The sequence below is a fragment of the Gemmobacter sp. 24YEA27 genome, assembly GCF_030052995.1.
GTDB lineage: Bacteria > Pseudomonadota > Alphaproteobacteria > Rhodobacterales > Rhodobacteraceae > Pseudogemmobacter.
Genome location: NZ_JASJPW010000001.1, coordinates 166,638 through 223,215 on the forward strand (window position 1 = coordinate 166,638; position 56,578 = coordinate 223,215).

50 protein-coding genes and 5 pseudogenes (2 of these 55 only partly in view) are annotated in these 56,578 nt (G+C 63.4%); 23 read left to right on the forward strand and 32 right to left on the reverse strand.

The annotated features are described in order from the left end of the window. Nucleotides 1–1,476 carry the 3' portion of a phosphoglycerate dehydrogenase gene (gene serA, locus QNO18_RS00920; protein ID WP_283176152.1) on the forward strand. Its footprint begins 120 nt before the window's first position, so the window shows 1,476 of its 1,596 coding nt (coding positions 121–1,596); the start codon falls outside the window, past its left edge; its stop codon occupies nt 1,474–1,476. Between the two features lie 87 nt (nt 1,477–1,563). Here serA and gndA read toward each other — a convergent pair. After that, nucleotides 1,564–2,972, reverse strand: a pseudogene (gene gndA / locus QNO18_RS00925) (NADP-dependent phosphogluconate dehydrogenase). 187 nt (nt 2,973–3,159) lie between these two features. Here gndA and QNO18_RS00930 point away from each other — a divergent pair. Beyond that, a complete protein-coding gene (locus QNO18_RS00930; protein ID WP_283176153.1) occupies nt 3,160–3,897 on the forward strand; it encodes a metallophosphoesterase in 738 nt (245 codons plus the stop codon). Between the two features lie 180 nt (nt 3,898–4,077). Here QNO18_RS00930 and pbpC read toward each other — a convergent pair whose 3' ends face one another. Together pbpC and QNO18_RS00940 are read right to left on the reverse strand one after the other, a co-directional pair. Continuing rightward, nucleotides 4,078–6,132: a penicillin-binding protein 1C gene (pbpC, locus tag QNO18_RS00935; protein ID WP_283178716.1), complete on the reverse strand. Its 2,055-nt coding sequence runs from the start codon at nt 6,130–6,132 to the stop codon at nt 4,078–4,080. A 1-nt stretch (nt 6,133) separates the two neighbouring features. Further along, nucleotides 6,134–11,595 (reverse strand): annotated as a pseudogene (locus QNO18_RS00940) (alpha-2-macroglobulin family protein). 1,018 nt (nt 11,596–12,613) lie between these two features. On the opposite strand from QNO18_RS00940, the gene QNO18_RS00945 reads away from it, so the two are divergent. The 5 genes and pseudogenes from QNO18_RS00945 to QNO18_RS00965 form a co-directional block, all read left to right on the forward strand. Continuing rightward, nucleotides 12,614–14,629: a response regulator gene (locus QNO18_RS00945; protein WP_283176154.1), complete on the forward strand. Its 2,016-nt coding sequence runs from the start codon at nt 12,614–12,616 to the stop codon at nt 14,627–14,629. A gap of 230 nt (nt 14,630–14,859) precedes the next feature. Further along, the gene (locus QNO18_RS00950) at nt 14,860–15,270 is read left to right on the forward strand and encodes a MerR family DNA-binding transcriptional regulator (RefSeq protein ID WP_283176155.1); all 411 of its coding nucleotides are present in this window, start codon (nt 14,860–14,862) and stop codon (nt 15,268–15,270) included. 50 nt (nt 15,271–15,320) lie between these two features. Next, nucleotides 15,321–17,096, forward strand: coding sequence for an acyl-CoA dehydrogenase C-terminal domain-containing protein (locus QNO18_RS00955; RefSeq protein WP_283176156.1), 1,776 nt, complete (start codon nt 15,321–15,323; stop codon nt 17,094–17,096). Between the two features lie 29 nt (nt 17,097–17,125). Continuing rightward, nucleotides 17,126–17,338, forward strand: coding sequence for a hypothetical protein (locus tag QNO18_RS00960; RefSeq protein ID WP_283176157.1), 213 nt, complete (start codon nt 17,126–17,128; stop codon nt 17,336–17,338). Nucleotides 17,339–17,392: 54 nt separating this feature from the next. Then, a pseudogene (locus QNO18_RS00965) lies at nt 17,393–17,624 on the forward strand (IS5/IS1182 family transposase); the annotation flags it as partial. 381 nt (nt 17,625–18,005) lie between these two features. On the opposite strand, the gene QNO18_RS00970 reads toward QNO18_RS00965, so the two are convergent. Further along, nucleotides 18,006–18,896 (reverse strand): LysR family transcriptional regulator, encoded by an 891-nt coding sequence (locus QNO18_RS00970; protein WP_283176158.1) that lies wholly within the window; start codon nt 18,894–18,896, stop codon nt 18,006–18,008. A gap of 166 nt (nt 18,897–19,062) precedes the next feature. Here QNO18_RS00970 and QNO18_RS00975 point away from each other — a divergent pair, with 166 nt between their 5' ends. Continuing rightward, a complete protein-coding gene (locus QNO18_RS00975; protein ID WP_283176159.1) occupies nt 19,063–19,896 on the forward strand; it encodes a DMT family transporter in 834 nt (277 codons plus the stop codon). A 762-nt stretch (nt 19,897–20,658) separates the two neighbouring features. On the opposite strand, the gene QNO18_RS00980 is transcribed toward QNO18_RS00975, so the two are convergent. Both QNO18_RS00980 and QNO18_RS00985 read right to left on the reverse strand, forming a co-directional pair. Next, nucleotides 20,659–20,802 (reverse strand): hypothetical protein, encoded by a 144-nt coding sequence (locus QNO18_RS00980; RefSeq protein ID WP_283176160.1) that lies wholly within the window; start codon nt 20,800–20,802, stop codon nt 20,659–20,661. 1,187 nt (nt 20,803–21,989) lie between these two features. Beyond that, nucleotides 21,990–22,456 (reverse strand): annotated as a pseudogene (locus tag QNO18_RS00985) (integrase core domain-containing protein); the annotation flags it as partial. A gap of 591 nt (nt 22,457–23,047) precedes the next feature. On the opposite strand from QNO18_RS00985, the gene QNO18_RS00990 reads away from it, so the two are divergent. The 4 genes from QNO18_RS00990 to pnp all read left to right on the forward strand — a co-directional run bounded on the left by QNO18_RS00990 (nt 23,048) and on the right by pnp (nt 27,218). Then, nucleotides 23,048–23,380 (forward strand): hypothetical protein, encoded by a 333-nt coding sequence (locus QNO18_RS00990; protein WP_283176161.1) that lies wholly within the window; start codon nt 23,048–23,050, stop codon nt 23,378–23,380. Then, nucleotides 23,377–23,739: an SUMF1/EgtB/PvdO family nonheme iron enzyme gene (locus QNO18_RS00995; protein WP_283176162.1), complete on the forward strand. Its 363-nt coding sequence runs from the start codon at nt 23,377–23,379 to the stop codon at nt 23,737–23,739. Before QNO18_RS00990 ends, QNO18_RS00995 begins: the two co-directional genes overlap by 4 nt. Nucleotides 23,740–23,882: 143 nt before the next feature. After that, a complete protein-coding gene (locus QNO18_RS01000) occupies nt 23,883–24,899 on the forward strand; it encodes a hypothetical protein (RefSeq protein ID WP_283176163.1) in 1,017 nt (338 codons plus the stop codon). Nucleotides 24,900–25,079: 180 nt separating this feature from the next. Beyond that, nucleotides 25,080–27,218: a polyribonucleotide nucleotidyltransferase gene (pnp, locus tag QNO18_RS01005; RefSeq protein ID WP_283176164.1), complete on the forward strand. Its 2,139-nt coding sequence runs from the start codon at nt 25,080–25,082 to the stop codon at nt 27,216–27,218. Between the two features lie 64 nt (nt 27,219–27,282). Here pnp and QNO18_RS01010 read toward each other — a convergent pair whose 3' ends face one another. The 10 genes and pseudogenes from QNO18_RS01010 to rpsO form a co-directional block, all read right to left on the reverse strand. Further along, nucleotides 27,283–27,936 carry a hypothetical protein gene (locus tag QNO18_RS01010; protein ID WP_198836550.1) on the reverse strand — a complete coding sequence of 218 codons (654 nt, stop codon included), beginning with the start codon at nt 27,934–27,936 and terminating at the stop codon, nt 27,283–27,285. A gap of 111 nt (nt 27,937–28,047) precedes the next feature. After that, complete coding sequence (gene mnhG / locus QNO18_RS01015; protein WP_283176165.1) at nt 28,048–28,347, reverse strand: monovalent cation/H(+) antiporter subunit G; 300 nt, start codon at nt 28,345–28,347, stop codon at nt 28,048–28,050. Further along, on the reverse strand, nt 28,340–28,636 hold the full coding sequence (locus QNO18_RS01020; protein WP_283176166.1) for a monovalent cation/H+ antiporter complex subunit F: 297 nt from the start codon (nt 28,634–28,636) through the stop codon (nt 28,340–28,342). Before QNO18_RS01020 ends, mnhG begins: the two co-directional genes overlap by 8 nt. Beyond that, nucleotides 28,633–28,983, reverse strand: a complete 351-nt coding sequence (locus tag QNO18_RS01025) for a Na+/H+ antiporter subunit E (RefSeq protein WP_283176167.1) — start codon at nt 28,981–28,983, stop codon at nt 28,633–28,635. The genes QNO18_RS01020 and QNO18_RS01025 overlap by 4 nt, the downstream gene beginning before the upstream one ends. Continuing rightward, complete coding sequence (locus QNO18_RS01030) at nt 28,980–30,479, reverse strand: Na+/H+ antiporter subunit D (protein WP_283176168.1); 1,500 nt, start codon at nt 30,477–30,479, stop codon at nt 28,980–28,982. The genes QNO18_RS01025 and QNO18_RS01030 overlap by 4 nt, the downstream gene beginning before the upstream one ends. 22 nt (nt 30,480–30,501) lie before the next feature. Continuing rightward, nucleotides 30,502–30,843: pseudogene (locus tag QNO18_RS01035) on the reverse strand (NADH-quinone oxidoreductase subunit K); the annotation flags it as partial. After that, nucleotides 30,843–31,256 (reverse strand): MnhB domain-containing protein, encoded by a 414-nt coding sequence (locus QNO18_RS01040; RefSeq protein ID WP_283176169.1) that lies wholly within the window; start codon nt 31,254–31,256, stop codon nt 30,843–30,845. The gene QNO18_RS01040 and the pseudogene QNO18_RS01035, both read right to left, overlap by 1 nt. Further along, the gene (mbhE, locus tag QNO18_RS01045; protein WP_283176170.1) at nt 31,253–31,927 is read right to left on the reverse strand and encodes a hydrogen gas-evolving membrane-bound hydrogenase subunit E; all 675 of its coding nucleotides are present in this window, start codon (nt 31,925–31,927) and stop codon (nt 31,253–31,255) included. The genes QNO18_RS01040 and mbhE overlap by 4 nt, the downstream gene beginning before the upstream one ends. Then, complete coding sequence (locus QNO18_RS01050) at nt 31,891–33,471, reverse strand: proton-conducting transporter membrane subunit (protein WP_283176171.1); 1,581 nt, start codon at nt 33,469–33,471, stop codon at nt 31,891–31,893. The genes mbhE and QNO18_RS01050 overlap by 37 nt, the downstream gene beginning before the upstream one ends. Before the next feature lie 201 nt (nt 33,472–33,672). Next, on the reverse strand, nt 33,673–33,942 hold the full coding sequence (gene rpsO / locus QNO18_RS01055; RefSeq protein ID WP_198836558.1) for a 30S ribosomal protein S15: 270 nt from the start codon (nt 33,940–33,942) through the stop codon (nt 33,673–33,675). 379 nt (nt 33,943–34,321) lie between these two features. Between rpsO and QNO18_RS01060 the strand changes: the two genes are divergently transcribed. Continuing rightward, on the forward strand, nt 34,322–35,641 hold the full coding sequence (locus QNO18_RS01060) for a calcium-binding protein (protein WP_283176172.1): 1,320 nt from the start codon (nt 34,322–34,324) through the stop codon (nt 35,639–35,641). Nucleotides 35,642–35,755: 114 nt separating this feature from the next. Here QNO18_RS01060 and truB read toward each other — a convergent pair whose 3' ends face one another. The 3 genes from truB to rbfA are packed head-to-tail and all read right to left on the reverse strand — an operon-like array spanning nt 35,756 to nt 37,836. Beyond that, nucleotides 35,756–36,658, reverse strand: coding sequence for a tRNA pseudouridine(55) synthase TruB (truB, locus tag QNO18_RS01065; RefSeq protein ID WP_283176173.1), 903 nt, complete (start codon nt 36,656–36,658; stop codon nt 35,756–35,758). 3 nt (nt 36,659–36,661) lie between these two features. After that, complete coding sequence (locus tag QNO18_RS01070; protein WP_283176174.1) at nt 36,662–37,408, reverse strand: phosphodiester glycosidase family protein; 747 nt, start codon at nt 37,406–37,408, stop codon at nt 36,662–36,664. Further along, a complete protein-coding gene (gene rbfA, locus QNO18_RS01075) occupies nt 37,405–37,836 on the reverse strand; it encodes a 30S ribosome-binding factor RbfA (protein WP_283176175.1) in 432 nt (143 codons plus the stop codon). The genes QNO18_RS01070 and rbfA overlap by 4 nt, the downstream gene beginning before the upstream one ends. Before the next feature lie 99 nt (nt 37,837–37,935). On the opposite strand from rbfA, the gene dapB reads away from it, so the two are divergent. After that, nucleotides 37,936–38,745, forward strand: coding sequence for a 4-hydroxy-tetrahydrodipicolinate reductase (gene dapB / locus QNO18_RS01080; RefSeq protein WP_283176176.1), 810 nt, complete (start codon nt 37,936–37,938; stop codon nt 38,743–38,745). A 126-nt stretch (nt 38,746–38,871) separates the two neighbouring features. Here the strand turns inward: dapB and QNO18_RS01085 are convergent, their stop codons facing one another. Further along, nucleotides 38,872–39,060, reverse strand: a complete 189-nt coding sequence (locus tag QNO18_RS01085) for a DUF1674 domain-containing protein (protein WP_283176177.1) — start codon at nt 39,058–39,060, stop codon at nt 38,872–38,874. Nucleotides 39,061–39,127: 67 nt separating this feature from the next. On the opposite strand from QNO18_RS01085, the gene QNO18_RS01090 reads away from it, so the two are divergent. Beyond that, the gene (locus QNO18_RS01090; RefSeq protein WP_283176178.1) at nt 39,128–40,360 is read left to right on the forward strand and encodes a transcription antitermination factor NusB; all 1,233 of its coding nucleotides are present in this window, start codon (nt 39,128–39,130) and stop codon (nt 40,358–40,360) included. A 74-nt stretch (nt 40,361–40,434) separates the two neighbouring features. Here the strand turns inward: QNO18_RS01090 and QNO18_RS01095 are convergent, their stop codons facing one another. The 4 genes from QNO18_RS01095 to QNO18_RS01110 form a co-directional block, all read right to left on the reverse strand. Next, nucleotides 40,435–40,638, reverse strand: a complete 204-nt coding sequence (locus QNO18_RS01095) for a Trm112 family protein (RefSeq protein ID WP_283176179.1) — start codon at nt 40,636–40,638, stop codon at nt 40,435–40,437. Then, entirely contained in the window at nt 40,635–41,276 is a 642-nt protein-coding gene (locus tag QNO18_RS01100; protein WP_283176180.1) for an LON peptidase substrate-binding domain-containing protein, read from the reverse strand. Before QNO18_RS01100 ends, QNO18_RS01095 begins: the two co-directional genes overlap by 4 nt. A 1-nt stretch (nt 41,277) precedes the next feature. After that, nucleotides 41,278–42,195, reverse strand: coding sequence for a co-chaperone YbbN (locus QNO18_RS01105; RefSeq protein WP_283176181.1), 918 nt, complete (start codon nt 42,193–42,195; stop codon nt 41,278–41,280). Nucleotides 42,196–42,290: 95 nt separating this feature from the next. Further along, complete coding sequence (locus QNO18_RS01110; RefSeq protein ID WP_092899484.1) at nt 42,291–42,872, reverse strand: DNA-3-methyladenine glycosylase I; 582 nt, start codon at nt 42,870–42,872, stop codon at nt 42,291–42,293. 104 nt (nt 42,873–42,976) lie between these two features. On the opposite strand from QNO18_RS01110, the gene QNO18_RS01115 reads away from it, so the two are divergent. The 4 genes from QNO18_RS01115 to QNO18_RS01130 all read left to right on the forward strand — a co-directional run bounded on the left by QNO18_RS01115 (nt 42,977) and on the right by QNO18_RS01130 (nt 47,058). Continuing rightward, complete coding sequence (locus QNO18_RS01115; RefSeq protein WP_283176182.1) at nt 42,977–43,834, forward strand: EAL domain-containing protein; 858 nt, start codon at nt 42,977–42,979, stop codon at nt 43,832–43,834. Between the two features lie 133 nt (nt 43,835–43,967). After that, nucleotides 43,968–45,143 carry an acetyl-CoA C-acetyltransferase gene (locus QNO18_RS01120; RefSeq protein WP_283176183.1) on the forward strand — a complete coding sequence of 392 codons (1,176 nt, stop codon included), beginning with the start codon at nt 43,968–43,970 and terminating at the stop codon, nt 45,141–45,143. A gap of 196 nt (nt 45,144–45,339) precedes the next feature. Continuing rightward, on the forward strand, nt 45,340–46,065 hold the full coding sequence (locus tag QNO18_RS01125) for a beta-ketoacyl-ACP reductase (RefSeq protein ID WP_283176184.1): 726 nt from the start codon (nt 45,340–45,342) through the stop codon (nt 46,063–46,065). Between the two features lie 141 nt (nt 46,066–46,206). Beyond that, a complete protein-coding gene (locus QNO18_RS01130; protein ID WP_283176185.1) occupies nt 46,207–47,058 on the forward strand; it encodes an EamA family transporter in 852 nt (283 codons plus the stop codon). A 46-nt stretch (nt 47,059–47,104) separates the two neighbouring features. Here QNO18_RS01130 and QNO18_RS01135 read toward each other — a convergent pair whose 3' ends face one another. The 3 genes from QNO18_RS01135 to QNO18_RS01145 all read right to left on the reverse strand — a co-directional run bounded on the left by QNO18_RS01135 (nt 47,105) and on the right by QNO18_RS01145 (nt 48,366). Beyond that, complete coding sequence (locus QNO18_RS01135) at nt 47,105–47,275, reverse strand: DUF465 domain-containing protein (protein WP_092899494.1); 171 nt, start codon at nt 47,273–47,275, stop codon at nt 47,105–47,107. Between the two features lie 108 nt (nt 47,276–47,383). Beyond that, nucleotides 47,384–48,154: a methyltransferase gene (locus QNO18_RS01140; RefSeq protein WP_283176186.1), complete on the reverse strand. Its 771-nt coding sequence runs from the start codon at nt 48,152–48,154 to the stop codon at nt 47,384–47,386. Beyond that, on the reverse strand, nt 48,151–48,366 hold the full coding sequence (locus QNO18_RS01145; RefSeq protein WP_092899498.1) for a DUF2007 domain-containing protein: 216 nt from the start codon (nt 48,364–48,366) through the stop codon (nt 48,151–48,153). The genes QNO18_RS01140 and QNO18_RS01145 overlap by 4 nt, the downstream gene beginning before the upstream one ends. Before the next feature lie 81 nt (nt 48,367–48,447). Here QNO18_RS01145 and QNO18_RS01150 point away from each other — a divergent pair, with 81 nt between their 5' ends. After that, a complete protein-coding gene (locus QNO18_RS01150) occupies nt 48,448–49,467 on the forward strand; it encodes a polyprenyl synthetase family protein (RefSeq protein ID WP_283176187.1) in 1,020 nt (339 codons plus the stop codon). 77 nt (nt 49,468–49,544) lie between these two features. Then, nucleotides 49,545–50,633: a hypothetical protein gene (locus QNO18_RS01155; RefSeq protein ID WP_283176188.1), complete on the forward strand. Its 1,089-nt coding sequence runs from the start codon at nt 49,545–49,547 to the stop codon at nt 50,631–50,633. A gap of 214 nt (nt 50,634–50,847) precedes the next feature. Here the strand turns inward: QNO18_RS01155 and modC are convergent, their stop codons facing one another. The 5 genes from modC to QNO18_RS01180 form a co-directional block, all read right to left on the reverse strand. Continuing rightward, nucleotides 50,848–51,942 (reverse strand): molybdenum ABC transporter ATP-binding protein, encoded by a 1,095-nt coding sequence (gene modC / locus QNO18_RS01160; RefSeq protein ID WP_283176189.1) that lies wholly within the window; start codon nt 51,940–51,942, stop codon nt 50,848–50,850. Next, nucleotides 51,939–52,637, reverse strand: a complete 699-nt coding sequence (modB, locus tag QNO18_RS01165) for a molybdate ABC transporter permease subunit (RefSeq protein ID WP_283176190.1) — start codon at nt 52,635–52,637, stop codon at nt 51,939–51,941. Before modB ends, modC begins: the two co-directional genes overlap by 4 nt. A 24-nt stretch (nt 52,638–52,661) precedes the next feature. Continuing rightward, nucleotides 52,662–53,444 carry a molybdate ABC transporter substrate-binding protein gene (modA, locus tag QNO18_RS01170; protein WP_283176191.1) on the reverse strand — a complete coding sequence of 261 codons (783 nt, stop codon included), beginning with the start codon at nt 53,442–53,444 and terminating at the stop codon, nt 52,662–52,664. A gap of 217 nt (nt 53,445–53,661) precedes the next feature. Continuing rightward, nucleotides 53,662–53,889 (reverse strand): LysR family transcriptional regulator, encoded by a 228-nt coding sequence (locus QNO18_RS01175; protein WP_349293822.1) that lies wholly within the window; start codon nt 53,887–53,889, stop codon nt 53,662–53,664. Between the two features lie 41 nt (nt 53,890–53,930). Further along, nucleotides 53,931–54,815, reverse strand: coding sequence for a bestrophin family ion channel (locus tag QNO18_RS01180; protein ID WP_283176192.1), 885 nt, complete (start codon nt 54,813–54,815; stop codon nt 53,931–53,933). 305 nt (nt 54,816–55,120) lie between these two features. Between QNO18_RS01180 and QNO18_RS01185 the strand changes: the two genes are divergently transcribed. Together QNO18_RS01185 and QNO18_RS01190 are read left to right on the forward strand one after the other, a co-directional pair. Next, on the forward strand, nt 55,121–56,083 hold the full coding sequence (locus QNO18_RS01185; RefSeq protein ID WP_283176193.1) for a helix-turn-helix domain-containing protein: 963 nt from the start codon (nt 55,121–55,123) through the stop codon (nt 56,081–56,083). Between the two features lie 179 nt (nt 56,084–56,262). Further along, nucleotides 56,263–56,578, forward strand: partial view of an aldehyde dehydrogenase family protein gene (locus QNO18_RS01190; RefSeq protein WP_283176194.1) — the beginning only. 1,202 nt of this gene lie beyond the right edge of the window; only the first 316 of its 1,518 coding nucleotides appear in the window; its start codon is at nt 56,263–56,265; its stop codon lies beyond the right edge, outside the window.

A 56,578-nucleotide genomic window follows, 5' to 3' on the forward strand; every position in this document is an offset into this window, starting at 1 on the left:
GAGATCATCGGTCAGTATGATGGTTTGGCGATCCGTTCGGCCACCAAAGTGACCGAGAAGCTGCTGGCCCAGGCCACCCGGCTGAAAGTGGTGGGCCGCGCCGGGATCGGTGTCGACAATGTCGATATTCCGGCGGCGTCGAAAAAGGGCGTGATCGTGATGAACACGCCGTTCGGCAATTCGGTCACCACCGCCGAACATGCGATTGCGATGATGTTTGCGGTGGCGCGCCAGCTGCCCGAGGCGAGCGTCTCGACCCATGCCGGCAAATGGGAAAAGTCGAAATTCATGGGGGTTGAGCTGTTCAACAAGACCCTCGGCGTGATCGGAGCCGGCAATATCGGCGGCATCGTCTGTGATCGCGCGGTGGGTCTGAAGATGAAGGTCGTGGCCTTTGACCCCTTCCTGTCGGAAGAGCGCGCGAAACAGCTGGGTGTGACCAAGGTCGAGCTGGACGAATTGCTGGCGCGGGCCGATTTCATCACGCTGCATGTGCCGCTGACCGACAAGACCCGGGGCATTCTGAACGCCGAGACCATCGCGAAAACCAGGCCGGGCGTCAGGATCATCAACTGCGCGCGGGGCGGTCTGGTCGATGAGGCAGCACTGGCCGAAGCTCTGAAATCGGGCCATGTCGCGGGCGCGGCCTTTGACGTGTTTGAAACCGAGCCGGCGACCGAAAGCCCGCTGTTCAACCTGCCGAATGTGGTTGTGACCCCGCATCTTGGGGCCTCGACCACCGAGGCACAGGAGAATGTCGCACTGCAGGTCGCCGAGCAGATGTCGGATTACCTGTTGACCGGCGCGGTGCAAAACGCGCTGAACATGCCAAATGTGACCGCCGAAGAGGCCACCGTTATGGGGCCCTGGATCCGGCTTGCCTCGCATATCGGGTCGTTCATCGGGCAGATGACCGATGAACCGGTGAAGGCGGTGAACATCCTCTATGACGGCCGCGTGGCGGAGATGAACCTGCCGGCGCTGAACCAGGCGGTGATCGCGGGCGTGTTGAAGGCTCATAATCCGGATGTGAACCTCGTCTCGGCTCCGAGTGTGGCGAAGGACAAAGGGATCCAGATCTCGACCACGCGTCAGGATAAGTCGGGCTCGTTTGACGCCTATATCAAGGTCACGATGGTGACCGATAAGCGCGAGCGCTCGGCCGCGGGGACGGTGTTCTCGGATGGGAAGCCGCGGTTCATCCAGATCAAGGGCATCAATATCGACGCCGAGATCGGGGCGCATATGCTCTACACCACCAATGACGACGTGCCGGGGATCATCGGTCTTCTCGGCATGACCATGGGCAAGAACAACGTCAATATCGCGAACTTCACCCTCGGCCGGTCGGCAGTGGGCGAGGATGCCATTGCACTTCTGTATCTCGACGGGCCGATTGACGCGAAAGTGGTCGATACGCTGGAGGCGACGGGCATGTTCCAGCAGGTCAAGCCGCTGGTGTTCGACGTCGCCTGAACCGGTGGCGTCTCCGTCGGCTTGCCCGTGGGATATTTAAAGACAGATGAAATAAAAAAGGGAGCCATTCCGGCTCCCTTTTCCTTTTCAGGCGTGGTTGCCCCAGGGACCATGATGGATCGGCTTTCCGTCGAGCCGGTCAAAGCCATGGGCGCCGAAGAAGTCGCGCTGGCCCTGCAGCATATTGGCGGTGCCGCGCGCGGTGCGCATCTGATCGAACCAGGCGAGGCCGGCGGAAAGCGCGGGCAGGCTATGGCCTTTGAGCGCGGCGGTCGCGACCACGCGGCGCAGCGCCTCGTGATGCTGTTTCAGAAGCGCGGTGAAACCTGGTGCGAGGATCAGGTTGCGTGCGGGGTCTTCGCTCAGGGCCTGGGCCATCTGGTCAAGCATCGCCGAGCGGATGATGCAGCCTTCGCGCCAGACCTTAGCGCATTCCGGCAGCGGCACGCCCCAGTTCCAGGTCTTCGACGCCGCATCCAGCATGGTGAAGCCCTGGGCGTAACACAGGATCTTGCCCGCGATCAGCGCGCCTTCGAGGTCTTTCAGGCTGAGCCCGCCGCCGAGCGGCCGCGGCCCGGCACCGAAGACCGCCTCACCCGCCTGGCGTTCGTCACGCCGCGCCGAGACATTGCGCGCCATCACGGCAGCTTCGATCACCGGGACCGGTGCGCTGAGATGCTGCGCCTCGATCGCGGTCCAGCGCCCGGTGCCTTTCTGGCCGGCGGCGTCGAGGATCACATCGAGCATGGCGGCGCCGGTTTCCGGATCGGTCGCGCGGGCGACCTTGCCCGAGATCTCGATCAGGTAAGAGCGCAGCGCGCCTTCATTCCAGGCCTCGAACACCGCGGCGATGCCGGGGGCGGCCATATCCATACCGTCGCGCATAAGGCCGTAAACTTCGGCAATCATTTGCATATCGGCATATTCGATGCCGTTATGGACGGTTTTCACGAAATGCCCCGCCCCGCCCGGCCCCATCCAGGTCGCGCATGGCGTGCCGTCATGTTTCGCCGAAATCGCCTCCATGATCGGGGCGACGCGGTCCCAGGCGGCGCGCGGCCCCCCGCCCATGATCGCCGGGCCGTGACGGGCGCCCTCTTCGCCGCCCGAGACCCCCATGCCGATAAAGGGCACGCCCTGGGCGACCGCTTCGGCGGCGCGGCGTTCGGTATCGTGGAAATTGGCGTTGCCGGCGTCGATGATCAGATCATCGGGCCCCATCAACGGCCGGAGCGCCGCGATCATCTGATCCACCGCATCGCCCGCCGGCACCATCAGGATGATCGCGCGCGGCACGGCAATCGCCGCCACCAGATCTTCCAGCGTCTCGGCCGGAGTGAGACGCGCGGCCAGATCCCCGGCCTCTGCATGGAATTTCTGGGTCACATCATGGCTGCGATTCCAGACCGCGATCCGATGTCCCTTTTCCGCGATATTGAGAGCGAGGGCCGCGCCCATCACCCGAGCCCGACCAGACCGATTTCTGCAAGCGCCATCTGAGCCTCCTGAACTGATTTGCCCCCGTTTAGCTGCCGCGCATTGTTAGCGCAAACACTCCCTGCGGATCTTTGTCGGTTCAGGTCAGGATTGGCTTGCGGCGAGAGGGTTGTCGGCCTAAGCCTTGCCCGATCCCGCAGCCTGCGGCAATGCCGGGCATGCGGAACGGATGCAGGAGCCCCCCCCATGCGCAGCTATGCAATCGGCGATATACATGGCCATCTTGACCTTCTGAAACGCGCACATGAGCGGATCGCGAAGGATATCGCACAGCACGGTCCGGCACCGGTGGTGCATCTGGGCGATCTTGAGGATCGCGGGCCCGACAGTCGCGGCGTGATCGACTGGCTGAAGACCGGCATGGAACGGGGTGAGGACTGGGTGGTGCTCAAGGGCAATCACGACCGGCTCTTCACACAGTTCATCCATGATCCCTGGTGGGCGGATCCGGCGCTGTCAAACCCCTATAACTGGCTGCATCCGGCAGTTGGCGGGGCTGAGACGCTGCGCTCTTACGGCATCCGTGCCGCCGGGGATCGCCCGATCGATCCGGTGCATCGCGAGGCAGTCGACAGCGTCGACCCCGCGCATCTGGCCTTTCTGGAAAGCCGCCCGACTTCGCTTCGCCGTGGGGATGTGTTCTTTGTTCATGCCGGCATCCGGCCCGGAATTGCGCTGGAGGATCAGGCCGAGGATGACCTCGTCTGGATCCGCAAGGGCTTTCTCGACGACGACCGCGATCACGGACCATTGATCGTCCATGGCCATACTGCACTGGATCAGGCCAGACATTACGGCAACCGGGTGAATATCGACAGTTCTGCCGCCTATGGCGGGCCGCTCACCGCCATTGCGATTGACGGGCGTGAGGTGTTTTTGCTGACCGATCAGGGCCGCGTTCCGCTGCGACCAGAGCGCACCTGAACGCGGTCTTCCGCCTGGCACTGCCCGGTCGCCATGCCCCACTGCGGAAAGGCCGCGAAAGGCAATGCCCCGATGACCAGGGTGTTTTCTTTCCGCAATGCACATTGTGACCGGCGCCCCCGGTTTCCGATCCGGAAACCGGCCCGGAATTTTAAAAAATTCCGGCGCGGGCGGAGCGGGTCACCAGAGCCGCACTCTCGAGCGGGCGGAGCGGCCCTCGGCATCAATGACGCTCAGCGTCACAAATCCGGTGCCGGACAGCGCGAGGATGATCTCGCGATCCCGCGAGCCCACGGCCATCGGCGCGCCGTCGATCAGCCAGGTGAAGGGCGCGGTGCCGCCAGAGACTTTCACCTTCAGGCCTGACTGATCCGCATTCGTGCGCAAAAGCTCCACCTCGGCCCCATCGGGCGGGAAATCGACTTTCGGTGCATTCACTTCAGCAAAAGCCGCATTTCGGGGCCGGAACCGTTGCAGCGGCGGCGGCAGCTGGCGGTTCGCGACCAGCAAAGTCGCCGGCGGTGCAGGCGGTTGCGGGGCCAGGGCCGCTTTCAGACGGTAAAAGGCCTGAAACAGCACCGGGGCCGCCACATCGGCACCAAAAGCGCCCGGCACCGGGGTGCCATCGGCGCGCCCCATCCAGACCCCGATCACATGTTGCCCGTCATAGCCGATCGCCCAGGCATCCCGGTGGCCGTAGGAAGTGCCGGTCTTATAGGCCAGCCGGTTCGCCGGCGCGCCGGGCGGCGGCGCCAGACCTGCGAGGATATCCCCCACCTGCCAGGCCGCGACGGTCGAGACCACGCGCGCGCCCTCGCCTCGTTCGCCGTCAAGACGCCAGACCAACGGCAGCGCGACGCCGCCACGCGCCAGGGCGGCATAAAGCTGCACCAGATCCTGAAGGCTCACGCCGACACCGCCAAGGCTCACCGCGAGCCCCGGCTGATCGCCGGGGATACGGTACTTCATCCCCGCCTTGCCCATCGCCGAGATCAGCTTTGCCGGGCCGAGCGCATCGGTCAGCGCCACCACCGGGATGTTCAGCGAAAGCTGCAACGCCTCGCGCAGCCGCACCTCGCCGCGATATTGCCGGTCGAAATTCTGCGGCGCGTAAGTGCCGAAACTCATCGGCCTGTCGTCGATCACCGTCTCGGGATGGGCGAGGCCCTCGTCAAAGGCCAGAGCATAGACCAGCGGCTTCAGCGTCGATCCCGGAGAGCGCAGCGCCTGGGTCATATCGACAAAACCCTGGCGTTTTTCATCCTGAAGGCCCGAGGAGCCGACCGAGGCGAGGATCTCGCCCGAACGGTGATCGGCGACCACGATCGCGATCTGCATCTGGCTGCCGCGCGCGCGCACGGTTTCCGCCGCAAGGGTCTCAAGCCGCTTTTGCAGATCCTTGTCGATGGTCAGAATATGTTCGCCCAGCGTCGGATCTGCGGTCCGGGCCCGGTCGGCAAGATGCGGGGCGAAGGCCGGGAAAGGCTTGCGGATCCCCGGCACGGCTTCGGTCAGGGCGGCCCGGGCCTCTTCGTCCTCGATCAGCCCGAAGCGCACCGCGCGGTCCAGCACCCGGTCGCGCGCCGCCTCGGCACGGTCCGCTGCGCGGTCAGGACGGCGGCTTTCCGGGCTTTGCGGGATCGCGACCAGCAGGGCCGCCTCGGCCGGGGTCAGGCGGGTCGGCTCCTTCCCGAAATAAGACAAAGACGCCGCCCGCACCCCTTCGAGATTGCCCCCGAAAGGCGCAAGCAGCAGATAAAGCGACAGGATCTCGTCCTTTGAAAGCTCGCGCTCCAGTTTCAGCGCGACCCGCATCTGGCGCAGCTTGCCGCCAACCTGGCCGGTGGTGCCTTCCTCCAGCAGCCGCGCCACCTGCATCGTCAGGGTCGAGCCGCCCGAAACAACGCGGCCAGACCGCGCGGCCTGCAAAACCGCCCGTGCCAGCGCCTGGAGATCAACGCCGGCATGATCGCGGAAGCGGCGATCCTCATAATTCAGCAGCATGTCGATATAGCGCGGATCGACCGCTGCCAGATCGACTTTCAGCCGCCAGCGCCCATCCGACACGGTATAGGCCCTGAGCAAATCGCCATCGCGGTCCTTGACCTCGACCGAGGTGGACAGCGCCAGCGGCGGCAGCACGGTCGCATCAATCCAGCCGTCAAAGGCATCGCGGGAACCCGCGGCGAGCCAGAGGCCCGCCGCAAGCGCAAAGATCCAGCGCGCGCGCATGATGTTACTCGGCGTTGACCGTCAGCCGGCCGCTGTCGGTGCGGGCGCGGAAATCGGGCCGGTACATGTCTTCGACCGAGGCCGCCGGGTGGTGGTAACTGCCGGGGCTGATCGCCCGCACAATATAGGCCACACGGAAGGCATCGCGCGACGACCAGTCCACCTGGGTGATGAAACGGTCCTGGCGGAATTCGGAATGCGCAGTCTGCCCCAGCACATTCAGCCACCCGAGTTGCGATGTATCGCCGCCCGAGATCAGGTTCGGGTTGTCGATCTCGAACCCTGCGGGCAGCGGGTCGGCAAGGATCAGGCGGCCATCCGAGTAATCCCAGGGCGTCACTTCCAGCTCGACCACATAGCGATTGCCGGTGACGACCTTGTCGAGTTCCACCGCTTCGCCATCAAGAGTGTAGTAGCTGCGGGTGATCGTGTAGCCATTGCCGCCGGCGGGTTCAGGCTCTGACGGCACGCCGAAAGTGGTGACGGTCAGATAGGTGTCACGCCCTTCGTTCTTGACCACGACAGGCGCGGCGCCGTCCTGGATCACTTTGACCAGCGGCCCTTCGGCCGGTTTGCCGTCGAGCGTGACGCCCGAGACATCCGGTGCGTCGATCAGCGCGTTCGTTGCCATCAAGGCCCAGGTCGCTTCCTGGGTCGAAAGATAGCGCGGCGCGATGGCGATACGGTTGACCAGTTCCTCCCGGTCAATCGCGGTGCTGCCAGCCTCGACCGCGAGGGTCAGGATCGCTGCCGTGTCACGGTAATTGGTGCCGTAATCGGCGCGCAGCACCTGGGTCGCGGTATCCGAAGGCAGCGCTAGGATGCGCGCGCCCGCCTTGCGGAACATCGCATCGGCCCGGGTCTGGTCGCCGTAAGAGGCCAGAGCCGCACCAAGCTGCGCCTGGGCAAGCGGCGTGGCGAAATCATCGCCCTTCACATCGGCATAGTAACGCAGATCGCCGATCGCCGCCGCCCCTTCACGCGCCAGAACCATCAGCGCATAGGCCAGATCCGTGCCGCCGCCCTGGGTATTGGCGTCGAAATTCGAGGCGTAATTGACGCGATTGCGCAGATTGGTCAGCGCATTGCGGAAGGCCTGATCCGGCACCGCATAGCCCTGGGCCCGCGCCCGGCTGAGGAAGTCGGTGACATAGCTGTCCAGCCACAGATCGCCCGAGGACGGACCCCAAAGGCCGAAGCCGCCGCCCGAGCCCTGGTTCATCAGGATCTCTGCCACCGCCTCATCGATCCGTTTCTGGATATCTGCGGCATGTTTCAGATCCATCACCCGTGCCACCTGATCAAAGTAGATCAGCGGCATGGCGCGCGATGTCATCTGCTCGGTGCAGCCGTAAGGGTAGCGGTCGAGCGATGCCAAAAGCCCCGGCGCATTCAGCCGCGCCAGCGGGCCGATGGCCATGACCGATTTGCCGGTGCCGCGCACCATATCGGCAAAGACCGCTTCGTCGAAGGTGAAGGTCTCGCCCGCTTTCAGATCAAAGCGCGAGATTTTCGCGATCTCGGGGTCATTGACCTGGATCGGCAGTTTCAGATCCTTGATCAGCTCCTTGCCATCCGGTGTGGTCAGGGCAACCCGGATTTCCGAGAGGCCAACCCCGCCCGCGATCACATCGACGCTGAATTCCGCCTTGCCCTTATCGGCAAGGGTCAGGGTTGCAGGAACCTCGCCAAGCGTCAGATCCTCCGAGGTTACCGCAAGCTTCATCTCGCCCGAGGGGCCGGTCGCATGGACGATTTCCAGCAACAGACGGCTCTGGTCACCAGGCGCCATGAAACGCGGCACCGAAGCGGTCACCACAACCGGGTCACGCACCAGGACATTCTTGTCGGCCTGTCCCACGCCGGTCTTCGACCAGGCCACGGCCATCACCTTCACCGATCCGTTGAAAGACGGCAGGGTAAAACTCGTGCGGGCATAGCCATCGGCGCCGACTTCGACCGGGCCGGTGAAATAGGCCACCAGCTCTTCGGTCGGAGGCGGTGTTTGCAGCCGCGCCTGCGCGCCCGCATCGCCCCCGAACGCACCTCGCCCTCGGCCCCGTTCAGCCCGTCGATCAGACGGCCATAGACGTCCCGTATGCCGATGCCGAGCTTGCGCTGGCCAAAGTAATAGCCCTGCGGATCCGGCGCCTTGAAGCCGGTGAGGTTCAGAATACCCTCATCCACGGCGGCGATGGTGACATAGGCCGTCTCGCCCGGCTCAACACCCTCGACCTTGACCGCAACATCCAGCGGCCCACGCGGATCGACCTCATCGGCCATCTCGATCGTGGTGGTCAGCGCCCGTTTGCCCGGATCGACCGAGGCGTAAGACAGGCCAAGCGCGCGCGAGGGCACCCGTCCCGCCGCCACATCCATCGGACGCAGCACCGAGGCGGTCACATAGACGCCTGCACCCCATTCATCGGTCACGTTCAGCGGGATCAGGTTCTCGCCTTCTTTCACCTCGACCGCTTCCATATGGACAAGGCGGTTCGAAAGCACGGTGATCAGCGCAGTGCCGGCGGCGCGCGGCACGATCCTGAGTTGCGCGGTCTCGCCCGATTTATAGGCGGGCTTGTCGAGCGACAGCTCCAGCGTGTCGGGCGTCGAGGACACATCGGCGGGCGCATACCAGCCCGACCAGAAGCTCATGGAACTCACGGCGGTCTCGCCGTCGATCCGTTCCACTTTCAGCTCATATTCGCCCCAGTTCACCGGCAGGGAAATCGCCACCGGATCGCTGCCGCCCAGCGTGGCCGAACCCTCAGACACATGGCTGCGGGTGCTCACCGGCTCCCAGTACCAGCTGCCATAGCTTTGATACCACTGCCAGTCATTCTCCAGCCGGGTGAGGGTCCATTTGACCTCCATCGGTGCCGGTTTCTGATCAGGGCCAATGCCTTGCAGCAGGAAGCCCGCCTCGGATCCATGCCCGACCACGCCATCGAATTGCGCCTTGATGCCGATCATCGCGGCGGCGGGGGTCACGCTTTTCTCGACGCGGCGCTCCACCGGACGGCCCGAGCCTTCGGCAACCCGCACCACGGCGGTTGCGGTCAGGGGGCGGTCGGCTTCCAGCCCCTCGGCGCCGGGAAGTGCCAGGTCGAGCCGCGCCTTGCCCTCATCATCGGTCGTGCCGCTCTGGTAGCTGTCCATCCGCGAGTCGAAGGGCTGGTCATAGCGGCCGAAGACATAGCCCGGCCAGGATTTCAGCCCCTGGGCCGCGCGCAGATAGATCTCGCCCTCGATCTCCATCCCCGAGGCCGGCGCCCCGAAGAGGTATTTCGCGGTGAGCTCGATATTCATCCAGGGATCTGCCAGCGACAGATCGGTCTCGCCTGCATCGAGGGTGAAATCGATGCGCTCGGGCAGGAAATCCTCGACGAGGAAGGTTTTCGACACCAGCGCTTCCGCCTTGGTATCGGCAAAGATCGCCAGCGACCAGGTGCCGCGCGGCGCAGTGCCGGCAACCGGCAGCTGGAAAACATAGCCGCCCGCGCCCTGATCCGAGATCAGGTTGCGGGAATATTCGACCCCATCGGGACGGGTCAGGATCGCGGTCAGCGGCAGGCCGGCCACAGCCTCGGCTTTCGGATCGCGCGCAATGGCGGTGGCATAGACGGTTTCGCCCGCGCGGTAAGCACCGCGGTCAGTGGTCAGGAAGACATCGACCGGCGGCGCGGCCTCACGGCCCTCGACGCCCCGGTCCGACAGATCGAATTCGGGATCGGTCAGCGACAGGAACGAGATATCCTTCTCGCCTTCCGTCACCACAAGCAAAGCCGGAGCCGCGCTGCCGGTGCCACGCATCAGGCCAGGCTCGAAAATGGCATAGCCCTGAGCATCGGTCACGGTCTCGGCCAGCGGGCTGTTCGCCCGGTTCAGAAGCTGTACCTTCACGCCTTCTTTGGCGCCGGCCGTCCCGAGGCTGCGCACGAAGACATGCAGCCCGTCGACGCCGGTCATGCTGGTAATGCCCAGATCCGAGACCACGAACCATTGCCAGGCCGGCGGAAAATCATAGGCATCCTTGCCCGGCATCGCGGCGCGCAGCGCATAGATCCCGGCCTCGCGGCCCTGCAGTGCCTCGACCATCGGCAGACGGGTGGTGACATCCTTATTCACCTCGATCTTCATCGAGGCGGTGCCTTCCCAGACCATCTCACCGATCTCATCGGTGAAGGACCATTCCGAATAGTAATTGATCGGCGTGCCGAAATAGTCGTTCTGGATGGCGCGCAGCATGTTGCGGTCGCTGACGCGGTAGAGCTGCAATTCCAGCGTATCGAGATTGACGGTTTCGACCGGCAGCGCCGCATCGCCCGATTTCGGCAGCACATAGCCGCGCCCGGGGAATCGCACGGCCGCCGTGCGGTCGCCGACATAGGCATTGATCTCGATATCCCTGGCCAGCGTCTGGCCATCAGCCGCAGGCAGACCCTCGCGGAAGGTCAGTGTATAGCGTTCGCCATGGGTCAGACCGGTGACGCAAAGCCGGCGCTGATCGGCAAGTTCAACCGCAGTGCCGCCGGCGGGCAGGCGCACATAGTCGCCGTAATCGACATCAACAGGTTTCAGGTCTTCGGTAAAGACGGCGCAGATGCGCGGACGGGCCAGATCGGCTTCGACCTGATGCTCCTCGATCCGGAAGCCGTATTTGCTGATCGCCTCGTCAAGCATCGCAGCGGTGTCATCCCGCGACTGGAGCGATTGTGCGAGGCGCAACGCCTGCACCATTTCGCGCCCATTGCCGCGTTCTTCCATCAGCCGCGCGGCAAAGACGAGGATCGAATGGCGCTGCGCCTTGCTTTCGGCGCGCAGATAGGCGTTCAGCGCCCCATAAAAAGCCTGGGATCTGTACCAGCCCGTGTCGCTCGTATTCTGCTGATCCGCTGCGGCTTTGGCGCGACGGGCATATTCCGCCCATGTGTCGGCATCATCGATGATGGCAAGCGCCGCGCCGGTCTTGTCGACCGCTGCGGCAAAGCTGGACCGCGCCTCATCTCCTGCCGCCTCGCGCAGCAGATCATCGGCGCTCTGGTCGCCGGTCGGGTGAGTCCGGCCAATCCCGGTAGCAAGATTGAACGCGGTGGTGAATTCGTCATCCGGCAGGAAGCTCAGCTCGGCACGCCGCTCTTTTGCCCGGGTCTGAGCGCCTGGCGCCGCTGCGACCACCCAGGCGGATTGCGCGCCGACAAAGCTTTCAGGGGCACCGGGATCGGATTTGAGGAAACAGCTGCCATTGCGGCTGTTGAAGGTCCAGGCGTCACATTGGGTATTGGTGACACAGGCGCGCTCGCAGGCCTGGATGGTCGTGTCGAAGACCGAGCCGATATCGCCGCCCACAAGATCGGAATCGACCATCACGACCGAGCGCCGCTCGGGGATCAGATCCTGGGCCGAGGCCATTCCGGGCAGGGCGATCGCGGCCGCCATCAAAAGACTTCTGACGAAATTACGCATCACAATACTCCCGTTCCGCCCGCCATGGCGCCACTTCAGCTTCGCACGCGTCCGGCCCCCGGGCAAGTGCCGGGCAGGTCAGGCGGGCGCGAATAAGCATGCGGGAGAAAGGAACTTCTCCCCTGTTAACTCCTGCTTCATTTTGACCGGAGAAGGTGGTCCGGAATACCGGACTTCTGGGCAGAATCTCAGATCCGGCGCGGCAAAACCTGGTTCCTGGATCATGACGGGGATGGATCTGTCAGAACGACTGACCAAGGAAAGGCGTGCAAGGCTGGCGGCAGAGCGTCTGCTGGCCCGGCGCACCCGCGACCTTGCCACCGCCGAAGAGCGGCTGGCGCGCCAGAACCGCAGCGTCGTCAGGGCCCCGCGCCTGACCTCACTCAATGTGGCAAGGTCCGAACAAACTGCCCTTAACGCTGCCGCCGGCGCATCCTCCCTATCCCCCGGCGCATCCCCTGCGGTGTCTGTCACACAGGCCGGGGCCATTTCGACCCCGGCGCCTTCTTCCGATGTCCTGTCAACCGTGGCACCACCATCCAGAGCCACCCCACAGGCAGCCGTCGCTCCGCCTGGCGCCCCGGTCCCATCGGGGAATCACACCGGGCCAGGGCTTGCGGAACCAGCCACTGACGAGAAATCGGATACCGTTGCGACCTTCATCCATATCCCCCGGAACCGAGCACAATCTGATGTCCCGGGGCCAGAGGAGGCAAGGGAGTGTGCGCCGGACAAAACCACCGAAGACGCGCTCAGTGAGGCGCAGCCCCCGCCGCGCGCCCGCAGCGCATCGGCGGCTCTGACAGCTCTACCTGAGGCTCCCGATCTTCTGACCAATGGCCTGCGCGCTCCGGGCATATCGCGCCCCGAAGACGACAGACCGTGGCCCGGAGCCCCGTTCCCATCGGTACAGCAGATCGCAGCAGCACCCTTCCCGGATGCGCCGGACCTGCTCAAGGCAGCGCTCCTGCCTCCTCCGGACCTGCTGCTGCACCTGGCCAATGGCGGCTGGAGGCGGTTGGCCGCGCAAATCGACGCCCAGGATAGAATGCTCTGCCAGCTGGTCGACATCACCCGGCAAATGCGGATCTGCGCCGCAATCGAGGCAATTCCCGATCGGTTCGTATTTTTCGACAGCGAGGACAGAATGATGACCTGCAACCAGAGCTACCGCGATATTGACAAGACCTCGGCCCCGATGATGCCCCCGGGCGTGTCTTTCGAGAATATCCTGCGCTACGGCCTCGCTCTGGGCGGGTACCCCGAGGCGTGCGGGTGCGAAGTGGAAACGGTCAAGGCCAGGATGTCGGAACATTGCGGCCCTGCGGCCGAAGGGGAACATCAGCTGACAGACGGCCGCTGGCTGCGCTCCATCGGCAAGGAAACCCCGGATGGCGGCCGCGTCGGCCTGCGTGTCGACATCACGCAACTGCGCGAACAGGCAGTGGCGCTCGAGACCGCCCGCCTCGCCGCCGAATCCGGGAGCCGGGCGAAACCGGCCTTCCTTGCCAATATGGGCCATAAGATCCGCACACCGATGAATGGGGTCGCCGGCATGGCGGATCTGTTATGCCACAACGCTCTGTCGGATGAGCAGCGCCTCATTTCCGAGACCATCCGGTCCTCGGGCGAGGCGCTTCTGGTGATCATCAACGATATCCCCGACCATTACTCAATCGACGCCGGCCAGCTGACGCTGCGCCCCGGGGATTTCGATTTTGAGCGCCTCATCCATGAGGTGGTGATGCTGTTGCAGCCGCGCGCGCGGGCAAAGGGCATCGATCTGATGATTGATTACGATGTTTTCCTGCCCACCCGTTTCACTGGTGATCCGGCGCGTCTCCGGCAGGTGCTGACCATTCTGATCGGGAATGCGGTCAAATTCACCACCAAAGGCCATGTGCTCACCCGCGTCGTCGGCATGGAGGCCGAAGGCGGGCGCCACCAGCTGCATGTCACGGTCGAAGATACCGGAATCGGCATTCCCGCAGGCCTGCTCGACCATGTGTTCAGCGAATTCTGCCAGGTCAATGATGACCGGAACCGCGAATTCGAAGGCACCGGCCGTGGCCTCGCGATCACGCGGCGCCTGATCGAGCGGATGGAGGGCGCGGTCTGGGTCGACAGCGATTATGGCAAGGGCTCGGTCTTCGGCTTCCGGCTCGCCCTGCCTCTGGCCGAGGAGAGCGGGGCCGGGAGGTTGCCCGTCCCGATCGGAAAAGCGCTGGTGGTGGATGACCAGTTCATCAACCGCACCATCCTCGAACGCCAGCTCGCCGCCTGTGGGGCAGAGGTGTTGCTCTGCCGTTCGGGTCACGAGGCGCTGCACCATATCACAGGCGGAATGATCCCGGATGTCGTGTTTGCCGATCACGAAATGCCGGGAATGGACGGGGCGGTCCTTGCCAAAAAGCTGCGGGAGGCCGGTTATGACAGGCCGCTGGTATTGATCTCGTCCAGTCCGCTGGCCGCAGAGGAGGCGGGCGGCGCGGCGGTCGACGCAATCTTGCAAAAGCCGGTGCTCCGGGCGGAGCTTTATCGATTTCTGACCAGCCTGACGCCGCCTGTTGCGCCTGAATGCGCCTTGCCCGAGGCCCCACGCACTGCCACGAAGCCCCACCAGCGGGCCATGCGCATCCTTGCCGCCGAAGACAACAGGACCAATCAGCTGGTCTTGCAGAAAATGCTGCGCTCCCTCGATGTCGAGCTGCGCTTCGCCGGAAATGGCCATGAAGCGCTGGCCGAATGGGAAAGCTACAAGCCCGACCTGATCTTCATGGATATCTCGATGCCTGGGATGGACGGGCACGAAGCCACACGGGCGATCCGCGAATGCGAGGCGGCGCGCGGGCTGAAGCGGGTTCCGATCATTGCCCTGACCGCGCATGCGATGGAGGGGGACGAGGAGGGAATTCTCGCCTCGGGCATGGACCGCTATCTGACGAAACCGCTGCGCAAATCCGAAATCAGCGCTGCCGTTCTGGCCTTTGCCGCCGAAGCGTGCCGCCCGCCCGAGAGCGGCGGACAGGGCTGACCCGTCTCCCGGGATTGCGCGTTCCCCGATGGCGGCCCGAGACGGTCACTATTGCCCGCTCCGCCGGGTCGACAGCCCCGGCTCACAGGCAGCACTCTGCCAATACCGCAGGCGTGACGTGACGTCATACTGACGTTTACGTAAGCTCAATTGTATCGCCGCAGATGACAGCACATGTCTTAACCAACCCACCGGTCCGCCGCCGGGGCCACTATCCAGGAAAGAGGACAATGCCCAACGACGAGCAGATGACGATCCGCGAGATGTGCGACGCCTTTGACGTCACCCCGAGGACGCTGCGCTTTTACGAGGCGAAGGAGCTGCTTTCGCCGGTCCGCATCGGGTCGCAACGGCGCTACACCAGGCGCGAAAGGGCACGGTTGACCATCATCCTGCGTGGCAAACGCTTTGGCTTCTCGCTGGAAGACATCCGCCAGGTCCTGAACCTCTATGCCCGCGACGGCTCGAACCTCGCGCAGATGGAACGCACCTGGGATCTGGCCCAGGAACGGCTCCGCGCGATGGAGCAGCAGCGCGACGAACTGACGCTTGCGATAGGCGATCTGAAGGCCGAGCTGGAGACCGGTGCCGGCCTGATCGCCGCCGCCCGCAACCAGAATGCCGACCCGCCAGGCAAATGACCACTGCCGGGCCAGGAGGCCCAGCGGCACAGAACCGAAGGGAGAAAACGATGACCGGCTATACCGCCCCGGTGAAGGATATGCAGTTCATTTTGCATGATGTTTTCGGGATCTCCGGCTTTGACATTCCAGGCTACGCGGATCTCGACCGTGCCTTCACCGGCGCCGTGCTGGAAGAGGCCGGCAAGGTTGCCTCGGCCATACTCGCCCCGCTGAATCCCATTGGCGACCGCCAGGGATGCGTGCTGGAAAATGGCACTGTGCGCACGCCCGATGGGTTCAAAGCCGCATTCGAGACCATGAAACAGGGCGGCTGGACCGCGCTTGACTGCGATCCGGATTACGGCGGCCAGGGTCTGCCCTATCTGATCAATTGCGCGGTAGGCGAGATCTTCGTCTCGGCCAATATGGCCTTAAACATGTATCAGGGCCTGACGCATGGCGCGGTCTCGGCGATCCATACCCATGGCACCGAGGCGCAAAAGGCGCAGTATCTCCCGAAGATGATCGCCTGCGACTGGACCGGCACGATGAACCTGACCGAGCCGCATTGCGGCACCGATCTGGGTCTTTTGCGCACGAAGGCCGAACCGCAGGAGGAAGGCTCTTATCTGATCACCGGCCAGAAGATCTTCATTTCGGCAGGCGATCATGATCTGGCGGAGAACATCATCCATCTGGTGCTGGCCCGCGCGCCAGGTGGCGGCGAGGGCACTAAAGGCATCTCGCTTTTTATCGTGCCGAAGTTTCTGGTGAACGATGATGGCTCTGTCGGGGCAAGAAACGGCATCTCGACCGGCAAGATCGAAGAGAAGATGGGCATTCACGGCAATGCGACCTGCGTGCTGAATTATGATGGCGCGAAGGGCTGGCTGCTGGGCGATCTCCATAAGGGGATGCGGGCCATGTTCACAATGATGAACGAGGCGCGGCTGGGGGTCGGCCTCCAGGGATATGCGGTGGCCGCGGCGGCGTATCAGAACGCAGCCGCCTATGCGAAAGATCGCCTCCAGGGCCGCGCCATGACCGGAGCGGAGAACCCGCAAGGCGCCGCAGACCCTCTGATCGTGCATCCCGATATCCGCCGTATGCTGATGGATCAGAAGAGCTTTGTCGAAGGCGCACGGGCGCTGACCTTCTGGGGCGCCTCGCTGATCGACCGCGCGCATCGCAATTCCGATGCCGAAGCTGACGGGCTGATCGGGTTGCTGACGCCGGTCATAAAGGGGTTCCAGACCGATAAGGGTTTTGAATCGACGGTCGGGGCGCAGCAGGTTTTCGGCGGCCACGGCTATATCGAAGAACAGGGCATGAGCCAGTTCGTCCGCGATGCAAGGATCGCGATGATCTATGAGGGCGCGAATGGCGTACAGGCGCTGGACCTCGTCGGGCGTAAACTCGCGGCAGATGGCGGCAATCATGTGATGGCGTTTTTCGACCTGGTGAAGGCCGAATGCCGCGCCCATGACGGTGATGAGCGGATGAAACCTTTCGCTGACGCCCTGACAACCGCGTCGAAACAGCTTCAGGCTGCGGCAATGTATTTCATGCAAAACGGCGTGAAAAATCCGAATGCGGCGCTGGCGGGTTCCACCGATTTTCTGCATCTGGCCGGCCATGTCTGCCTTGGCCTGATGTGGACGAAAATGGCCGGCGCCGCCTTTGCGGCCCTTGATGCCGGCGCGGCGGACCAGGAGTATCTTGACGCCAAGATCGCCACCGGTCGCTATTATATGGCCCGCCAGCTGCCCGCCTGCGCGACGCATCTGGCCCGGATCGAGAGCGGTGCCGATCCGGTCATGGCATTGACTGCCGAGGCGTTCTAGACTGCCGCCAGACCGCTTTGGAGAGACTGATGCCGAAACGTTTTCGCCTGACCCGCCGCTTTCCTGTCGCCATGACCGAAGACGGCTATCGCCGGCTGAAGCGCTTCGCCTTCGATGCAGGCCTTGATGAAGGAGAGGCCCTGTCCTTCCTCTTCGAAAATTTCGACTCGGTCATCGAGAGTGAAAAGCTCACCCATCGGCTGCGGCTGTTCAATTCGGAGCTCGACGCGCGCAAACGGTAACCGCCCGCGGGCGTCAGCCGATGAACGCCGCCTGCGGTGGGGGATGTGGATCATGAGAAGATGGATTGCAAACTGCTGTTTCGCTGGTTCGTGGGCCCTGGGGTCGGCGACGCTGCCCGGGTCCCAACTGTGTTCACGAAAAACCGCGACCGGCTGCTGATCACGGATGTGTCCCGTCGGGTCCTGGCTGCCATTCTGGCGCCTCATGGCGTGGCGCCGCTGCTGTCGGACGATCCCTTCCCGGTCGATGACGAACCGCGCATCGATGAAGCGTTTCCAGCCGAAGGAACGAGTGACCTAGGACGGGGGCGACGATCCGGGCGATCCGCCAGATATCCGCCTGCCGCCGGTAGCCTGGCGTAACCGAGAACGGCATGATTTTCCGAACCCTGTCCCGCGACACGTTACATACACGCGGCGCTTCCCCCTGGCTCATGCCCTCCGCATAAGCCTGACGCTCTCTGAGATATAGCTCCACGCCGGAGAGCCCCGCACCTTCCGTTATGGCGCAGAAAGGGAAAATCTGGCGACTTTTACGTCGACCGCAGTCGTATCATGCCGCCGCTGCCGTGGACGAATTTCGCGCCACCGTTTTCATCCTCGCCCCGCGCCGTCACGCTTTCCCTGAAGCAAGCTCGCCCTGTGGCCCGCCATCCGTGCCACCAGCTCAGGCGGCGAGCGACAGGCCGCCATTACGACTGATTTCGGTGGTCACTTCAGCGATCAGGCTGTCCAGTGCCGGATTTCTGGCCTTTCGTGCGCGCCGAATGACATAGGCAAGCGCCGGCGGAGCGGGCAATCGGTCCGCGATCACCTCCATCTCAGCTCGCAGATACCGGTCGCTCAGCAGTGCCACCCCAAGCCCGGCATTGACCGCTGCCATGATCCCCGCCGCGCTTGAACATTCGAAGACGGTTTCCAGCATCGCACCGCCATCCTGGCCGATATCCAGCGCCCATTGACGATAGAAACACTCATCATCAAAAGACAGGAATGGAACCGGTCCATCAGGCGCAAGCGCCAGTTCACGGGATTTCACCCAATGCAGCCCCTCACGAAACAGCACGACATCGGCGGGCCGGATTTCATGGGCAAAGACCTGAATGATGGCGGCATCGAGCTCGCCGCGATCCAGCATGGCGCGCAAGACGAGGCTCATGCGGACCCGGGTGCGCACCGACACCTGCGGGTGCAGGCGATGAAAGCGCCCAAGGATCCGCGCGAGGTCCGAGCAGGTGGTGTCCTCGGTCAGACCCAGCAGGATCCGGCCGCTGAGATCGTTTTTCGTCAGGCTCAGCAGCGCTTCGTCATGCAGGCTGAGGATCCGGTCGGCATAGGACAGCAGTTCTTCGCCCTGCTTTGTGAAAACCGCCATGCCCGGCCTGCGACAGAGGATCTCGCAATCCAGGCTGGCCTCCAGCCGCTTTATCTTGTGGCTGACTGCGGATTGCGTCAGCCCGAGCGCCTCGGCCGCGCGCGTGACGCCACCGTGTTGACGGATGGCCCTGACAGCGCGCAAAGCGTCGATATCGAGGCGCCGCGATAGAAGTTCAGTCATGATAATACCTCACAGGTCACCCCAAAGTCATGACCAGGTGGCATTTTTCAGGCAAGTATTCATTACATCTGCGATGCCTCTGTCATTGGGAGATCGAAATTTGTCATGTGCTCCGACGCCTGAAACCCCGTAGCCAGTGGCAATCCTGTCCAAACCGGAACACAGAATGTCCGACCTCGCCACTGCTCTGCCGGCCCGCGCCCGGCCCTGGTTTCTCTGGCCTGCCATGGCGTTCATGCTGGTTGTCGGATGGAGCTCTGGTTTCGTCGGCATCCGCTATGCGAATGATGAAGCGGGTATTGCCCTGCTGCTGTTCTGGCGGACGCTGATCTCGGGCCTGATCCTTTTGCCCTTTGCGATTTTCTTCGGGCCGCGCCTGTCGGTGAAGGCGGTTCTGGCGCAGATGGGCTTTGGGGTGATGGCGGTCTTTCTTTACCTCGGGGGGTTTGCGCTGGCCATCGGCGAACGTGTCCCGACGGGCCTCGTCGCGCTGATCTCTGATCTGCTTCCGCTTGCCATCGCCGCCATGTCTCAACCTTTGCTGGGGGAACGCCTTACCCCACGCCAATGGCTGGGAACCGGGATCGCCCTGGCCGGGGTCTTGCTTGTGACCTTTGACAGCCTGAGTCTGGGAGCTGCCCCCCTCTGGGCCTATGGGCTGACAGTGATATCGATGCTGGTCTTTGCCTTTGCCTCCATTCTGCACCGCAGACAGCCCCTGTTGCGCATCCCTGTGTATCAGAGCCTGTGCATCCATACCCTTACCAGTTCGGTCCTGTTTGCAGCCTGCGCCTGGATGAGCGAAGGTAGCCTCGCCCCGCCCCTGACGCAGAAATTCGCAATCGGCATGACCTGGCTGGTGCTGATCGCGACCTTTGCGACCTACTCGGTCTATTACACAGCGCTCAGGATGTTTCCTGCGGCGAAAGTCAGCGCCGCCATTTATCTGAGCCCCCCGTTACGATGGTATGGGCATGGGCGCTGTTCTCCGAACCTCTGACCATGGCAATGTTTGCGGGTCTTGCGGTGACGATGCTTGGGGTCTGGATGACCTCGCGCTAGAACCGGCGCTTCGCGCCTGCAAGACCGCCTCGCTGGTCGGGTTGCGCCCGAGAGAGTGGGCAGGAGCGCTTTTCGGCGGGCCTCTGCCTGGTTCTGCCCATGAATCCGGCTGGATTTCGCGCGTGATATTGCGTGATGGAGCCAGCTTGCGTCCCTGACGTTTCAGAGGTGTCGACGCCATGAGGCGCGACAAACCTGTCGTAAATGGAGGACTAGCAATGGCAGACCCCAGAGACCCGACCCGCGATCAACCGCGCGATCCCAAACAACCTCAGGTGAAGGATCCGCACCACAAATCCGACAGTGCCCCCGGACGCCAGCAGGAACAGCAGATGCCCGGCCAGAAACAGCCAGGTAACGATCAGCCGCGTCAGCCACAGCGGCGCTGACCAGTCGGCGGCGGGGAAAACCCCGCCGCCTTCGCTATGGGAGAGGTGGGTGTTACTGGGAGGAGCCGGATCGTGAAGTCAGAAAAGACCAGTTCAGAGCCGTTCGGGCCGTCCGTGCCATGGCCGCATGTCCAGCAGGAAGAGGCGGAGGGGAGAACGTCGTTCAACCCATCGCGGCAGGACCGTGGACCGGCGGATCATCAGGCCGATTGCCAGAGGCCGAAGGAGCAGGCCTGCTGAAGAAGAGCGCGTATAAAGCGCGTATAAGGAGTCCAGCCGAAGCAGGCTGAGGCGGAAACGGCGTTCTTAGGTCATGATGCAAAATGACGGGGCATTAGCCTGATGAAGGCGGCGTCAGCAAATTCACGGATGCGGCCTGCGGAATTGTCGTAACCGCTTGCCGGCCAGCTGCTGTTTTTCAGCTTGTTGAAGCAACCCTCGACCAGGTTGAGCATGGGTAGAGCAGCATATCGACAGCTCTCTTTTCCTGCGCATCGGGATCATCGGTGGCGCGTTGCGGCTTTCGATATCTTCGTGAATTTCATCGGGCTGTATTCCGGGTGTCACAGGTGCCACAGCCTCAGCAGGCGGTCAGAACGGCGATCTGCGGGAGGATTTAGGCTGTCACCAGATCATCGCCGATATAGCCGCAATCCTGTGCCGCGAGATCCCGGTTCTCACCGGGATCTCAGCGCCAGCCCCATCGCCGAAGGCCGAAGGATCCCGGTCCTGGAAGTGGTCCAGAATAAGATCCGCTGATCGTTTTCTTACCTGCCGCTCTCGAACGGCCGAGAGCCTCTGATCAACGTCCCCCTGATGCGCCCGCAAAATGATGACGAGCGCGGATCACAGTGCTGTCGATGATCTGAAGGTCCACTCATCGTTGGATATCAGGTTGCGCGCCAGAGTCGTCTCCGCCGTATAGACACCCCTGAAACACATGGCATTTATAACGCTGATCCATTTTCTCGACATGATCTACGGACCGTGCTGCCCCGCTTTCTCTCAACGCCCGCATGATGAACGGATTGGCGCCAACAATCCTTTCCGGAGCAAGCTGCGGCCTGAAGCCACCGGAGTTTTCCACCTCAGATCAGTTGTCCAACATGACCGGCGCCCATGAAGCGCAGGACCAGGTAAGGTGCGATGGATGTGTCGGGTGCCGGGCAACACCAGAGAATGACGCTGAAAACAATCGACGGGATGGGCCAGAAGCCGGGCGTCGGCTGACACTCTGCCCGGTTTCTTCGCCGGCGGCAGATTACATATATCAGATCAGACGGAAGCCTTGGCTGTTTGCGTCAAGCCTCCCGGAAATCCGGGAATGCACGTGGCTTTTGCCTTGCCTGCAGCCCTGCCAGTTCTCGATGTCTGACAAAGTAACCTTATGACGCGCAAGAGCATTCTTCTGGTCCGTTTTTGACGATGCCATCGCGCCCCGGCGCTATAAATCGGTGTTCGGCTTACCTTTACAATTCCCGGTTCTTGACGAATTTTGCGCGGTATCGACGGCGTTCCACACGGCTCTTTGCCAGGCTCCGGTCTGCGGTCCGGCGCGGGCCAGCATGATGACGCCCCTGATCCCGCATGAGGCGCAGATCATCGACACAGCGATCCGACCTTCTCTCCGGTTGTTCCTCGTTCATAACGGGAGCCCCTGGGGTTGACACTGGCCGGTGTCGGGTCGGGCAAGCCCGCGGGGCGCGTCGCTGCCAGATCGCTCGAGCGCCCGGCGCGCATCAGCCAGGCTGTCGAAGATATCTTCGCAGAGGCATTCGTCGCCCAGACTTCCGTCGAAGGGCTTGATGCAGCCATTCTGCTGCGGCTTGCCGGGGTGGATGTGGTGCCATCCGACGCCGTTGTCGGTCGCCCATTTCAGGACCGCCTGGCTGGTGAACCAGGTGCCATTGTCAGAGACGATGCAGTCGGGCTTGCCATGGATCCGGACCAGGGCATCAAGTTCCCGTGCCATCCTTGCCCTCGAGATACTGGTGTCGGCGATCAGGGCCAGCTTGTGCCCACGACGCCGGCGCACCGATGACCCTAATTCCCGACAGATGCGGCAGAGCATCTGTCGCTCATCACCATGCCCACATGTTCCAGCATCACACCCATGCGCCGCTGGTCAAACCGGCACCGCTCGCCGCACGCTCCTCAGATCGACACCGGTCAGGACGCCAGCCCGGCTAAAGGCTCCTCGCCTTTCAGGGCTGCCAGTGCGACCTGCCCCCTGAACTCAGGCGCGTGCTGCCTGCGTTCCGACAGCTCTTATCTCCCTCCCGTCAGGGATCGGCAGGCTGCAAATCACAGCCTGTGTCAGTGGCCAGGTTGCGGGCGGTAGCTCAGCTGCCCAAAGAAACGAGGTGCCGAATGAAATTCTACAGGGGTTAGCGGGGCCGGCCTGGCACCGATGATGGTGAGGGTGATGATTTCTTCATTGTCTCTCTGGCCGAAACCTCGGCGATCGACTTTCTGGCTGAAAAGCGCGCGCAGTTACTGCTCGGCCTGTAGCCGGGCTGACTATCAGCTGGGACTTGTGCCTGATGAGCTGCGCGAGTCCCGCCATGCCGCGAATGAGGCGATCATGGTTGTCGCGGATCACGGCTTCCACCCTGGCAATCACATTATCTTCCGCAAAGCGACCTTGTAGAAACCAATGTACCGCTGATCCGGTCAGCCCCGGAAATCCCGCTGCTGCGGGTGGTCACCGATCCGGTTGCGATGATCGATGCCCGGCCGACTTTGCCGGGCATTGCCGATGTCACCGCGCCAAAGCGGCAATGCGGGCAGGTGCTCTTGCCGCTTATTCAAGGCGAGAGGGCGCCGGATCCGGTGGTGCCGTCCTTTTACAAGGAACATGTGACGCAGCGTCATGTCACATACCGGCTGATCCGCGATCTCGATGCCTGGCAGCAGATCGTTGATACGGAAGAGGATTTCTGGCAGCTGAGGGATCTGTGCCAGAACAACCCGGCCTTCCTGCCCTCCGAGGCGCAACGGAATATGCCGCGCGCGGCGGGCTTACGCGGATGAAATTCCCTTTGGGGAGGGATCTGCCCCCGGCCGGGCGGTATGGGCATGATATCTGGCAAGGCCGCTTTCCCGATCGAAACAGCGAAGAAGACGGTTTTGCCGTCACTGCTCCGGTGAGGACCTTTGCGCCAAAGGGCTATGGGCTGTTCAGTATGACCGGCAATGTCTGGGGGGACGGCGGGCAGCTTTGGATCTTTACTCGCCGCGCCCTTGCCCTGTTAGCCAGGCCAAGGCTCACAGCAAGGTGCGGCGCGGCGGCTCGCATCTGCGTCATGACAGCTGTTGCGCCCGCTGTTTCGTGCATTCACGCAGCCATATTACAGCGGAAAGCCCGACCGGTCATATTGGCTTTCGGGTGATCGGGGCTGATGCGGCCTGAGGCTGGCCGTTAACAAATGCCGTCCCCGGAATCGCACCAAACCATTCCGCCGTCACGAAATTTCTGCTATCTCTGCACGGGATATGGCCGCAGGCCCCCTGTCAGATGCCGGAGGCCGATACCATGACACGTGCTGCGACAAGGCTGTTCTGTTTCGCAAACCAGGATGCCGGCTGGATGCCGGTCAATCACCTGATTGGCCTGATGGCACGGCTCCTTGAGGCCGGGATTTACGACATTGGTCCCTGCCGGCTCTCGCTGCCCGGGCGGATTGGCGCGACGCTGTTTCCCCCGCCGCGCGGCGGCACGGGCGGCGATATCTTTGTACTGCGCTCGCCTTCCGAACTGTCGCGGGCGCTCGCCCATCCGCTCTGGCGCGAGAAACGGGCGTTCCGCGCGCTCTGGGTGATCGACAGTTTCTGGACAGAAACCTGGCCGCGCCCCGCCGCGCGCCTGCTGTCGCATTTCGACCTGGTGGCCTATACCCGCGAGGGCGATGCCCCGGATTACGAAGCGCTGGCGCCGGGCCGTGCGATATATCTCGGCTGGGGGGCCGATGTGCTGGATCTGGGCAGCACTGCAGCAGAGCGCCCGATTGATCTTTTGCGGGTCGGCCGCCAGCCCGAGGCCTGGGATGATGACGCGCGCACCGCCGCCGCCTGCGCGGCGCGGGGGTTGCAGTTCCAGGGCCGCCCCCCCTTCCCCGCCAGCCCGGAAACCCAGCAAACCGAGCTGATGCGCGACTGGTATGCGCGGTCGAAATTCATCATCGCCCATTCGAATATCGCGGCACCCGCCCCCTATACTCACCCGACGCGCGCCTATGTCACCGCGCGCTGGACCGATGCGCTGGCCTGCGGCGCCAGCGTTGCCGGACGCCAGCCCGAGGGGGATCTGCGGCTGGTCAGCTGGCCCGGCGCGGTGCTGGAAACCGGCGGGATCGACCTTGACCAAAACCTCGATCTGATCGCCGAAGCCGTCCACGCCTGGACACCGGAGGTCGCGCGCCGCAACCATCACGAGGCGCTGGCGCGCTTCGACTGGCGGATCCGGATCGCGGCCCTCGCCACCAGGCTCGGGCTGAGCACGCCCGCCCTCACCGCCGATATGCAAAGGCTGCAGGCGGCGATCAAAGTCTGATGCAGAAGGGGTCTGACCGGATCGGGCTTCCCAAACAGCCCGTTTTCCTGTATGGCCCGCGCCATCTGAGACGTGACGCCCCTGGCCCCGGGCACATGCATGAGGATTGGGGCGGCGACAATGGGGTCGCCATATATCGGGAGACCGGCAGGGGCCGGAGCGCTCCCAAGAGGAAAATGCATGTTCAAAATTTCGAAAAAATCTATCCAGTGGGGCGATGAGACGCTGACCCTGGAAACCGGCAAGGTTGCGCGCCAGGCCGATGGTTCGGTCATCGCGACGCTGGGCGAAACCCAGGTGATGGCCAATGTGACCTTCGCCAAGACGGCCAAGGAAGGCCAGGATTTCTTCCCGCTGACCGTTCACTACCAGGAAAAGTATTACGCCGCCGGCAAAGTTCCTGGCGGCTTTTTCAAGCGTGAGGCACGCCCGTCGGAAAAAGAGACGCTGACCTCGCGTCTGATCGACCGCCCCTGCCGCCCGCTCTTCGTCGAAGGCTTCAAGAACGAAGTCCTCGTTATGGCGACCGTGCTGTCCTGCGACCTCGTGAATGACCCGGATGTGGTCGCGATGATCGCCGTTTCGGCCGCACTGACCATCTCGGGCGTGCCGTTCATGGGCCCGATCGGGGCCGCGCGTGTTGGCTTCACCAATGGCCAGTATGTTCTGAACCCGGCCATGGACGACATGACCCAGCTGAAGAACAACCCGGACCAGCGTCTGGACCTCGTCATCGCCGGCACCAAAGACGCCGTTATGATGGTGGAATCCGAGGCTTACGAGCTGACCGAGGAAGAAATGCTCGGCGCCGTCAAGTTCGGCCATGCCGCGATGCAGCCGGTGATCGACCTGATCATCGACCTCGCCGAAGAAGCCGCCAATGAGCCCTTCGACTTCCAGGCTCCGGATTATTCCGAGCTTTACACCCGTGTGGCCGCCGCTGGCGAAACCCAGATGCGCGCTGCTTTCGCGATCCGTGACAAGCAGGACCGCACCAATGCGATCTCGGCTGCGGTGAAAGCGATCAAGGCTTCGCTGTCGGAAGAAGATCTTGCCGACAAGAACCTCGGCTCGGCAATCAAAAAGCTGGAATCGGGCATTCTGCGCGGTGACATCATCAATGGTGGCGCCCGGATCGACGGCCGCGACAACAAAACCGTCCGCCCGATCTTCTGCGAAAACGGCATCCTGCCGCGCGCGCATGGCTCGGCACTGTTCACCCGTGGGGAAACCCAGGGTCTCGTGGTCACCACGCTCGGAACCGGCGAAGACGAGCAGATCATCGACGCGCTGAACGGCAATTACCGTTCGAACTTCCTGCTGCATTACAACTTCCCGCCCTATTCGGTTGGCGAAGTTGGCCGCGTGGGTTCGCCCGGCCGTCGTGAGATCGGCCATGGCAAGCTGGCATGGCGCGCGCTGCAGGCGGTTCTGCCGGCTGCAACCGATTTCCCCTACACGATCCGCGTCGTGTCCGAGATCACCGAATCGAACGGCTCTTCGTCGATGGCTTCGGTCTGCGGCGGCTCGCTCTCGATGATGGATGCGGGCGTTCCGCTGAAATCGCCGGTTGCAGGCGTCGCCATGGGTCTGATCCTGGAAGACGATGGCCGCTGGGCGGTTCTGACCGACATCCTCGGTGATGAAGATCACCTTGGCGACATGGATTTCAAGGTTGCAGGCACCGCCAACGGCATCACCACGATGCAGATGGACATCAAAGTCGCGGGCATCACGCCCGAGATCATGGAGCAGGCTCTGGCCCAGGCCAAAGACGGTCGTCTCCATATCCTCGGCGAGATGAATGCCGCACTGTCCGCGCCGCAGGGCTTCTCGGCTTACGCTCCGAAGATCGAAACCATGTCGATCCCGACCGATAAGATCCGGGAAGTGATCGGTTCGGGCGGTAAGGTGATCCGCGAGATCGTCGAAGTCTCGGGCGCGAAAGTCGACATCAATGATGATGGCATGATCAAGATCGCCTCGAACGACGCCAATGCCATCAAGAAGGCCTATGACATGATCTGGTCGATCGTGGCAGAGCCGGAAGATGGCAAGATCTACACCGGCAAGGTCGTCAAACTGGTCGATTTCGGCGCGTTTGTGAACTTCTTCGGCAAGCGGGACGGTCTGGTCCACGTGTCGCAGATCGCGAACAAGCGTCTGAACCACCCGAATGAGATCCTGAAAGAAGGTCAGGAAGTTAAGGTGAAACTCCTTGGCTTTGATGATCGCGGCAAGGTCCGTCTCGGCATGAAGATGGTTGACCAGGAAACCGGCCTGGAAATCACCGAGAAGAAAGAAGAAGCCGAGGGCTGAGCCCCCCGCTTCAGAATTAAGAAAGGCCCCGGAGCGATCCGGGGCCTTTTCTCTTTCTCTCAGGTCATTTCTGTTCGACTTTGGGGATGCCCCCCTCGAACTGCATCAGCATCCCGAGGTTCTTGTTGAAGCCCCAGCGGCGATATTTCAGCTCGCCATTGACGAAGTAAAGCTCAGCCACGGGATATTGCTTGCGCACCCCGCTGCCGGTATCCCAGATCTCGACCACGGCGCCCTTCTTGCGCGCGGGCCCCAGTTGCAGCTGAAAGAAATCCCGGTCGGCGGTTTCGGCCACAGCGGCCAGCACAGCCAGCACTTCATAATAATCGGTGAGACGTTCGGCTTTGAACTGGCAGACGCCCTCCAGCCCGACAATGCCAAGCGCTGCCGCCCCCGCCGCCATGCCAAGCGCCGAGGAGGTCAGCACGGTGCCCCCTGCCCCAAGCGCGGCTTCTGCCCCGCCAAGGGCTTTGGCGGCATTGGCGCCGGCCACGACAGCCCCCACGGCGGAAAAGCCGGTGCTGCTGTCGACCAGGGTCAGGAAATCCGGCGCAGTGGGGTCAAAACGTCCGACGACGGCTGCATCTGCCGCCGCTGCCGCGAGTTTCGGGGCGCGCAGCGCGATCATCTCGCTGAGGCGATAGTTACAGACATCGGCCGCTGCGGCACCGGCGCCGAGGGCCAGGACCAGAAAGGCACTGGAAAGGATACGGGACATTTTGTCTCTCGCGGGTGACGGATGGGCTGCTCTCGGATCAAGCATAAGCCATGCCGCGCCAAAGCGCAAAAGCGGGCGCTGCTGGCCGGGATCACAATCCGTCCAGCGCGATCAGCGCCGCCCGCGCGGCAGCCCCCCGCTGCGCCAGGCGCTGGCGCGGCCGATCAGATGTGCGGCGATGGGGGCGGTGACAAAAAGAAACAGGATCGCCACCAGCGCCTTCACCACCGCCCCGGTGGTGCCAAAACCAATCGCCGCCGCCAGGAGCGCGAGGCTGCCGGCGAATGCCCCGACCTTTGAGGCCGCATGCATCCGCGTCAATACATCGGGAAAACGCAGGACGCCAAGCGCCGCAATCACCGCAAACACCCCTGCCGCGAGCGCCAGAACCCCTGTGATCACCTCAGTCATCGGTCCCCTCCCGCCGCGCCAGCCACCCGGCATAGCGCGCCAGCGCCACCACCGGCACGAAACTCACCAGCGCCACGGCCACCGCGATGTCGAGATAGGCCCCGATCCCGGCCTTCAGCGCAAACAGCGCGCAAAAGCCGATCACCGCCGCCGACATCATATCAAGCGCCACCACCCGGTCGCCAAGCGTCGACCCTTTCCACAGCCGCAGCAGTCCCAGAAACACCGCCAGCGCCATCAGCGCCATGGCCCCGGTCAGGCTCAGGTCCAGAAACGCAGCAGAACTCATCTGAACACCCCCCTGACGCGGCGCGCCATACCATCCTGCAACTCCTGAACCAGGGCTTCAGGGTCGCTGCCATGCAGGCAATGGATCATGAGGCAACTGCGGTCCCCGGCGACATCCAGCGTCAGTGTGCCAGGCGTCAGGGTGATCAGGCTTGAGAGCAGGAAGATCTCGGCATCCGATATATCCGCGCGCAGCGGCAACTGAACAATCGCGGGAGACAGGGTCAGGCGCGGCCGGATACAGTCAAGCGCGACCTGGAGGCAGGATTTCACCAGCTCTTTCAGGAACCAGGGCACAAGGCTCGCGCCGGCAACGATGCGGGGAAGAATACGGGGTGCATGGCTCATGGGCGCGCTCCCAGCACGGTCCGGATATAGGCCTCAGGCTCCAGAAGCTGCTGCGCGGCGGTGGTGGCAAAAGTCACGAAGGGCTCAGGCATCACCCCGATCAGCACCGTCATCGCCGCCAGCACCGCCATCGGCGTCAGCATCAGCACGCGCGCGCGGGGCGAAAGCTGCGCCAGCACCGGCTCATATCCGCCGGGATGCGGCTTCCAGAAGGCGCCGGCCCAGATCTTGGTCATCGAGTAAATGGTCAGAAGCCCCACCATAAGCGCGATCCCCGCAACCAGCCAGGCGCCTTCCTCCAGCGCGGCCCGGACCAGCAGATATTTCGCCCAGAAGCCCGAAAGCGGCGGAAAGCCCGCCAGCGAAAAGGCCGGGATCAGGAACAGGACCGCGAGGAAGGGCGCCGCCCGGTAAAGCCCGCCGATCTGCGCCAGATCAGACGCGCCGGTCAGGCGGCGCGAGACCCCGGCCACAAGGAAGAGGTTCGCCTTCACGATGATATGATGCAGCAGGTAAAACACCGCCCCCACCAGCGCGAGCGGCGTCATCAGCGCAAGGCCCAGCACCATATAGCCAATCTGGCTGACGATGTGGAAGGAAAGGATCTTGCGGAAATCGCTCTGGGCCGCCGCGCCAAGCACGCCTGTCACCATGGTCAGGCAGGCGCACCACAGAAGGATCTCATGCGTCCAGCCCTGATCCCCGGTGAAAATCAGCGTGAAGACCCGGATCAGCGCATAGACGCCAACCTTGGTCAGAAGCCCGGCAAAAAGGGCGGATACCGCATAATGTGGCGTGTGATACGAGGCCGGCAGCCAGAAAAACAACGGGAAGACTGCAGCTTTCATTCCGAAGGCCAGCATGAACAGCATTGCGATCACCGTCATCAGCCCCTGATCGGGATGCGCCGCCACCCTGCCATGCAGATCGGCCATGTTCAGCGTGCCGGTCGCGCCATAGGTCAGCCCGGCGGCGCAGAGAAACAGCGCCGTCGCGATCAGGTTCAGCGTCACATATTTCACTGCACCGTCCGTCGCGCTGCGGCTGCCTCCGATCGCCAGCAGGCCAAAGGACGAGATCAGCAGCACCTCGAACCAGACATAAAGGTTGAAAAGATCGCCGGTCAGAAAGGCGCCGGTCACACCGCCCAGCAGCGTCTGGAACAGGGTGAACCAGCCGAGCCGCGCCGAGGTCGGGCCGATTTCCGCCATGGCCCAGAGGGCGGTCGCCAGCCCGATGATCGCCGTGATCAGCACCATCGCCGCCGAGAGATAATCCGCCACCAGCGTGATCCCGAAGGGCGCAGGCCAGCCGCTCACCTGACCCGCGATCACGCCATGGTCGATCACCGTGACCAGAAGCCGGACCGCGAGCCCCAGCGAGACCAGCGCCGTCAGGACCGAGATCCAGCCCGCGCCCTTTCGATTGCGCAGGAACAGGCAGGCCCCGGCCCCGATGAACGGCGTCAGGATCGGAAGTGCGAGGATCCAGCTCATGCTTCCCCCGCGGCTCTTCCGGTTCAGCCAGACGCATCCGGTCAACCTCAAGATGGCCAAAGCTGCGATAGGCACGGATCGTCAGCGCCAGGGCGAAGGCGAAGAGACCGAAGCCAATCACGATGGCGGTCAGCAACAGCGCCTGTGGCAGCGCATTGGCCATCTCGCCGACAGGCCGCGCGCCGCCGGGTTCCAGCAGGGGCGGGCGGCCCTCGGTCAGACGTCCGGCGGCAAAAATCGCCAGATTGACCGCATTCGAAAGCAGCATCAGCCCGAACAGAAAGCGCAGCAGATTGCCCGAAAGCATCAGCCAGAGCCCGGCAGTGACCAGCGCTCCGGCCAGTATCGCAAGGATGGTTTCCATCAGCCGCCCGCCTTTCCGCTGTCTTCCAGCGCGAAGATCAGCGCCAGGACGCCGCCGATCACGGCCAGGAATACGCCGATATCAAACAGCAGCACCGTGGACAGCGGCAGGACCGGCAGATCGAGCCAGATCCCCTGGAAAGGTGCTCCCCCGCTCAACGCGGCCGCAAGCCCCGCGATCAGGGCGCAAACCAGCCCGATGCCGCCCAGGCTGCGCGGATCGATCCGCAGTATCCGGCGCGCGGCCTCCGGCCCATCGGCGAAGATCACAATCGCAAAGCCAAGCGCCGCGATCAGCCCGGCGATAAAGCCGCCGCCCGGCGCATTATGGCCGCGCAGAAGGATGTAAAGCGCAAAGCCCAGGAAAAGCGGCAACAAAAGCCGCGCGCCGGTGGCAAGGATCGGGGATCTCATCCGCGCGCCCTCCCGATGCGGCGCTTCAGCAGCGCCCAGGCGCCAATGGCGGCCAGAAGAACCACGGTGAGCTCGCCAAAAGTGTCAAAGGCCCGGAAATCCACAAGGATCACATTCACGATGTTCAGACCATGCGCGAGGCTGTAGCTGTTTTCTTCGAAATAATCGGCAAGCTGCCGGTCCGGCGGATGCGCGGTGATCGCCAGTAGGATCAGCGTAACCGACAGACCCATAATGCCCGCGATCCCCCAATGCAGCGCGCGACGGCGGGGGCTGCGGCGCTCGGTGATTCCGGGCAGGCGCAACAGCGCGATGCCGAACAGGACGGCAGAGAGGCACTCGACCATCAGCTGCGTCACCGCCACATCCGGCGCGCCGAAGATCAGGAAGATCAGCGCGACGCCGATCCCGACCGTGCCGATCCCGGCGATATTGGCGATGCGCGAATGCGGCGTCAGCGACAGCGCCGCCCCGCCAAGCATGAAACCCGCGATCACCCAAAGCGGCAGCGGCGCGGTGAGTTCCACCGCCAGCAGCGGACGCTTTGCCGCCAGCGTGGCAAGGATCACGAGGCCAGCCGTCAGAAAGCTCAGCGTGAGGTAGTGGCTCAGCCTGCCGGACTGGATCACCCGGGTCAGGAACGTGGCGAAACCGGCGAGGCCCGCAAGCAACCGGTCCCAGCAGCGGTCCGCAAAGGAAAGGCCGGTCCCGCGCGCCAGAAGACGCGGCGCGGCCAGGAACAGCCCCCCCCCAGCCCGAACGTCGCAAGGCTGAGCGCCAGCGGCAGGTTGACCCCGGCCCAGAGATGCAGCTCTGCCGCCGGAGCCGCGCCAAATCCCATGACCGCCGCGTCCAGCAACGGCTGCAACAGGCCAGGCATCAGCCCGAAGACGAGCCCCGCCCCCCCAAGCACGACCGGGCCGGCCAGCATCTGCCAGCCTGCCTCATGCGGCTCTCGCGGCAAGGGCCCGGGCGGCGCCCCCCAGAAGGGTCGCAGCGCCACCACGCCCGCCACCGCAAAGATCAGCGCATTCGAGGCCAGCAGCGGCAGCACCAGCCAGGGCGTGACCCCGGCATAAAGCAGCTCTTTCCCGATCCAGCCAAGGAAGGGCGGCAGGCCTGCCATCGAGACCGCAGCCAGAAGCGCCGAAACCGCGGTCAGCGGCATTGCCCGCCGCAAACCGCGCAAGGCTGTCACATCGCGGCTGCCGGTGCCATGATCCACCGCGCCCACCACCATGAACAGCGCCGCCTTGTAAAGCGCATGCACGATCAGGAAGGTCAGCGCCGCCGTCAGGGCCACACCCGACCCCTGCGCCAGAAAGAGCACCAGCACACCCAGAGCCATCAGCGTCGTCCAGGCCAGGGCCTGTTTCAGATCGCGCTGGCGGATCGCGATGACCGAGGCAAAAAGCGCCGTCGCGCCGCCGGCCAGGGTCAGTGTGATCTCCCATGCCCCGGTGCCAGAGAGCGCCGGATGCAGCCGCGCCAGCAGATAGACCCCTGCCTTCACCATGGTCGCGGAATGGAGATAGGCCGAAACCGGGGTCGGTGCCGCCATGGCATTGGGCAGCCAGAAATGGAACGGGATCTGCGCAGATTTGGTGAATGCCCCCAAAAGCACCAGCGTCAGGATCGCGCCATAAAGCGGGCTGGTCTGCAATCCCCCGCCTTGCAGGATCACCGCGAGATCATAGCTCCCCGCAGCGAAGCCGATCAGGATGAACCCGGCCAGCAATGCCAGCCCGCCGCCCGCCGTGACCAGCATCGCCTGGAGCGCATTGCGGCGCGCCTTCGGGTCGTCATGGCTGAAGCCGATCAGCAGGTAAGAGGTGAGCGAGGTCAGCTCCCAGAACACGAATAACGTGATCAGGTCGCGCGCCAGCACCAGCCCCAGCATCGAAAGCATGAAGAGAAACAGGAAGAGCACAAAGCGCCCGAATTGCGGATGGTTGCCCATATAGCCGGTGGCATAGAGGAAGATCAGCCCGCCGATCCCGGTGATCAGCGCGGCAAAGATCAGTGCCAGCGGGTCAAGCATGAAAGACAGCCCGATCCCGAGCGAGGGCACCCAGGCCAGATCGAACAGGACCGCGCCGGTTGTGAGGACCGCTCCTGCCAGGGCAAAGAGCACCGCAAACAGCGCGAAAGCGACAGTTGCTGCCAGATAGCCCGCCGCCCGGGACAGGGAGAAACCGCTTTTGTCTTGCGCCATGGCCTCCCCCTCCGGTTACCGCCTCCGGTCACTCAGTCGATACAGGCGGTCACCCGAAGAGAGAAATAGAAATCTGCGGCCGTCATTATAGTTTTAAACTATAAGAGAAGGGCAGTATCAAAGAAAAATGCCCGCACCTTTCGGCACGGGCATTCTTGTGACACAGACACGACCGGTGAAACCGGGCGCTGTGGCAAAACCTCAGCGACGCAGGCCGAGGCGCGCGATCAGCGAGCTGTAACGCGCTTCGTCTTTGGCTTTCAGATAGTCCAGCAGCTTGCGGCGCTGCGCGACGAGCATAAGCAGACCACGACGCGAGTGGTTGTCTTTCTTATGCGTTTTGAAATGCTCGGTCAGGGTCGCGATGCGCGAGGACAGGATGGAAACCTGCACTTCGGGCGAACCGGTATCACCAGCTTTGGTCGCGTATTCCTTGATCAGGCGGGCTTTTTCTTCGACGGTGATCGACATCGGATGCTCCTTTCGGTGTTGCGAGAGACGGCACAAGCCGGGATGTCGTCCAGCAGGGCCCTTACACCCCGGCAGGGAAAACCGCTGCAGGGGATGCGCTCCTATACGGGGATTCGGCGCAAAAGGAAAGCCCCTGGCGCTGTCGGCGGCAAGGCGTATCGGATCAGGTCTGGGCCTGTCCCGCACCGGCCGACCCCGCCCGGTCAGAGCGAATCCGGAAACGGATCGCGTCGGATTTTTTACAACTTAACCAAAACATCTTCTATGAGGATACCCCCCTTGCGTGGTATGAATTAGTCAGGAAGTTTTCATATGCATCAGATGGTTAACGTGAAAAATGGTTAACGCCCCCATGGGGTCAGCCATGTGAGGTGAGACAATGCTGGGCCTATTGGGATTGTTGGGGGCGGTGTTTGCCGGTGCTTTGATTGAGGGCATTTCTGCCCGCAGCACGGACGAAGAGGATGAGTCCGAAAACCAGGACAGCCAGGGCGATCCTCAGACCGGTCACGGCAATCTGCTGGATGATCCGGATGACGCGACCCAGACCGACCCCTTCCACGGCCTGAACCCTTTCCGCGCGGGCGGCACCCATGGCGGCGGCTGGACAGGAGGCATCACGCCTTCGGGCAGCGGCAGCGAAAACGGTACTCAATCCGGTTACACGCCCGGGGCTGGCCTGAACGGCAGCGCAACGGGCAGCCACACAGACGACCCCACAGATGGCGGCTCCGATGAAACCGACACCGGCTTTGAAGATGGCCATGTCCCAGAGGATGGCCCCCCTGTCGCTGATCCCCCGATCGTTGAACCCTTGCCGGATAATACGGGTGGCACCGACGCCGACACGGGCACGGGCAATCCCGACGGTTCCGGAACCGGGCCAGGCCCGGTCTCGCCGCAGCCTGTGCCGGTCACCGGCACGACCGGAGACGATCTGCTGGACGGCAGCGACAGCGATGATCTGATCCGGGGCGAAGATGGCAATGATCAGATCAACGCCCGCGATGGCGATGACACGGTCTATGGCGGCAATGGCAATGACATCGTCAATGCCGGAGCCGGCAATGATCTCGTCCTTGGCGGTGCCGGCAACGACGAATTGCATGGTGATACGGGCGATGACACGCTCGACGGCGGCGATGGCGATGACCAGCTGATGGGGCATGAAGGCGACGATCTGCTCCAGGGCGGCGCCGGCAATGACACGCTGCTGGGCGGTGAGGGCGATGACAGCCTTTATGGCGAAGAGGGCGATGACTGGCTCTGGGGCGGCGAGGGCGACGATCAGATGGTCGGCGGAGCGGGTTCGGATACGCTGGATGGCGGCGCCGGAAATGATACACTCTGGGGCGCCTTCCCCGAGGGGGACGATGGCGAAGTCGACTTCCTCAATGGTGGTGACGGCGATGATGTGATCCATCTCGGCGCGGGTGATTATGGCAATGGTGGCGCGGGATCTGACAGCTTCGTCCTGACGCAATGGCTGGGTGAAGGCGGCTTCGCGACCATCACCGATTACGACCCGCAGGATGATGAGATCGTGCTGGTCTATGACCCCGCCGCCCATGTCTCGCCCGCAGTCTCGGTGACGCAAAGCGCGACCGGCGGCTCATCCCTGATCAGCATCGACGGCTTTGTCGTGGCCGAGGTGAATGGCCAGATCGACCCGTCCGAAATCAGGCTGCTCGCTGCCTGATCCGGCACGGCGCTGCAGGAACCAGAGAAGGCAGAGGCGAAAAATCAAAGGGCGGCCAGATCGGCCGCCCTGTTTCAGTGTCGCAGCCGTACCGCGAAAATCAGAGCCCGCGCGTCAAAGATTGAACACGCGCGACGGGTGCAGTTCACCGCCCATATAGCGGCCAAGCGCCAGCGCCTTGCCGTCAAAGCTCGCCCAGGCCTCATCGCCATAGTCGATATGGCCCAGCACCTGCCCCGGATTGCCGTTCTTCAGCCGCACCGCCCCTTCCGCCGTCGCCTTCAGCTCTGGCAGATCCGCCAGCGCGAGTTCGAGCGGCGCCAGCAAAGCGTCGATCCCGTCTTGCCGCGCCAGCTCCTCGATCTGCGCCATCGTGACCCCTTCAGCCGCCTCGAACGGGCCCGACCATTCGCGCCTGAGCCAGGCCACGTGCCCCAGACAGCCAAGCGCCCGGCCAAGATCGCGCGCAATGGCGCGCACATAGCCGCCCTTGCCACAGACCATTTCCAGGTCTGCGTGATCGGCATCGGGTCGCCCCAGCAGCATAAGGCTGTCGACCCAAAGCGGCCGCGCCGCGAGATCCATCTCGATCCCCTCGCGGGCAAGGTCATAGGCACGCTCGCCATCGACCTTGACTGCGGAAACCTGTGGCGGCACCTGCAGGATCTCGCCGCGAAACGCGGCCAGCGCCGCCTCGATTTCGCCATCCGCAGGCCGCGCAAGCGAAGTCGCGATCACCGCACCGCTGGCATCATCGGTTGCAGTCGCGGCCCCGAATACCACCCGGAACCGATAGCATTTCAGCGCATCCGCCACCACCGGCACGCATTTGGTGGCCTCGCCCAGAGCAACCGCCAGCAGCCCCGTCGCATCCGGATCCAGCGTGCCGGCATGGCCGGCTTTTTGGGCCTGAAAGGCCCATTTCACCTTGTTGACCACATCGGTCGAGCCAATGCCCGCAGGCTTGTCGACGATCACCCAGCCGGAAACCGGGCGGCCTTTGCGCGTTTTCGCCATTGATTAGTCCTGTGCCTGACCCGAATCGATCACGGTGCCGACAATCGGCCCCATCGCGAAGCCGCCGTCATGGCGTCCCAGTTCGGGCGCGTAAAGCCGCGAAATATTGCCGTCGAAATAAAGCGCATCCGTCAGCCCGAGATGGTCGCGGAAAAACCGCGCGAACTGGTGGAAATTGACGGCGCGGTCGCTCATCACGAAGACTGCCTTCGTCCCCGCGGCATCGACGCCGACGCCATTGCGGATATAGGTCGAATCGCTGTTTTCCAGAAAGCGCGGATGCAGCTTGCCATTGATCACCAGCATCGGCCCCGACTGCGTCGCATAGCGGCAATTGCCCCGCAGGGGCTCGAACTGACGGCTGTCGGTGATGTTGAAACTGCCATCCGCCCAGCAAAACACCCCATTTGGCAGCAGGCCGAAATTCCCCGGCCCCTCGGCGGTGACGATGGCATGTTTCTCTTCGCCGCCCTCGATATAAAGCCCGACGGGCGAGCGGTCGCGATGATACATGCCTGCATTCATCGCGAATCCAAGCGTCTTGCCCTCGGCCGCCAAAGCCTGGTCCACCGCGCGGAACGAGCCGAGATTACCCCTGGGGCCGTCCAGAAACAGCCGCAGATCATCCGCTGCCGTCACTTCGCAAAGACTGAAAGGCACGCCCTCGAACATATCCTGGCGGCAGGCCGAGGCCGATGCGGCAGCCGCACCCGATATCAGCACCACCAGGGCCGCGAGGAGGCGGATCACGCCTCGTCCTCCCCGGCCCCTTCCTGATCTTTGCTCTCGATATCGCGCTGCACTTTCGGATCCGCGAACAGCCGCCGCGTCTCGTCAAGCCGGTCATAGGTCTCGTCCGGGCGGAACCGCAGATCCGGCGCGTATTTCAGCGTCAGCCCGGCCGCGACCCGGTGGCGCAGCTCGCCCCGGTGCTTTGCCAGCAGCTTCACCGCCTCATCAACCGGCGCCGTGCCCAGAAGCGGCATGACATAAACCGTCGCCACCTTGAGATCGGTCGAAAGCGAGACCTCGCCGACGGTGATCGGCATAGCATTCAGCTCCGGGTCGTGGATCTCGCCCCGGTTCAGAACATCGGAAAGGGTACGTCGGATCAGTTCGCCGACCCGCAGCTGACGCTGGGACGGCCCCTGACCGGAGGATATGCGTTTTGTGGCCATGACCCGCATTTAAGCCCTTTCCGTCCGCCCCGCAACGGGCAGGGTTTCAACCGCGCGCGCGCGGCGCTAAACCACGGCTTGAAACCGCTGGAGGAAATCATGAGCGATCTGCCGGGTATTGTCGTCACGGGTGTGTCGGGCCGCATGGGGCAGATGCTGGTGAAGACCATTCAGGCCAGCGGCAAGGCGCGCCTTGTCGCCGGGGTCGAGCGCGAGGGCAGTCTCTGGATCGGCCGCGATCTTGGCGAATGCATGGGCGGCCAGCCGAATGGCATCATCGTGACCGATGACCCGGTCGAGGCCTTCGCCAAAGCCCAGGGCGTGATCGACTTCACCTCGCCCGCAGCCACGGTGGAATTTGCCGGCCTCGCCGCCCAGGCCCGCGCGGTGCATGTCATCGGCACCACAGGGCTCAGCGATGCGGATATTGCGAAACTCGGCGCGGCGGCGCGCCATGCGGTGATCATCCGCGCCGGCAATATGAGCCTTGGCGTCAATCTTCTGACCGGGCTTGCGCGCAAGGTTGCAGCGGCGCTGGATGAAGACTGGGATATCGAGGTGGTCGAAGCGCATCACCGCCACAAGGTCGACGCGCCGTCCGGCACGGCGCTGATGCTGGGCGAGGCCGCCGCAGAAGGCAGAGGAAAAAGCCTGGCTGAGCTGCGCACCCCTGCCCGCGAAGGCATCACCGGCGCCCGCAGCCGTGGCACGATCGGTTTTTCAGCGATCCGGGGCGGCGATGTCGTCGGGGAACATGATGTAATCTTTGCCGCCGACGGCGAACGCATCGTGCTGCGCCACCTTGCCACGGACCGCTCGATCTTCGCCCGGGGCGCATTGCGCGCCGTCCTCTGGGGGCAGGGCAAAAAGCCTGGCCATTATGACATGGCGGATGTGCTGGGTCTTTGATCCGGCCCCGCTTTAAATGCGGCGTGCCAGCTTCCTCCTGAGCTGAAACTCCGTCGCAGGGCGCTCCCGCATCCAGCCGCCAGCGCTCTGCCGATCAGATGTGAACGGGGTCAGAAGTGAATCGGGTCAGAAATCGACCGCGAGCCCCTTCTTCTCCCAATCCCCATAGCGCACGGGCTCCAGCCCGTCGCGTCCGCCATATTCTTTTGGCACCGCCTGATCGCCCAAAGCCTTGCGCCGCGCCTCGGCTTCGGCAAGCGCCCGCAGCGCCTCGGGCGGCAGATCGCGATGTTCTTCCGGTTGGCAATCGGTCATGGCAGCGGTTCCTCTCCGGTCCTTGTCTGTGATACAGCGCCGGACGGCAGGTGCAAAGGGGCGCAGAATGGCTGAAGGTATAGCGGCACGGGCAGCGGCAGTGGCCGCGCTGAATGCGGTGCTGGGCGAGGGGAAAATGCTCGCCGAGCTCGCCGAACCGGATCTCGCGCCGCAGGACCGCGCCCGTGCGGGCCGCCTGACCGAAGAAGTGCTGCGCCGGCTGGACCCTGCCGACCGCATCCTCGCGCCAAAGCTGCGTAAATCGCCGCCGCTCGGCCTGATGAATATTCTCCGGCTCGGGCTGGTGGAAATGGCCCTGGGCGCGGCCCCCTATGGCGTGGTGAATGCCTGCGTCGCCATCGCGCAGCAGGACCGCAAAACCCGGCATATGTCCGGCCTCGTCAATGCCGTGCTGCGCGGGTTAGACCCGGCCGCGCTCGCAGAGCAGCCGGTGCAAAAACTGCCGCGCTGGTTGCGCCAGCCGCTGGTTCAGAAATGGGGCCGCGATGCGGTCCAGCAGATGGAAACCGTATTCGCTGCCCCACCGCCGCTTGATCTGACGCTGCGCCCTGAAGGCCCACATCCCGAGGGCGAGATGATGCCGACCGGCAGTCTGCGCCTTTCCGATCCTGGCCGGATCAGCGCCCTTCGCGGCTATGCCGAAGGCGGCTGGTGGGTGCAGGATATGGCCGCCGCAATACCGGCGCGGCTCTTGCAGGCGCAGGCCGGAGAGCGGGTGCTCGATCTCTGCGCGGCGCCTGGCGGCAAGACGATGCAACTGGCGGCCACCGGCGCCGAGGTCACGGCGCTTGATATTTCCCCGGCGCGGCTGCGGCGGGTTGAGGAAAACCTGGCCCGCACCGGCCTGCAGGCGCAGCTTATCGCCGCCGACGCCCTGCATTGGGAGCCGGATACCCTCTTTGACGCGATCCTGCTGGATGCTCCCTGTTCGGCCAGCGGCACCATCCGCCGCCACCCCGACCTGCCTTTCGTCAAGGACGGCAGCGAAATCAGGGGCCTGGCTGAACTGCAATCGCAGCTGATCGACCGGGCGCTGTCCTGGCTTAAGCCTGGCGGCCGACTGGTATTCGCCACCTGCTCGCTCCTGCCGGAAGAGGGCGAGCTCCAGCTTGATGCCGCCCTCGCCCGGCATGCCGGGCTGCAAACCACCCGCCTTGAGCTCGATGGCATCAGTTCAGACTGGTGGACAGAAAGCGGCGGGCTGCGGCTGCGCCCGGATTACCTCGCGTCGCAGGGCGGTATGGACGGGTTTTTCATGATGCGCCTCCATCGCCCCTGAGGGCCGCAAATTTCTTAAGTAAGAAATTTGGCCGGAATTTTCAGAAAAATTCCGCGCCCGCCGCTGGCGGGCGGTCAGTCCAGCTCACGGGCTTCCGACACCAGCATGACCGGAACGCCACCCCGCACCGGGAAGGCAAGTTTCGCTAATTTCGAAACCAGTTCCTGCTTCTCACTGTCCCAGATCAGCGCCCCATGCGTGACCGGGCAGATCAGGGCCTCCAGCATGCGCCGGTCGAAAGCGGCCGGTTTCTGGTCTTCGTTCCCGGTCTCGCTCATTGCAGCACCTCATCGCCATTGCCGCCCCTGAGGGCGAATTCCACCAAAGTCACCAATGTCTCACGCCGTGTCGTAAGATCCGGGGTTTCCAGCAGGGCCTGGCGGTCTTCGGGCGACAGCGGCACCAGCATGGAGAGGGAGTTGATGAGAATCTCATCCGGAGCTGCCTCCAGCCCCTTCCAGTCAGCGGTCAGATCGCGGCCCGCCAGATAACGCGAGATCAGCGAGAACAGCGCCGGCCGGTCGAGGCCTCTATCCTCTTCGGGTCCGCCCAGATCACGCTCAAACGGCGACCAGTCCACGTTGAAACGGCGATAGGGGGTAAAGCCCTCGACCTCGCCGCCCATCCGGAACCGCGTGAGACCCGCCAGCGTGACCATATAGCGGCGGTCATCGGTCTCACCGAGTTGCACCAGACGACCGGCGCAGCCGATGGTCGAGAGCCGATCCTCGCCCAGCGGACAGACCATACCGATCAGCCGGTGCGGATGTTTCAGGCAATCGTCGATCATCGCGAGATAGCGCGGCTCGAAAATGTGCAAAGGCAGCCGCGCCCGGGGCAAGAGCAATGCACCGGGCAACGGGAAGACCGGGATCGTCCCCGGCAGATCCGCCAGCGAAGGCCGCAGCGGAAACATCTCAGACGAAAATCATCGAAGAGAGCCGCCGCCGCCCTTTCAGCACAATCGGGTCCTGCGGCTTCAGCGCGTCAAAAATGGTGAAAAGCTGCGCGCGCGCGGCGCCGTCATTCCATTCGCGGTCGCGCCGGAACAGTTCCAGCAACTGGTCCACCGCCTCATCGATCTTTCCGCTGGCATTGAGCGCCACGGCAAGATCAAACCGCGCCTGGTGATTGGCCGGATCCGCGTCAACGGCGGCCTGCAACTCGGCCTCGGGGCCGGCATTGGCAGCCTGCCGCGCCAGTTCCAGCTGCGCGCGGGCGGCCTCGACTTCCTGCGTGCCGGCAATTGCGGCCGGAACGGTCTGCAAAAGCGCCTCTGCGGCGTCAAAATCGCCGGCGCCGATATGGCTGCGGGCGAGGCCGCCAAAGGCCGCCGCATTCTCGGGTTCTTCGCCAAGGATGGCTGCGAATGTCTCGACCGCATCGGCATAATCGCCGTTTGTCAGCATCTCTTCGGCGGCGGCAAGCGCATCGCCCAGGCCCCCGTCATCACCGCCAAGCGCCACCAGTTTCTCGACGAATTTCTTGATTTCCGAGCCGGGAAGCGCGCCTTGGAAGCCGTCAACCGGCTGGCCCTGCCAGAAGGCATAGACCGTCGGAATCGACTGCACGCGCAGCTGACCGGCGACCATCTGGTTCTGATCCACATCGATCTTGACCAGCCGCACTTTGCCTTTCGCCGCCGTGACCGCAGCCTCCAGCGCCGGCCCGAGCTGCTTGCACGGCCCGCACCAGGTCGCCCAGAAATCAACGATCACCGGCACCTCGCGCGAGGCATCGATCACATCGGCCATGAATGTCGCATCAGATCCGTCTTTGATCAGATCGCCAGGCTGGCTGGCGGCGGGCTTTTGTGTCTCATCAAGACCGAGCATGCTGTCCTCACTTTCGCGGCTTTGCCCCTATATGCGCGCTGATGTCGCAGTCGCCAAGGGGGCGCGCGCCCCTTCCTGCCTGATCGCTTCCCCGATCAGGCGAGCGCGGCACATTCCCCATGTTGCGGGCAACTGGTCAGATGGTCATTCACCATCCCCGCCGCCTGCATGAAGGCATAGGTGATCGCCGGGCCGCAGAAATTGAAACCCCGTTTTTTCAGGGCTTTGGACATGGCGGTGCTCTCAGGAGTGGACGCTACGGCCTCTGCCATCGACCCGAGCCGGTTCTGCAACACCCCGCCGCCGGTGAAAGACCAGATCCAGGGCGAGAACCCCTCGGCCGCCTCGATCTCGAGAAAGGCGCGGGCCGAGCGGATTGTGCTCTCGATCTTGCCGCGATGGCGCACGATGCCCGGGTCAAGAAGCAGGCGTTCCACCTCGGCCGCCCCCCAGGAGGCGATGGTTTCCGGCTGAAAGCCCTGAAAGGCTGCGCGGAAATTCTCCCTTTTTTTCAATATCGTGTACCAGGAGAGGCCAGCCTGGAAGCCTTCGAGGATCAGCATTTCCCACAGCGCGCGCGGGTCGCGCTCAGGCCGACCCCATTCCTCATCGTGATAGGCGACATAAAGCGGGTCTGTGCCGCACCAGGGACAGCGTTGCGTGGAATCGGCAGTCATATTGGCCTCCCGGAATAGGCAAAATTTGAAACAAACGCAGAACGTTCAGCCTCGGTTTACCTATCTTCGCGCAGAGTGTCACCCGAACAATAAGGACAGCGGGGATGAGCTTCGAACAGGCGCGGCGCAAGAAAGTCGATCTCGAAGGCCAGGAAGCCTCTCCTTTTGCCATCGCGGTTTCCTCGGCAGAACGCGCGGTGCTGCACATGGTGCGCGAGGCGTTGCAGCACAAGCGGATGCGCCTGGCCTTCCAGCCCGCCGTTTATGCCGCCGCCCCTGATATTATCGGCTTTTATGAAGGCTATATCCGGCTGCTGGATGAAAAGCAGATGACGATTCCGGCGCGCGACTTCATGTCGGTTGCCGAAACCCGCGAGCTTGGGCGCGAAATCGACGTGGCGGCGTTACGGCTGGGGCTGACGACGCTGCGGCGCAATCCCGGGGTACGAATCGCGGTCAATATGTCGGCGAGATCGGTGGGCTATAAACCCTGGACGCAGCTTTTGCGCCGCGTGCTGGGCGAAAACCCCGGCATCGGCAAAGGGCTGATCTTAGAAATCAGCGAGGCCTCGGCGATGCAGATGCCCGATGTGCTGATCCCCTTCATGGACGAGTTGCGGGGATATGGCATCACATTCACCCTGGATGATTTCGGCGACAGCGTCACCTCGCTGAGCCTGCTTCATGAATTCGGCTTCGACATCGCCAAGCTCGATGGACGCTTTATCCGCGATTGTCACAGGGATCCGGAAAACCAGCCGATCCTGCGCGCAGCCATCGCCATGGCGCAGGAATTTGGCATGTTCCTCGTGGCCGAAGCGGTCGAAAGCAACGAAGAAGCGAACTGGCTGCGGGAGCAGGGCGTCGGGTGTCTGCAAGGCTATCTGTTCGGTCGGCCGGAACTCGATCCCGATTTCAGCCTGTATCTCCGCGCCAGGCATGCGGCGGCAACCGCAGGCTGAGGTCAAAAACTGTCGCGCAATATTCTTGCGTATTTCTTCTGATTGTGTCCCTCTTCGCCAAAGAAGACCCTGCGGGCCGCCCGATCCCCTCGCGGATCTCTGCCCGACGTTACTGCCTGAGGAGAGGCTTCAGATGACCAATATCGTAATCGTTTCGGCCGCACGGACCGCCGTGGGCTCGTTCAATGGGGCTTTCGCCAATACACCGGCGCATGAACTGGGAGCGAGTGTGATCGAGGCCGTTATCGCCCGGGCCGGGATCGACAAGTCCGACATCGATGAGACCATTCTGGGCCAGGTGCTCACCGCAGGTCAGGGCCAGAACCCGGCCCGTCAGGCGCATATCCTCGCCGGCCTTCGCAAGGAAAGCCCGGCCTGGTCGATCAACCAGGTCTGCGGTTCGGGCCTGCGCACGGTCGCGCTTGGCGCCCAGCAGATCCAGACCGGCGCGGCCGGAATCGTCATCGCCGGTGGTCAGGAAAGCATGAGTCTCTCGCCCCATGTCGCGCATCTGCGCGCCGGCACCAAAATGGGCGACATGAAGATGATCGACTCGATGATCAAAGACGGCCTCTGGGATGCGTTCAACAATTATCACATGGGCCAGACCGCCGAGAATGTAGCCGCTCAATGGCAGATCTCGCGCGAACAGCAGGATGAATTCGCCGTCGCCAGCCAGAACAAAGCCGAAGCGGCGCAGAAAGCCGGCAAGTTCAAAGATGAGATCGCGCCCTTCACGGTGAAGACCCGTAAGGGCGATATCCTGGTCGACAGCGACGAATATATCCGCCACGGCGCCACGATCGAGGCGATGCAAAAGCTGAAACCCGCCTTCACCAAAGACGGGACCGTGACCGCCGCCAATGCCTCGGGCCTCAATGACGGCGCGGCCGCCGTCTTGCTGATGACCGAAGAGGAAGCCGCGAAACGCGGGCTGAAAGTGCTCGCGCGGATTGCCTCTCACGCGACGGCTGGTCTTGATCCGTCGATCATGGGTGTCGGCCCGATCTATGCCTCGCGCAAAGCGCTGGACAAGGCGGGCTGGAAGGCCGCTGACCTTGACCTCGTTGAGGCGAATGAAGCCTTTGCCGCTCAGGCCTGCGCGGTGAACAAGGACATGGGCTGGGATCCGGCAAAGGTGAACGTCAATGGCGGCGCGATTGCGATCGGTCACCCGATCGGCGCTTCGGGTGCGCGGATCCTCAATACGCTGATTTTCGAGATGAACCGTTCGGGCGCGAAGAAAGGCCTCGCTACGCTTTGCATCGGCGGCGGCATGGGTGTCGCGATGTGCCTTGAGCGCGACTGACATCAAATATTTGTAATATAAACCTAAATTCAGGGGCACCGGCGCGATCCGGTGCCCTTTTCCATAGCCCGGCAGCGTTACAAACATACGACCCCAATGAAACTTTGCTGCGCAAGTAAAATAATTTTTGAAACAATATTGCGCACTGGATGAACTACCGCTAACTTCCGGGGAACAGCTTTTCTGAGGAGGAATCATGTCCAGAGTTGCACTCGTCACCGGCGGTTCTCGCGGCATCGGCGCAGCCATTTCAATCGCGCTGAAAGCGGCCGGCTATAAGGTTGCCGCCAATTATGCCGGCAATGACGATGCGGCCAAGGCCTTTACTGCGGAAACCGGCATTCCGGCCTATAAATGGTCAGTTGCCGATTATGATGCCTGCGTTGAAGGCATCAAAAAGGTCGAGGCCGATCTGGGTCCGGTCGATGTGCTGGTGAACAATGCCGGCATTACCCGCGATGCCATGTTCCACAAAATGACTCCCGGCCAGTGGAAAGAGGTCATCGACACCAATCTGACCGGGTTGTTCAATATGACCCATCCGCTCTGGTCAGGTATGCGGGATCGCAAATTCGGCCGCGTGATCAATATCTCTTCCATCAACGGGCAAAAAGGCCAGGCCGGCCAGGCGAATTATTCGGCGGCGAAATCGGGAGATCTCGGCTTTACCAAATCTCTGGCCCAGGAGGGTGCGCGGGCAGGCATCACGGTAAATGCGATCTGCCCCGGCTATATCGGCACCGAAATGGTGCGCGCTATCGACGAGAAAGTCCTCGCCGAACGCATCATCCCGCAAATCCCGGTCGGCCGCCTCGGCGAGCCGGAAGAGATCGCGCGCTGCGTGGCCTTCCTCGCCTCGGATGATGCAGGGTTCATCACCGGCTCGACCATCTCTGCGAATGGCGGTCAGTTCGTCGTCTGACGAATCCCGTCGCGCCACAGGAAAGGCCCGCCCCGGCGGGCCTTTCTCTTTCTGCGGTGCCAGATTACAAGGGCGCCGGAGTTTTCAAAGAAAACTCCGGGCCGTTTCCTTACTTAAGGAAACGGGGGCAGGAGAGCTGAAATGTCGCACAATAAGGCTACGGCCATCGGATTTAGCGCAGTCCTGATGTGGGCTTTGCTGGCTCTTTTGACCATCGGATCAGAGCCCGTGCCGCCCTTCCTGCTCAACGCGATTTGTTTTGCCATTGGCGGCAGCATCGGGCTGGTCTGGACGGCGCGAAACGGGTTCCATCTGTTAAAGACCATCTCCTGGAAAGTCTATGCGTTTGGAACAATTGGTCTTTTCGGATATCACTTCCTTTACTTTACAGCCTTCCGCGTGTCACCCACCGCAGAAACCGGGCTGATAGCCTATCTCTGGCCGCTGTTCATCGTCCTTTTTTCCGGCCTTTTGCCGGGCGAAAAACTGCGCCTGCCGCAGCTGCTCGGGGCAGCTGTCGCCTTTGCCGGCGCTGCGCTGATCATCCTTGGCGGTGGCACAGAAAGCGGTTTCAGCACCACCGGCATGATCCTGGCTTTTGGCTGTGCGCTCACCTGGTCGGTCTATTCGGTCATCTCGCGCCGTCTCGGCACTGTGCCAACGGAAAGCGTCACCATCTTCTGTCTCGCCTCCGCCGCCTTGTCGCTGATCGCTCACCTTGCGCTGGAGGAGACCCTCTGGCCCACCGGCACTGCCGGCTGGCTCTCGGTGCTGCTGCTGGGGATTGGGCCAGTCGGCGCGGCGTTCTTCACCTGGGATATCGGCATGAAAAGAGGCGACATCCAGCTTCTGGGTGTCGCCTCTTATGCTGCCCCTTTGCTGTCAACGCTTGCCCTGATCATCGCGGGCAAAGCCGAAGCCAGCTGGGCCATCCTTGCGGCAGCGATCCTGATCACCAGTGGTGCGCTGATCGCCTCCCGCAAGGCGTCCTGATCCACACAGACACGGGCTTTTCCGGCCGGGGCTCAGGAGAATTCACTCAGTGGGAGGCGCTGAGGCGGCCAATTTCCTCTTTCAGCCGAAGCTTCTGGCGCTTCCATTCTGCGATCTGGGTGGCATCCGTCGCCGGGCTGCGTTGCCCTTTCTCGACCTTATCAGAGAGCACCTCGTGCTTCTTGCGAAGTTCTGCCAGATGCGAAGAAATGGTCATTTCGTCCTCCTGTATGGTTCGCGTAAGGAGGATTGCAGCACGGAACGCGCGTCGTGTCATCTCTCTTTCATATGAGAGCGACAAATATTGCCGGTAATTCTCTTTTAATCAGCCGAAACGCGCCGGCAGAGCTGCACCGTCACGCAAAATTGCATTTGCTTCCGCAGTATAGCTTTCACGGTCGCCATCATGCGCCAGGCCCTCATGGATCACCAGCGGCGGCAACAGGCGAAAGGCAGCGCGGCCCCCTTTCTTTGCCCGCAAAATCACCCGGAGCGCTTCGCGCCCCTCACGCGCCGCCAGCGGCAGGATCGAGGCCGAGCCGAGCTTTGGCGCCAGCGCCGCAAGGAGCTCGGGCACCGAATCCGCGCCTGCGATCAGCGTCAGCCAGCCACCGGGCGCCAGCCGCCGCGTCGCCGCCGCCACCCAGTCCGACACCGGCAGGACCACCTGCATCGCTTTCGCCCTGATATCCACCGGCGAGGCGCTGCCCCCGGCCGGATACCAGGGCGGGTTGGCGACCACATGGTCGAAATCATGACGCAGGGCCAGGGGCATCCGGCTCAGATCGCCCTCATGCACCTCCATCGCGATGCCATTGCGCTGTGCATTCCGGCGGGCAAGGGCGGCGTAAAGCGGCTGTACCTCCAGCCCCGCGAGCCGCAGCTCCGGCACCCTCGCGGCGAGGCACAGCGACACCGCCCCCGCCCCGCAACCCAGATCCAGCACCTGCTGGCCCGGCTTCGCGCCACAGGCCGCCGCAAGCAGCACGGCATCCGTCGCCGCCCGATACCCCCTGAGCGGCTGCCAGAGCCTGAGCCTGCCGCACAGAAACTTGTCATCCGACAAATCCCCGTCGGCAAACTGCTCCGTGCTCATGGCGAAACCTCCAGGCCGTTATCCGTCACGATCGCCCGCGCCATGAAGAGGTCGCGGTCTGCAACCATCAGGCGGCGCGGCAAAATTCCGAGTGAACCATCAAGTACACTCATGTGGACGTCCAGGTCGAAGGCTGTTATTCCCTCGCCCTCAAGAAGGGCCGTCGCAAAGGCGATCACCGTCGGGTCGGTCGTGCGCAAAAGCTCTTTCATAGGTTTTGGGTAGCCGCACCGCGCCGTCAGGGCAAGAGGCGCCTGCCCACCAGGGGTTGACCTGAGTGTTTGGGGATGAAGATGGACGGCAGTGACAACGCGCATCGCGGTCCGCAGGACCGGCTGGCGGAGGCTCTGGCCCCGGATATGGCCGCCGTCAATGCGATCATCCGCGCGCGGATGGCCAGTGAACATGCGCCCCGCATCCCCGAAGTCACCGCCCATCTGATCGAAGCCGGCGGCAAACGGATCCGACCGATGCTGGTGCTCGCCGCGGCGCATATCTGCGGCTATCCGGCCAGAAACCCGGGCGGTGAAGACCACCAGAAGCTCGCCGCCACGGTTGAGTTCATCCATACCGCCACGCTTTTGCATGATGATGTCGTCGATGAGAGCGCGCAGCGCCGCGGCCGGCCGACCGCCAATCTTTTATGGGACAACAAGTCCTCGGTTCTGGTCGGCGATTATCTGTTCGCCCGCGCCTTCCAGCTGATGGTCGAACCGGGCAGCCTGCGCGTGCTTGATATTCTCGCCAATGCCTCGGCGACGATTGCCGAAGGCGAGGTGCTGCAACTCACCGCCGCCCGGGATCTGGCCACCACAGAGGACACCTATATCCGGGTGGTGCGCGGCAAGACGGCAGCACTGTTTTCAGCAGCCACGGAATCCGGAGCCGAGATTGCCGGAGCGACGCCTGATCAGGTCCGGGCGCTCTATACTTATGGCGACGCGCTTGGCATCGCCTTCCAGATTGCCGATGACCTTCTGGATTACGGTGGCACCTCGGCTGTGATCGGCAAGAACACCGGCGATGATTTCCGCGAACGCAAACTGACCCTGCCGCTGATCAAGGCGGTCGCCAAAGCCGATGCGGAAGAACAGGCTTTCTGGATCCGCGTCATCGCCAAAGGCGATCAGCGTGACGGCGATCTGGAGATCGCGCTTTCGCTGATGGAGCGCCATGGCGCGCTGGCTGCCGCCCGCGTCGATGCCCTCGCCTGGGCCGCGACCGCGCGCGCCGCGCTGGCACCGCTCCCCGATCATCCGCTCAAGGCGATCCTGGGCGATCTTGCGGATTTCGTGGTTTCGCGCATCGCGTAACCGCGGTCAGCGCCCGCACTGCTGACTTTCTTTCCGCAAAAGCCTGTGCTTTCCTTGCGGGAAGGAAGGGGTGTTGCTTGCCTGATCTTCATGCCGACCTGACCGAGGCGCTTTATTCAATTCTGCTTGGGGAAGCGGGCTGGTCGCGGTTTCTGAGTCTGCTGGCATCCGACCGCATTAATGGCGGCGCTCTGTTCCTGCTGCAAAAGGACCATATGAGTGGCGGTGTCGGACGGCTGGAACTGACCTCAGGCATCGGTGCAAAGCAGATCTCGGATTACGCCGCATATTACTGCCAGCTCAACCCCTGGCTGCCCGATCATATCCTGCGTCTCTCCAATGATGTGATCGTCGATCACGAGGTCACCTCGCGCGACGCGCTGAAGCGGACCGAGTTTTACAGCGATTTCCTGCGCCCCGCCGGATTTATCGGCTCGGCCGGCGTGACTCTCGGGCGCCGGGGCGGCGAACATATGCTGCTGACCACGATTTTCGGCGACAGCGATCCTGAAATCGCCACGATGATGGGCCATCGGCTTGAGGCCCTGAGGCCGCATCTTCAGCGGGTAATGCGCCATTTCGCCAATCTCAGCAGAGAGGCCATGCCGGGCAATTTCGCCGCCGAGGCGCTTGGCGTGCTCGGCACCGGGCTTTGCGTGATCGGTGATGATCTGAAACCGACATCGATTTCGCCGGCGGCTGAAGAGGCGGCGCGGCGCGCGGATCTCTTTACCCTGACCCCGACTGGCCGCATTCACCTTGCAAATGAGGCGGCGCGTCAGCTTCTGGTGCAGATCCTGGCACGGGGCTATGAAGGGCCCACAGAGCATGTCTGGCATCAGAATGGCTGCCGGCTGACCCTGTTCCGTGCCGCCCGCGAGCCGATATCCGAATTTCTGTGTGGTCCGGCCGCCGGATTGATCATCGAAGAGGGGCAGGTGAGGTCCGAACCGCTGCGCATTGCGCATTTCCAGCAGCGTTATGCGCTGAGTGCGGCCGAAACACGGGTGCTGACGGGGATCACGCAGGGGCTCTCGATCCGGGCAATCGCCGACGCCCATAGCCGCTCGGTCGAAACAATCCGCAGCCAGGTGAAGAGCCTGCTTCACAAGACGGGATCCGAAAGCCAGCTGGCCCTGATGCGACGACTGAGCGGGCGGGGCTGAACATCGTCCCTGATCCACGTCTGAACGCAGGGCTGATGCCGGTTCGGTATCAGGGCCGAAATCCGGGGGAGGTCGCGTTCTGACGGCGCCTCCCCGGCAAAAACGAATGAAAGGTCTTACATCAATAGGCCATGGATACTCCCGTCTGTCGGGGCGACCCATCACCCGGCAGGGTGAAAATGCAGCAGTAACTGTTGCGTGGCGTGATCCGCGCCTACGCCACGGTTCCCGCCCCTGCCGTCCCCGGGGCCACCGCCACCGATTTGACCACCGCGAAGACCCGCATCCCCGGTGCAAGCTCAAGCAGCCTGGCCGAACGCAGGGTGATCTGGGCCAGCAGCGCCGCCTCGCCCACCGACAGGCGCACCAGCACCTCGCCGTCTTTCTCCGAGATTTCCCGCACCGTGCCGTCAAGAATATTCAGCGCCGAAATCGCTTCCGGCTGCTGTCGCGCCAGCATGACATCGCGCGCAAGGATCCGCAGGCGCAGCGCCGTCCCCTCGGCCACGCCCGGCAAAGACAGCCAGAGCGCGCCGCCACCGGTCTCAAGCCGCGTCAGCCCATCGGAATCAGTCGCGCCGGCGCGCAGGTTCAGCACTGCCCCCGCCTCGCGCGGGCCAAAGCCGCGCGCGGAAACCGGGTCGGCCAGCACCTCGGCCGCAGGGCCGGCACGGCTGACCTGGCCTGCCTCAAGCATCACCACCGTCGTCGCCAGCCGCGCCACTTCGGCCGGCGAATGGCTGACATAAAGGATCGGCAGCGCCACTGTGTCCCGCAGCCGTTCCAGATAGGGCAGGATTTCGGATTTCCGCGCCTCGTCCAGCGCGGCGAGCGGCTCGTCCATCAACAAAAGATCGGGGTCGGACAAAAGCGCCCGACCAAGCGCCACCCGGCTTTTCTCGCCGCCAGAGAGGCGACCGGGACGGCGGTCCAGCAAGGGGGCGATCCCCAGCAGGTCGACCACCTGGTCAAAGGCAGCGCCCGCACGGCCCTTCGGCGCGAACCAGCGGCCATAAAGCAGGTTCTGACGCACCGTCAGATGCGGGAAAAGACGTGCGTCCTGAAAGACATAGCCGATGCGGCGCTTATGCGGCGGCAGGAAATGCCCGCGCGCGGTATCAAGCAAGACCCGGTCACCCAGCGTGATCCGGCCCTGATCGGGGCGCAAAAGCCCGGCCACCGCATTGACCACCGTGGTCTTGCCCGACCCCGAGCGGCCAAACAGCGCCGTCACCCCCAGGGGCGCGTCGAACCGCACATCCAGCGTGATGCCGGGAAAGCGGTGCTGCAGGGAAACCGACAGCGTCATTGCCCTGAAATCCTGCGCGCAACAACCCGCGAGACCCATTCCGACAGCAAAAGCGCTGCCATGGCGATCACAATGGCGACCCAGACGAGGCGGGCGGCCTGGGCCTCGCCGCCCGGCACCTGCATGAAACTGTAGATCGCCGATGGCAGGGTGCGGGTCTGGCCGGGGATGTTCGACACGAAAGTGATCGTGGCGCCGAATTCCCCCATCGCCTTCGCGAAGGCAAGGATGCAGCCTGCGATCACCCCCGGCAGGATCATCGGCAGCGTCACCGTCAGCCAGACCCAGGGTTTTGATGCCCCGAGCGTGGCGCTGGCCTGTTCCAGTTTCGGATCCACCGCCTCGATGGCGAGCCGCATCGCGCGCACCATCAGCGGAAAGGCCATGACAGCTGCAGCCATCGCGGCCCCGGTCCAGCGAAAGGCAAAGACGATCCCGAACCACTGGTCGAGATAGTACCCCACCGTGCCTTTGCGCCCGAACGTCATCAGCAGCAGATAACCGGTGACGACCGGCGGCAGGATCAGCGGCAGATGCACGATGCCGTTCAGCACCTGCTTGCCGGGAAACTCCCACCGGGCAAGGGCATGGGCGATGAAAAGGCCAAAAGGCAGACTGACCAACACCGCCCAGAACGACACCCGCAGCGACAGCATCACCGCGTTCCATTCGTCAGGAGACAGCCAGTCCGTCACGCCTCTCAGGCCCTTTCATCAGTCTCAGTTCAGGATCGAAAAGCCTTCGGCGGCAAAGTTCCTGTCGGCCTCATCCCCCGAAAGCGCCTCGTAAAAGGCGCGGTCCGCCGCATCCGCCGCGCCGGTCAGCAGGGCGGCAGGGTAGACGATCGGTTTGTGGCTGTCAGCGGGGAAGGTGCCGACCACGGTGACATTATCCTCGGCCACGGCGTCGGTCGCATAGACGATGCCGTAAGGCGCCTCGCCCTGGGCCACCAGCGCCAGCGTCGCGCGGACATTATCGGCCTGAGCGACCGATCCCTCAACCGCGCCCCATTGACCCAGATGTTCCAGTGCAGCCTTACCATACTGGCCGGCGGGCACGGAATCGATCAAGGCCATGGCAAGCTTCTCATCGCCCAAAAGCGCTTTCAGATCAAAGCCCTCACCAATCTCGACCGGTGCGGCATCCTTGCCGTGCGCGACCAGGACCAGCGTATTGCCCAAAAGATCTTCACGCGCGCCTTCGACAACCAGACCGGCCTTTTCGACCTCATCCATCCAGTTGACAGCGGCCGATATGAAGATGTCTGCGGGCGCGCCTTCGATGATCTGCTTCGCCAGCGCATTCGAGCCGGCATAGGAAATCACCACCGTATTGCCGGTTTCCTCCTGGAATTTCGCCGCGACCTCATCCAGCGCGTTCTTCATCGATGCGGCAGCAAAGACCACGACCTCTTCGGCCTGGGCCACTGCGGGCAGGGCGAGGCTGAAAGCGGTCGCAAATAGCGCAGAGCGGCGGGCGAATTTACGGCTGGCGAAAGACATGGGATTCCTCCGGTTCGATATATCTTTGCGGATATAAAGACCGCCAGGACGAACAGGCGCAAGGGTTATTTCCCGCTCGCCACAACGCCATTTGCCGCAAATCAGGGCTGAGCCGGCGCCAGCATCGTCTCGAGCAGGGCGATCTCTTCGGCACCTGCTTCGCGCGATTTGCGTTCGATCTCGCGGAAAAGCGCCAGCACCTGTTCGCCCTCGGGCGTCAGATGCGCGCCCCCCCGCCCGAGCCGCCGCGCGCGCTGGCGACCAGCGGGCTGGCAAAGGCCGCGTTCAGCTCTTCCACCAGCATCCAGGCGCGTTTGTAACTCATCCCCATGGCGCGACCGGCCGCCGAGATGGAGCCGGTCTCGCGGATATGTTCCAGAAGTTCGGCCTTGCCGGGGCCGACCATCGCATTGTCAAAGTAAAGGCGCAGGAAAAAGCGTTTCATCACGCCAGTTTCCCCCTCCTGAGCGCGGCTGGCAAGAGGCTCTAGCTGAGATAATGCTCGACCGGCCCCAGCGGTTTCGGCGGCTCCTCCCCCAGATGCGGCGCAAGGCTGATCTCGCAGGCGCGGCAGATCGCATCCAGCGCGAGTCCATTTGGGCTGGTGCCGAAGGGATGGCTCAGCTCTTCAGTCACTTCCGCCAGGCCAAGGAACATATAGGCCACGATGGCGGTGAACAAAGGCGAGAGCCAGCCGGTGGTTTCCGCCAGCGCCAGCGGCAGCAGCAGGCAATATAGCCAGGTCGTGCGATAGATCAGCAGCGAATAGACATAGGGCAACGGGCTGTTGGCGATGCGCTCGGCCCCCGCCTGGAGCAGGGCGAGATTGGCCATGCGGGTGGTCAGCGCGCGCGCGCCGAAGCCGTCGATCTCGCCCGACCGGTAGCCCGCGCTCAGCTCATCGGTGATCGCATCCATCGCGGCACAGGGCGGGTGCGTGGCCGCGCGGAACTGCGACCCGGGCCCGGTCTCCGGCGGCACCAGCTTGCGCAGGTTGATCCGGTGGGCATGGATGAATTCCAGCGCCAGTCGCAGCATCCGCTCTCGCCGCTGCGGGTCAGGCACGAAAGTCCCGACCTCCCGGGCATAGCTGCGCAGATCGGCCAGCAGCCCGCCCCAGAGCTTCCTCGCCTCCCACCAGCGGTCATAGGCGGCGGCATTGCGAAACCCGAGGAAAAGCGACAGCCCGATCCCGAACACCGTATAGGCAGCGGCGTTCAGATGCGGCACCCAGGGCGTCATATGGTCGAGCAGGACCACCACTAGCGCGAAACAGGCAACGAACAGCACCGGCGGTGCGACCTGGAAGACAATCGAGCCGCGCGTGGCGGTCAGAAGTTGCAGCGGGGTGGGTTTGTCACGGACGATCATCCTGGACCACGACCTTTTCAGATTGGCGTTGCGGCACCCGATGCACAGGCTCGTGACGGCGCCACAAGATTTCTTGCCCCCGAAAGCAGAACATGCGTTACTCTGTCGCATCCGGAGTGATGCAGTTCTGCGGGCAATGCCCATATAGCTGGCAGCGGCAAACCGGCGCCACAGACCGGCGCGCCTGCAGCCCTGGCTCAGAGAGTAGCAGAAAAGCCGGGCCCCGGGGGAAAGAACTGCTGTTTCCGAGATGCAATTCCGGACGGGATCCTGTTCCCGGACGGCGGAGGGGAGAAGGCCGATCCATGCCAGGCAATATCACCACCAGCCGCACCATCCGCGACCATGTGGCCCAGGTTTCCGCCGCGCTGGAAAAGGGCCAGGCCGCGCGGTCGTCGATAGTCGCCTCCTGGGCGCGTTCGGCCCGCCATGGGCTGGCGCCTTCGGCCCTTGCGCCACGTGATCAGCGGCTGGACGGGATGGGCCTCGCCCGCCTGCGCGAGAGGATGGAGCCGGTGACCCGCGCCGCCCGCCCGACGCTGGAGCGGCTGTTTCAGGTGGTCGGCGGCTTTGGCGCCAGCGTGATCCTCGCAAGCAAGGACGGCATTCCCTTTGAACGTCTGGTGAAGCAATCGGAAGACCGCGATTTCCAGGAGGCCGGCCTCAGTGCCGGTTCGAACTGGAGCGAAGCGGCAGTTGGCACCAATGGCATCGGCACCTGCCTTGCCGAAGGGCGGCCGGTTGTGATCCATCGTGACCAGCATTACCTTGCCGCAAATACCGCGCTGACCTGCGCCTCGGCGCCGATCTGGGATCCTTCGGGCGATCTGGTGGCGGTGCTGGATGTCTCGACCGTGCGCGCCGATATCGCCGAAGGGTTCTCGGGCCTTTTGAGCCATTCGGTGCATGAGGCCGCCCGCCGGATCGAGGCCGATCTGTTCCAGGCGCGCTATAGCGGCGCGCGGATGGTGCTGGTTCCCGGTGCGGATCGCGGCACCGGCGCGCTTCTGGCGGTCGATGCCGATGAGCTGGTGATCGGCGCCACGCGCATGGCGCGCCAGCATCTGGGTCTTACCGGTGATCTGGCCAGAAACCCGGTCCCTGCTGCCGATCTGCTGGGCGTCAGCAGCCATCTGCGCCCCGAAGATGGCGAACGCGCGGTGATCCACCGCGCCATTGCGCGCACCGGCGGCAATATCTCGGCCGCAGCACGGGCGCTTGGGATCAGCCGCGCGACCCTGCATCGCAAAATGGGCCGGTCCGACTGAGTGCGGCCCGACTGATTGCCGCACGACCATCGCACTTACGGGCAGTCGGCAGGACAGACTGTCTCAGAACTGCGACAGCTTTCGCAGCTGCGGCATATCCCAAGGGGTGACCCGCCTGCAATCAGACGCCAGCTTAGTGTCCTCAGCCGCAAGGGAGAGCGGCCAACGGAGGAGCTACCATGACCAAGCACGAAGAATTCGGCCTGAGCACTGCGCCCTACAAAACCCGCTATGAGAACTTTATCGGCGGCCAGTGGGTCGCGCCGAAAGCCGGCCGCTATATGGAGAATGTCTCGCCGGTGACCGGCGGTGTGATCTGTGAGGTTGCGCGTTCGGATGCGTCCGATATCGAAGCGGCACTGGATGCCGCACATGCCGCCCGTCGCGGCTGGGCTCAGACTTCGGCCACGACGCGTTCTAACATCCTGCTGCAGATTGCCGCACGGATCGAAGAGAATCTCGAAGCCATCGCGATTGCCGAGACCTGGGATAACG

What these genes read in the sequence shown, in the direction of transcription:
- modA (WP_283176191.1), bottom strand. Translation starts at nt 53,444, where the DNA reads ATGTCTTTCGCCAGCCGTAAATTCGCCCGCCGCTCTGCGCTATTTGCG.
- QNO18_RS01175 (WP_349293822.1), bottom strand. Translation starts at nt 53,889, where the DNA reads ATGAAACGCTTTTTCCTGCGCCTTTACTTTGACAATGCGATGGTCGGC.
- QNO18_RS01085 (WP_283176177.1), bottom strand. Translation starts at nt 39,060, where the DNA reads ATGACCGATTGCCAACCGGAAGAACATCGCGATCTGCCGCCCGAGGCG.
- QNO18_RS01115 (WP_283176182.1), top strand. Translation starts at nt 42,977, where the DNA reads ATGAGCTTCGAACAGGCGCGGCGCAAGAAAGTCGATCTCGAAGGCCAG.
- QNO18_RS01060 (WP_283176172.1), top strand. Translation starts at nt 34,322, where the DNA reads ATGCTGGGCCTATTGGGATTGTTGGGGGCGGTGTTTGCCGGTGCTTTG.
- QNO18_RS01110 (WP_092899484.1), bottom strand. Translation starts at nt 42,872, where the DNA reads ATGACTGCCGATTCCACGCAACGCTGTCCCTGGTGCGGCACAGACCCG.
- QNO18_RS01025 (WP_283176167.1), bottom strand. Translation starts at nt 28,983, where the DNA reads ATGAGCCATGCACCCCGTATTCTTCCCCGCATCGTTGCCGGCGCGAGC.
- QNO18_RS01125 (WP_283176184.1), top strand. Translation starts at nt 45,340, where the DNA reads ATGTCCAGAGTTGCACTCGTCACCGGCGGTTCTCGCGGCATCGGCGCA.
- QNO18_RS00955 (WP_283176156.1), top strand. Translation starts at nt 15,321, where the DNA reads ATGACCGGCTATACCGCCCCGGTGAAGGATATGCAGTTCATTTTGCAT.
- QNO18_RS01130 (WP_283176185.1), top strand. Translation starts at nt 46,207, where the DNA reads ATGTCGCACAATAAGGCTACGGCCATCGGATTTAGCGCAGTCCTGATG.
- rbfA (WP_283176175.1), bottom strand. Translation starts at nt 37,836, where the DNA reads ATGGCCACAAAACGCATATCCTCCGGTCAGGGGCCGTCCCAGCGTCAG.
- truB (WP_283176173.1), bottom strand. Translation starts at nt 36,658, where the DNA reads ATGGCGAAAACGCGCAAAGGCCGCCCGGTTTCCGGCTGGGTGATCGTC.
- QNO18_RS01050 (WP_283176171.1), bottom strand. Translation starts at nt 33,471, where the DNA reads ATGGCGCAAGACAAAAGCGGTTTCTCCCTGTCCCGGGCGGCGGGCTAT.
- pnp (WP_283176164.1), top strand. Translation starts at nt 25,080, where the DNA reads ATGTTCAAAATTTCGAAAAAATCTATCCAGTGGGGCGATGAGACGCTG.
- rpsO (WP_198836558.1), bottom strand. Translation starts at nt 33,942, where the DNA reads ATGTCGATCACCGTCGAAGAAAAAGCCCGCCTGATCAAGGAATACGCG.
- QNO18_RS01105 (WP_283176181.1), bottom strand. Translation starts at nt 42,195, where the DNA reads ATGCTCGGTCTTGATGAGACACAAAAGCCCGCCGCCAGCCAGCCTGGC.
- QNO18_RS00975 (WP_283176159.1), top strand. Translation starts at nt 19,063, where the DNA reads ATGTCCGACCTCGCCACTGCTCTGCCGGCCCGCGCCCGGCCCTGGTTT.
- QNO18_RS01090 (WP_283176178.1), top strand. Translation starts at nt 39,128, where the DNA reads ATGGCTGAAGGTATAGCGGCACGGGCAGCGGCAGTGGCCGCGCTGAAT.
- mnhG (WP_283176165.1), bottom strand. Translation starts at nt 28,347, where the DNA reads ATGACTGAGGTGATCACAGGGGTTCTGGCGCTCGCGGCAGGGGTGTTT.
- QNO18_RS01020 (WP_283176166.1), bottom strand. Translation starts at nt 28,636, where the DNA reads ATGAGTTCTGCTGCGTTTCTGGACCTGAGCCTGACCGGGGCCATGGCG.
- QNO18_RS01135 (WP_092899494.1), bottom strand. Translation starts at nt 47,275, where the DNA reads ATGACCATTTCTTCGCATCTGGCAGAACTTCGCAAGAAGCACGAGGTG.
- QNO18_RS00960 (WP_283176157.1), top strand. Translation starts at nt 17,126, where the DNA reads ATGCCGAAACGTTTTCGCCTGACCCGCCGCTTTCCTGTCGCCATGACC.
- QNO18_RS01040 (WP_283176169.1), bottom strand. Translation starts at nt 31,256, where the DNA reads ATGAGATCCCCGATCCTTGCCACCGGCGCGCGGCTTTTGTTGCCGCTT.
- QNO18_RS01120 (WP_283176183.1), top strand. Translation starts at nt 43,968, where the DNA reads ATGACCAATATCGTAATCGTTTCGGCCGCACGGACCGCCGTGGGCTCG.
- QNO18_RS01000 (WP_283176163.1), top strand. Translation starts at nt 23,883, where the DNA reads ATGACACGTGCTGCGACAAGGCTGTTCTGTTTCGCAAACCAGGATGCC.
- QNO18_RS00950 (WP_283176155.1), top strand. Translation starts at nt 14,860, where the DNA reads ATGCCCAACGACGAGCAGATGACGATCCGCGAGATGTGCGACGCCTTT.
- QNO18_RS00930 (WP_283176153.1), top strand. Translation starts at nt 3,160, where the DNA reads ATGCGCAGCTATGCAATCGGCGATATACATGGCCATCTTGACCTTCTG.
- QNO18_RS01100 (WP_283176180.1), bottom strand. Translation starts at nt 41,276, where the DNA reads ATGTTTCCGCTGCGGCCTTCGCTGGCGGATCTGCCGGGGACGATCCCG.
- QNO18_RS00980 (WP_283176160.1), bottom strand. Translation starts at nt 20,802, where the DNA reads ATGCTCAACCTGGTCGAGGGTTGCTTCAACAAGCTGAAAAACAGCAGC.
- dapB (WP_283176176.1), top strand. Translation starts at nt 37,936, where the DNA reads ATGAGCGATCTGCCGGGTATTGTCGTCACGGGTGTGTCGGGCCGCATG.
- QNO18_RS01140 (WP_283176186.1), bottom strand. Translation starts at nt 48,154, where the DNA reads ATGAGCACGGAGCAGTTTGCCGACGGGGATTTGTCGGATGACAAGTTT.
- QNO18_RS01030 (WP_283176168.1), bottom strand. Translation starts at nt 30,479, where the DNA reads ATGAGCTGGATCCTCGCACTTCCGATCCTGACGCCGTTCATCGGGGCC.
- QNO18_RS00995 (WP_283176162.1), top strand. Translation starts at nt 23,377, where the DNA reads ATGAAATTCCCTTTGGGGAGGGATCTGCCCCCGGCCGGGCGGTATGGG.
- QNO18_RS01180 (WP_283176192.1), bottom strand. Translation starts at nt 54,815, where the DNA reads ATGATCGTCCGTGACAAACCCACCCCGCTGCAACTTCTGACCGCCACG.
- QNO18_RS00970 (WP_283176158.1), bottom strand. Translation starts at nt 18,896, where the DNA reads ATGACTGAACTTCTATCGCGGCGCCTCGATATCGACGCTTTGCGCGCT.
- QNO18_RS01185 (WP_283176193.1), top strand. Translation starts at nt 55,121, where the DNA reads ATGCCAGGCAATATCACCACCAGCCGCACCATCCGCGACCATGTGGCC.
- QNO18_RS01145 (WP_092899498.1), bottom strand. Translation starts at nt 48,366, where the DNA reads ATGAAAGAGCTTTTGCGCACGACCGACCCGACGGTGATCGCCTTTGCG.
- QNO18_RS01095 (WP_283176179.1), bottom strand. Translation starts at nt 40,638, where the DNA reads ATGAGCGAGACCGGGAACGAAGACCAGAAACCGGCCGCTTTCGACCGG.
- QNO18_RS01010 (WP_198836550.1), bottom strand. Translation starts at nt 27,936, where the DNA reads ATGTCCCGTATCCTTTCCAGTGCCTTTCTGGTCCTGGCCCTCGGCGCC.
- modC (WP_283176189.1), bottom strand. Translation starts at nt 51,942, where the DNA reads ATGACGCTGTCGGTTTCCCTGCAGCACCGCTTTCCCGGCATCACGCTG.
- QNO18_RS01150 (WP_283176187.1), top strand. Translation starts at nt 48,448, where the DNA reads ATGGACGGCAGTGACAACGCGCATCGCGGTCCGCAGGACCGGCTGGCG.